Genomic DNA, 57,525 nt, shown 5'->3' on the forward strand with positions numbered 1-57,525 from the left:
GCCGACTCGCCCTATTTCCTCGCCAACGCCGCCGCCGGCCGCCACGCCGCCCGCCTCGCTCTCCGGCGCCCGTGAGACACCACCACCACCACCACCCAATCCGCTGAGGTCTGCGTTTCTCGCTGAGGTCGTACTACCGGTAGTACGACCTCAGCGAGAAACGCAGACCTCGGCGCACTTCCCGGGCCGGAGATTCGGCAATCAGGCGTGCAGCAGCGCGACCGGGCACGTCGCCGACTCCAGGACCTTGCGGGTGACCGAACCGAGCAGGGTGCCGGCCAGGCCGCCGCGGCCGCGGCTGCCGAGGACCAGCAATTCGGCAGCGGCGGCGGCCTCGACCAGCGTGGCGGCGGCCGGGCCGCGCCGGATGTCCACCCGGACCTCCACGTCCTGGTATGCCGCTCGCCGCGGCTCGAGCATCTTGTCCACCAGGCGCTGATAGCGCGCCTCGACCTCCTGGTAGGCCTCCGAGCCAGGGGTTGTGGCCACAACGCCGTCGACGACCTCCAGATACCAGGTCGACATCACCGTCAGTGAGGTGCCGCGCCGCCGGGCGGCATCGAGCGCGTAGTCGAGCGCGGCGGCGCTGTGCTTGCTGCCGTCGACGCCGACGATGATCCCGGAGGCGTAATCGGCATGCGGCATGACGACGACCACCGGGCAGTGGGCATGGGCGACGATCGACAACGCGCTCGTGCCGGCATACGAGCGCTCGCGGCCGGTGCTGCGGGCCGAGCCGACGACGATGCAGGCCGCGTCGGTTGCCGCGGCGAGCAGTTCGCGGGTCGGGGAGCCGCCGACCAGGGCGGCGCTGACGGGGATTCCGGTGCGGCGCGCGAAGTCGACGGCCTTGTCGAGTTGGGTGTCGAGGCGCTCGCCGAGTTCGGCGAGCCACGACATCGGGATCGGCGCCTCGGGGTTGAGCGTCGAGGTCTCCACCTCCGCCACCCGCACGAGGTGGACGCCGGTGCCGAGGCGCTGCGCCTCGGCAGTGGCGTAGCCGATCACCAGCGCATCCCGGTCGGAACCTTGGACACCGACGATCACCGACCCGGGGGGAGCCTGCTCGTCGTGGCGCGGGGTCTGGTTATTCTCGGCTGCGCTGCTCATCGGATCAGGCTAGGGGATGCCCGTATGGGTGCCCAGCCGCCGGTCGAGGCTGCGGCCGCGCCAGCATACGGACGCGGGTGCGTGCCCGAAGGTCACGCACCCGAATCTGCCGCGCTGGATCTGGACGTGGCGGTGCTCAGGTCGCCGGCTCCAGGTTGAAGATGGTGGTGTTCCCGGAGAAGCCGATCGTCACGGCATCAAGGAAGAAGCGACCGTTCTGCTGGTTGGCTCCGGCCGCGCCGACCTGGAAGTCGACAGCTCCGCCCGCTGCGCCGCCGGGGCCGTTGTTGACCAGTTTGGCGTTCGGGTGGGCGGCGAGGTACTGCGTGAGCGTGACGTCGTTCTGCGGGCCGTCGTCACCGTTGATGCCCCAGATGCCCGTGAACGCGTTCCACGTCTGCCAGGTGCGCTGCAGCACCGTCCCGTTGTTGGCCGGGATGTAGTAGAGCTGCTCGTCCATGACGTTGTCGCCGGTGTAGTCGATGTTGAGGCGCAAGTAGACCGGCTGTTGCGGGTTGGCGCCGTCGACACTGCGCTGCCAGGTGCTGTACTTCAGCGCCGTCACGCTGGCGAGACGCTTGCCGTCATAACGGGCGGTGCGGAACTGCTCGACGCGGTTGGAGTTGTCGCCGATCGCGTAGCGGAGGCTGCCGATGCCGAGCGCGGGGCGCCCGGGCCCCTTGACCAGGGATTGGGTGCTCTTCAGGTCGGCGTTGGTGGCGGCATCGAAGGCCACGCTGGTCCAGCCGCGCCGGTTGCCGGGCGAGACCCGGACGGTCGTGGTCGCCGCTGCGGACACACCGGATGCCGGCGTGGCCGCTGGGTAGGCGGCCGGGGCGGCCAGCGGGATCGTCCCGAGGGAGACGGTGATCACCGCGAGCTTGCGAACATACTTCATGAGGGGAGCCCTCCCAAACTGAGACCATGGTTGGGTAACCATGGGACCGGCCAACCGTCGGCCGATCCGTGGTCAACGTATTGACTTTCGTGGCTCAAGTGGGCCCTAACGGGCCAGCGGATTTCCATAACCGGGTTATCCGAGGGGGGCTGCTGGCCGGTTAGCGCACGTCGAAGAGGTCGACGACGAAGATCAGGGTCTCGCCCGGCTTGATCAGCGCGCCAGCGCCACGGTCGCCATAGCCCAGGTGCGGGGGGATGGTCAGCTTGCGGCGGCCGCCGACCTTCATGCCCGCGATCCCCTGGTCCCAGCCGGCGATGACCTGCCCCACGCCGAGCCGGAAGTCCAGCGGCGCCCCCCGGTTCCACGAGGCGTCGAACTCCTCACCGCTCGAGTGCGCCACCCCGACGTAGTGGGCGCGCACCGTGTCGCCCGCCTTGGCTTCGGGTCCGTCGCCCTCGCTGATGTCGTCGATCAGCAGTTCGGTGGGCGGCTCACCGTCGGGGAAGTCGATCTCGGGACGCTCGGTGGTCGGGTCGAATGGCATGGCTGTCCTCTCGTGGGTTGTCCGGGAGCCTGCGGAGGGGCAAGGGTCAGTAGGCGGCGAGGATATCGACGACGAAGACGATCGTGTCGGTGCCCTTGATTTCACCGCTGCCGGCCTCGCCGTAGCCCTCCTTGGGCGGGATGACAAGCAGCAGCCGGGAGCCGACCGGCTGGCCCTTGAGTCCCTTGTCCCAGCCGGCAATGACCTGCCCGGCGCCGACCTGGAACGGGAACGGTGAGTTGCGGTTGAAGCTGGAGTCGAAAACCTTGCCGTCGCGCCACAGGGCGCCGGTGTAGGTGACCAGCGCGGTCTGACCGGACTCGACCTTGGCGCCCTTGCCGGTGATCAGCGGTTCGACGACGAGTTCCTTGGGCGGATCCGACTTCGGCATCGTGATCGTCGCCGGCTTGCCGTCGTTGAAGATGGCCTGCGGCAGCGTGCTGTCGACCTTCTGCGCAGTGCCCTCCGCCGTGGCCAGCGGGGTGATCTTCTTGATCACGTCATAGACCAGAACCAGGGTGTCGGTGCCCTGCACCCCGAGTTGTGTGCTGCCTTCGGAGCCGAACGCATCCGCCGGCGGGATGGCCGAGACCATCCGGGCGCCCTGTTTGGCGCCGATCAGGGACTTGCGCAGCCCGGCGAGCAGCTGTTCATCCGACAGGGGGAACACGGTCTCCTTCTTCTCATACGTCGAGTCCATCGTCTCGCCGGTGCGGCCGTTGACCAGCACGTAGTCGATGACCGCGACATCCTTGTCGGTCGCGGCGTCACCGGTGCCCTCCTTGAGGACCTTGGATGCGAACGTCGCGGTTGTGAACGGCTTCTTGGCCAGTTCCACCTTCGGGGCGGCCTTGTCGCTGCCGCCGGCGACCTTCACCCCGTCCAGGGCCGCCGAGTTCTGGCCGGCCGACGCGGCGGACGGGCTCGAGGACGACCCCGTGCTGGACTCTTCGCCACAACCGGCGATGGTCACAGCCAGCGCGGCGGCCAGCGCAGGGGCAGCAAAACGGAAGCGAGGAGACAACGGGAAACCTTCGGGTCGGGGACGACGATCAGCTTCGTCAACGATAACCCGGGCGCCTGAGTGCCGGCTGAGCGTCCACGCCGCGCTCACGGCTGCGGGACCTCACGGCAGCAGGGCACTCACGGCTGCGGAATGCGGGCGCTGCGGATCCCATCGATCAGCTTGGTGACCCGCGGGTCGGAGGCGGCAAACGGGTCCTTGCACAACACCGTGCGCTGGGCCTGGTCGTTCAGCTTCAGGTGCACCCAGTCGACCGTGTAGTCGCGCCGGTGCTCCTTGGCCGCCGCGATGAAGTCACCGCGCAGTTTGGCCCGCGTCGTCTGCGGCGGCAGCTCCTTGGCGGTCTCGATCTCCGCGTCGGTGACCACCCGCTCGGCCAGGCCCTTGCGCTCGAGGATCGCAAACAGGCCGCGTCGCGGCGAGATGTCGTGGTAGGCGAGGTCGAGCTGGGCGATGCGCGGGTGGTCGAGCGGCGAGGCCGTGCCGATCGGCATACGCAAACAGCAGTTTGTGTTTGATCGCCCAGTCGATCTCGCGGTCGATCAGCGACGGATCGTCGGCCTCGACCGCGACAAGAGTGCGCTCCCACAGGTCGAGGACCTGCTTGGTCAGCGGATCATCAATCCCGCGCGAGTCGGCGAAATCCTTTGCCCGCTGCAGGTATTCGCTCTGCACATCGAGCCCGGACAGTTCCTTGCCGGAGGCGAGCTTGACCCGTTTGCGGCCGGACAGGTCGTGGCTGACGTCGCGGATCGCCCGAATCGCGTTATCGAGGGTGAGGTCGCGCATCGTGACGCCCTCCTCGATCATCCGCAGCACCAGGTCGCAGGAGCCCACCTTGAGCAGGTTGGTCGTCTCGCTCATATTGGAGTCGCCGACGATGACGTGCAGCCGGCGATAACGCTCGGCGTCGGCGTGTGGCTCGTCGCGGGTGTTGATGATCGGCCGGCTGCGAGTCGTCGCCGAGGAGACGCCCTCCCAGATGTGGTCGGCCCGCTGACTGAGGCTGTATGCCGCTCCCTTGGACGTCGCGACCACCTTGCCCGCCCCGCAGATCAGCTGGCGGGTCACCAGGAACGGGATGAGCACCTCGGAGAAGCTCTGGAACTCTCCCCCGCGCCCGATCAGGTAGTTCTCGTGGCAGCCGTAGGAGTTGCCGGCCGAATCGGTGTTGTTCTTGAACACATAGATCTCGCCGGTGACCGCGTCCTCAGCGAGCCGCTCCTGGGCGTCGGTGACCAGGCCGTCGAGGATCCGCTCGCCCGCCTTGTCGTGGGCGATCAGGGTGCGGATGTCATCGCACTCGGCGGTCGCGTATTCCGGGTGCGAGCCGACATCGAGATACAGCCGGGAACCGTTGGCCAGGAAGACATTTGAGCTGCGCCCCCAGGAGACGACCTTGCGGAAGAGATAGCGGGCCACCTCGTCGGGCGTGAGCGTGCGCTGGCCGCCCGAGGTGCAGGTGATCCCGAACTCCGTCTCGATGCCATAGATGCGCCGCTCCATCGCGCTCCTTCCTGGCGTGCTGCGGCCCTAGTCGCCGTCGGCCTCGCCGGACGCACCGTCCGGTTGCCGCTGGGTCTGCGGATTGGTCGACGTATGCCGCGGGCTCGCCCCCGCGACATCGGCATGCTCCTCGCCGGTCAACACGTCGCGCTGGCCGGGGTGGGCCTCGTCGGGCGGCGCGGCCTGGGTCGGGTCGGCGGGGCTGAGCAGGCTGGCGAGCAGGTCGCCGGTGATCCGGCGGAACTTGCGGCGCGGGCGGGTCCGGTCCAGGACGGCGACCTCGAGGAGCCGGCTTCCAGGGTCCGGGCCTCGCCCCCGGCCGGGTCGGCGGCGAGTAGCGCGACGGCCAGGCCGAGTGCCTCGCCGAGCGGCATACCGGAGTGCCAACGCTCCTTCAGCCCGGCCTCGATCGGCTCGGCGGCCCCGCCCATCGCGGCGAACCCGCCGACGTCGGTGACCGAGCCGTCGTAGGTCAGCCGGTAGATCTGGTCCTCGGCCTCGCCCGCGCCGACCTCGGCGACGATGATCTCGACCTCGTAGGGCTTGGATTCCTGGGTGAAGATCGACGCCGAGCGTCTGGGCGTAGGCGTTGGCCAGGCCGCGGGCGGTGACGTCGGAGCGGTCGTAGGAGTAGCCGCGCAGATCGGCATACCGGATCCCGGCGACCCGCAGGTTCTCGAACTCGTTGTATTTGCCGACCGCGGCGAAGCCGATCCGGTCATAGATCTCGGAGATCTTGTGCAGCGCCTTGGACGGGTTCTCGGCGACGAATGCGACCCCGAGGTCATAACCGAGGACGACGACCGAACGGCCGCGGGCGATGCCCTTGCGCGCGAAGTCGGCCCGGTCCTTCATCAACTGCTCGGGCGAAACGTAGAACGGCATCTGGGTCATCGGGCACCTCCCGGGTTGCCGGTCCGGGCGGCGAGCACCTGCTCGACGCTGGCCATCACGGTGGCGTCGTCGACGAACTGCACGCCCTCGGCGTCCACGACGGCCACGGTCGGCCAGATTCGCCGCTGCACATCGGGCCCGCCGGTCGCCGAGTCGTCGTCGGCGGCGTCATAGAGGGCCTCGACGGCCACGTTAAGCGCACCGGCGCGGTCGAGGCCGGGTCGCCATAGCTTCTTCAGCGAGCCGCGGGCAAAGAGCGAGCCGGAGCCGATGCTGTGGTGGTCGTGCTCCTCGTAGCAGCCGCCGGTCACGTCGTAGGAGAACATCCGCCCGGACGCGGTGTCGAGGTCATAGCCGCCGAACAGGGGAACGACCGACAGCCCCTGCATGGCCATTCCAAGGTTGCCGCGGATCATCGTGGCGAGGCGATTTGCCTTGCCCTCCAAGGACATCAGCGCGCCCTCGATCTTTTCATAATGCTCCAGCTCGACCTGGAAGAGCTTGACCAGCTCGATCGCCAGGCCCGCGGTGCCGGCGATCCCGACGACGCTGAACTCGTCGGCGGCGAAGACCTTCTCCATGTCGCGGTTGGCGATGATATTGCCCATCGTGGCCCGACGGTCGCCGGCCATGACCAGCCCGTCGGCAAAGGCGAGGGTGACGATCGTCGTGCCGTGGGGCGCATCGACCGGGCGCGGCGGCAACGCGCGCCGAGCCGGGATCAGCTCGGGCGCGTGCGCGGTGAGGAACTCGGTGAACGAGGCGGTTCCCGGCGCGCGGAAGGGCGCGGGGAGCCGGCCGGTCTCGGCAGCGGTCACTGCCCGCCCTTCTGGACGAAGCTGCGGACGAACTCCTCGGCGTTGGACTCCAGCACCCCGTCGATCTCGTCGAGGACGCTGTCGACGTCGGCGTCGATCGACTCCTTGCGGGCACTCACCTGCCCGGCATCGCCCTCGGGGCCCTCGTCGCCGTCACCACCGCGCCCACGCGGGCGCACCTGCTCCTGACCGGCCATGGCTCGCATCCTTCCGTATGCCGCGTTTGTCCCGAGCCTATGCCACGTGCCGGACAGCGTGGCTCTGTGGCGCCGCCGGTTGAGGGCGCCACAGCCGGCGCTAGGTGGGATGGACACCGTGCCGGGCAGCCTTCTCCGGCCGGCGCTTGCCCCTCAGGGCAACCAGCGCCTCACCCAGTACCCGGCGGGTGGCGGCCGGGTCGATGATCCGATCGACCAGCCCCAGCTCGGCGGCCAGAGGGGGTGCAGCACCCCGTCCTCATATTGGGCGATCAGCTCCGTCCGGCGGGCGACCGGGTCGGCCGCGGCGGTGATCTCTCGCCGATAGATCACATCGACGGCCCCGGCGGCTCCCATGACCGCGATCCGGTGAGTCGGCCAGGCCAGGGACAGATCGGCACCGACCGACGGCGAGTCCATCACGATGTAGGCGCCGCCGTAGGCCTTGCGCAGGATCAACTGAATCCGGGGAACGCTCGCGCGGCAGTAAGCGAAGATCAGCTTCGCCCCGTGCCGGATGATCCCGCCGTGTTCCTGTTCGACCCCGGGCAGGAACCCGGGGACGTCCACGAGGGAGACGATCGGCAGATGGAAGGCATCGCAAAAGCCGACGAACCGGGCCGCCTTGGACGAGGCGTCGATGTCGATGGCGCCGGCGAGCACCAGCGGCTGGTTGGCAACCAGGCCCACGGTGATGCCACGGATGCGCGCAAGGGCACACACGACATTGCGGGCAAAGCCCTCGTGCACCTCCAAATACTCCCCGTCGTCGACGATGTGGGCGATCACCTCGCGCACGTCGTAGGCGCGATGGTCCTCGACCGGAACCAGATCCAAAAGGGCTTCGTTGCCGCGGTCCGGGGGGTCGTCGCAGTCGTAGTCCGGCGGCAGTTCGTGGCTCGACGAAGGCAACAGCTGGAGCAGCCAGCGGACTTCTTCCAAGCACGATTGTTCGTCGTCGTAGACGAAATTCGCCACGCCGCTGCGCGACCCGTGCACGTCGGCGCCGCCGAGCTCCTCCAGTCCAGGGCGCTCCCCGGTCACCGCGGCGACGACGTCAGGCCCGGTGATGACCATTTGGGAGACCCCGCGCACCATGAAGACCAGGTCGGTCAGTGCCGGGGCGTATGCCGATCCACCGGCGCAGGCACCGAGGATGACGCTGATCTGCGGAACGACGCCGGACGCCGCCACATGCCGTTGGAAGATGCCGCCGAAGCCGGCCAGCGCGAGACCACCCTCTTGAACGCGCGCTCCCGCTCCGTCGTGGATCGCGACGATCGGGGCGTCGGCGGCGACCGCCATATCCATGCAGTGATGGATCTTGTCCGCCTGGGCCTCGCCGAGGGACCCACCGAAGACGCGTGCGTCCAGCGCATAGCAAAAGACGGTGCGCCCGTGAATCTGCCCCCAGCCGGTGACGACGCCGTCGCTGTATGGGCGGTCACCGTCCATTCCCAAGCCGCTAGCCCGGCGCCGGCGCAGCCCGCCCGTCTCCTGGAAGGTGTCCGGGTCGAAGAGCAGCTCGATCCGCTGCCGGACGGTGAGCTTGCCCTTGTCCTTGTGACCTTCCCTGGCGTGCGGGTGCACCTGGTCTTCGGCCAGCCGGTCGAGGACCCCGACCATGCGCGCGCGCTGGCGCATGTCGCCGTGGGTGAGGGTGCGCTGGACCAGGCTGGCCGGCGACGACACGGCTGCCGGCGGCGGGTCGGGCAGAGATCGGATTGGCTCGGTCATGACCAGCCCTCTCGCATCGTGGCGGGCTCCAGTGGGCCCTCGCTGACCCCGATCCGCTCGTGCAGCCACTTGGCGGGCTTGGGAGCCCACCACGTCGCCCGCCCGGCGAGGACCAGGAGCGAGGGCACGAGCAGGACCCGTACCACGGTGGCGTCGACCATGACCCCCAGAGCCGTCCCCAGCCCGAGTTGCTTGATGAACGTGATCTCGCTGGTGACCAATGCCCCCAAGGCGACGCAGAACAGCAGGGCCGCCGCGGTGACGATGCGCCCGGTGAAGGCAACCCCGAGGACCACCGCCTCCCGGTCCGCGAGTCCGCTCTCGCGGAACTCGCGGATCCGCGCGAGCAGGAAGACGCCGTAGTCCGTCGACAATCCGAAGACCAGGGCGAATAGCAGGACCGGCATCGTCACGTCCAGGGCATGCTGCGGGGTGAAGCCGAGCAGCCCGCTCAGGTGACCGGTTTGGAAGATGACGACCAGGACGCCGTATGTCGCCGCGAGCGTCAGCGTGTTGAGCACGACCGACAGCACGGGCAACAGCACCGAGCCGGTGAGCAGCCAAAGCACGACCATGGTGGCGAGGACGACGAGGAGGGTGGCCTCGGGCAACCGATCCTCGATGCTCGCGCGCAAGTCGACGAAGTTGGCGCTCTCGCCGCCGACCTCGACCGGGAGCTCGGCGGTGGAGTACGAGCGGATCGTCCGGACCAGGTCCAGGCTGCGCTCGTCGGTACCGCCGTGCCGCGGATCGACCAGCAGCACAGAGGTGTCGGCATTCAGCGGCAGGACCGGCGAGACCTGGGCGGCATCGTCCAGGCCCGCCAGCCGGTCCGCGAGCTTCTCGACGGCCGGTGACTGCGCGGGGCCCTGGGCAACGACCACGACGTCTTCGCGGGGGTTTGCCGGGAAGTCGAGCGCCAAGGCATCATCGACCTGGCGAGCCGAAAGGTGCGACGGCACGTCCTTGGCGCTGACGGTGGTGAAGTCGACGCCGGCGATCGGCGCAGCCATGACGAGCAGCGCGATCGTGCCGACCAGGGCGGGCAGGACGGGTCGGCGCACGACGGCCCGGGCGACGCGTTGCCACGGCCCGGCTGCATCGGGGCCGTCGAGATCTTGACGCCAGCGGCGTGGCGACCAGGCGTTGACCCGTGAGCCGAGCACGGCCAGCAGGGCGGGCAGAATCACCAGGGCCGCAACGGCTCCCGACGCGGCGACGAGGACACCGCCGACGGCCATCGAGTCGAGGAAGCGTTGGTCGAAGACGAACAGGCACGCCATGGCCGCGCCCACGGTCACGGCGCTGAGCAGGACGGTGCGGCCGGCGGTGTTCAGCGTGGTCCGCAACGCGGCGGCCGGGTCGTGCCCCTGGGAGAGCTCGGAGCGGAACCGCGAGACGATCAGCAGGGTGTAGTCGATCGCCAGCCCGAGTCCCAGGGCGCTGACGAGGTTCATCGCGAAGATCGACAGCTCGGTCCACTCGTTGACCAGCCGCAAGCCCGCAGTGGCGACTGCGATGTTCAGGCCGCCGAGCAGCAGCGGGAGCAGGGCCGCGACCACGCCCCGGAAGACGAGCAATGACAGCACCGCGAGGAGGGGGAAGGCGAACAGTTCGGCCCGGGCAAGGTCTCGTTTGACCGTGTTCACCACCTGGTTGCCCACCACCTCGCTGCCGCCGAAACGGACGTCGAAGCGCCCGTCGAAGCGCTCCTGCAGTCGCTCGATCGTGTCCTGAATGGCAGCATCTCCGGCCGCGGCATCCCAGGTGCCGACGACATAGGTGCTCATGCCGTCCGAGGAGATCTGTCGGGCCTGGCCGCCGTCGGGGCCGGTCACCGCCGCGACGGCAGGCTCGGCATCCATGGCCGCAAGCACTTCCCGCACCGTCCGTTGAGTTTCGCGGTCACCGACCGGCTGCCCGCTGCGGATCAGGGCGATCAGGCCGCCGTCCGGAACGGTGCCGGTTGCCTGCTCGATCCGGGCGACCGCCTGCTGGGATCCGGATCCGGGGGTGACGAAGTCGGGGTTCCCGCCGCCGAGTTGACCAAGGACCGGGATCCCGAAGAGCGCTGCGGCCCCGGAAAAGGGCCAGGCCGATCAGCAGGACGAGCCAGCGACGGCGCGTCACCAGGCTGCTGAGCACGGTCATGCCGCCACCTCCCTCGGCAGCGCATACCGGGCGGACAGCCGGCGCAGAGTGTCGCGGAGCGTGACGTGGTCGACCTGGAGCTGGTGGCGATCGGAGTCATAGAAATTGATGCCGCCGGCTAGGGCGCGGCCATAGCGCGGGTGCGCTTTGGCTCGGCGCAACTCGCTCACGCGGGCCGGGTCGCGCGACATCCAATAGATGAACTGGGCGATGACCTGGGCCTGATAGTCCATGATCTGCCAGTTGCCCGTGCTGGTCTGAAACAGCCCGACGACGAAGAGGTTGTCGTAGTCGGGATGGAAGGCGTGCAGATGCAAGCCCGGGATCGACCCGGTCCAATTGAGGTGGCGCCGGTCGATGAACGGCAGATAGGTCTGCTCGTAGCCGGTGGCGCAGACGATGAGGTCGATGCGTTCGCGCGTTCCATCGGTGAAGCGCACGCCGTCCCCGTCCAGCCGTTCGATCGCCGGCTTCGCGCCGATCGCACCGTGGCCGAGGTTGTAGAGCAGCGTGGTGTTGATGACGAAGTGCTCCTCCAGCAGCTTGTGCGGCGGAGTGGGCAGGCCGTATGCCGCCGGGTCGCCGGCCCGGCTGGCCCGCAGGACCAGCGCGGCGCCTGACCGGAGCAGGGGGCGCGGTATACGCAGCCGAAGCACCCTCTCGTAGAACTCGTCGGTGGGCATCCCGAGCACGTGCTTGGGCCAGTAGTAGCAGCCGCGGCGCACGCTCAAGAAGGTCGCGGACGCGCGCGCGGATGCCTCCACGGCGATGTCGGCCCCAGACGTCCCGCCGCCGATGACCAGGACACGGCGGCCGTCGAAGATGCTCGGCTCGTCGTATTGCGCCGCGTGCATGATCGGGCCGTCGAAGTCGCCCACCAGCTCGGGCCACCGGGGCTGGCTGTTGTGTCCGTTGGCGATCACCAGGCCCGCATAGCGGCGCCGCTCGCCGTTGTCGAGGGTGACCAGCCAGGCCGGGTCGCCGTCGGTGCGGTCGACATCGCACGCGGTGCGTCCGAACTCGATGTGGTCCCGGACCCCCGACCAGACCGCGTAGGTGGACAGGTAGGTGTGTGCCTCCCGCAACCCCAGATAGGTCGGGTAGTGCTCCGGGATCGGGAAGTCGGTGTACTCGATCCACCGCTTCGAGGTGATCAGGTGGATCGAGCGGTAGGCGGGGCTGTGTGGATTGTCCGGGTTCCAGATGCCGCCGAGCGCGCTCTCGCGCTCGATGACATCGACGACGACACCGGCGTCTAGCAGGTTCTTGGCAGCGGTCAGCCCGCCGGCGCCGGCACCGATGATGCAGTAGCGATCGGTGCGGTCGTGGACGGGCGGGTCATGCGTGATCATGTCGACTCCTGAGGGTCTCGATGGGAGCGGCGGTTTCGCGTGCTGGGGTGGGCGTGGGCGGGTTGGCTGCGCCGGTGCGGGCCGCGCAGGATGGCGACCGGGTGGTCCGCCGCATCCACGATCGCGGTTCGGCTTCCCGCAGTGAGCAGCCCCCGAGCCGGCCGGTCGAGGTCAACGATGTCCAGGACGGGGATGACGAGATGGGTGCCGTGGCTGGGCCGAGCCGGCCCGACGCCGTGAACGGTGGCGCGCACGCAGGTCTCGATGGCGGCGATCGGCAGCCGTGGAATGGCCACGGGGTCATGCAGGCATTGCGACTCGGGGCGAGGCTCGGTGACTTCGGCCCGCCACAGATCCCGCTCGCTGCTCATCCGCCATGCCGCGATCGGCAGGACCTGCCCGGCCCAGGAGATCTGGGCGGACGCGGCTGGACGCCGCAGATCAGGAACGTGCGCTCCAGCGTCCAGATCGTCTGTGGGGAACGAGGCGGGCGGCCCGTCGAGGATGACGGCGCTCAGCGCCGGACGACCATTGAGCAGGACCTCGGCGCGGATCCGCTGCATTCCAGGGGGTCCGCCTCGCGAAATGGCGCTGACCTGTGCCTCGGTGCACCCGTCGCGACACCGCAGCGCCGCGAGGTCAATCACCACCTCGGCGAGCCGGGCCGGATGAAACCGGCCCGGCTCGGCTGCCCAGGGCCCGACAGCCAACGCCAGTTCCAGCGCCCAGGCCACGGGCAGGATCGGCTCGCCGCCGCTGGTGACGTCCTGCATCACCGGCCACTCGGCTGCCTCGAAGGCGAGCGTGGCGGCGAACTGCCCCGGTTGCCAGCGCAGCCGGGTCCCACCGGCGAGGACGCCCGCGGCGCCCAGGCGGGTGGCGCCGGGCAGCTGGCGCGGTTGCTGATAGCCCCGCAACACCCCCGGTCCGAGACCTGGGCCCACCGGCGCGAGGAAACCGGACTCCCCGTCCGTCGTCCCGAGGAGTTCGGCCTCCCAGTGCCGCAGACCCTCCTCGACGGGCATCGCCTCCATGTAGGCCAAGGTGGCCTCAAAGTTGCTGATCATCCCGCCGAGGCGTTCCCACGTCGGCCAGGCGACCGTCACGGTCGTGCGTCCCGCCGGCGTGGCCGTCGGGTCGTGCGCGGCCCACTGACCTAGCCGGGCGAGTGCCTCGTTGGCGGCCCCATACTCGAGCTGCCCGAGCATTCCGCCCCAACGCCCGGTCATCGACCCGACGTTGCACCACACATCTGGCGGCGGTCCGCTGCCGAGGGCCGACTGCAGAGCGAGGAAGCCATCCGTCTTGACGGCAATGGTTGCCAGCACCGTTTCCGGGCGCTTCCGGGAGAGGCGAGTGGGCTTGTCCACGCCGGCGTTGTGCACGACGACCGTCGGTCGGCACGGCAGTCGGCGCACGAGGGCGGCCATGGATTCCGGGTCCACGGCGTCGGCGACCTCGCACCGGATGGGCCAGCCCGCGCGCGCGGCGGCGTCCAGTCCGAGAGTCAGTCGGCGCCGGTGGAGGGCCCGCTCGACGGCGGCGCGCCCGGCCGCCACCCCCGAGGAGGCGGCTACCCGCCGCAGCGTGGCCTCCCGCAGCGCGGTCAACGCGGCGGGGTCCTCGGTCAGCCACGGATCGCCGGCGGGTAGTGGGCCCCACCGGCTGGTGACCACCACCTGTGTGCCGTGCCGTCGGGCGAGATGGCCGGCCAGGGCGAAGCCGATCCCTCGCCCACCACCGGTGATCAGGACGAGGTCGTTCGGGCCGAGCGTCCGGCGCGGTGGGCCGACCGCCTGCGGGACGGCGCGCAGGTGGTGGCGCTTCCCAGCGGCATACCCGATCTCGATGGGGCCGGGGTGGAGCAGTTCGCGGGCGATCGCCGCACACTCGGTCGCGATCCCATCGGGGGCGAGGTCGAGCACCCGGATGGCCGTGGTGGGTAGTTTGTGCGGCAAGCCCTTGGCCAGGCCGGCCCACAGGCCGCTCATCGGTTTCGGCACCGGGCCGGGGCGGGTTCCGCAGTGGCCTCCTGTCCTGGTGACCACCAGGTAGCGGGTCGAGCCCAGGTCGGGACGTTGCGTCCAGACCGGTTGGACCTTGCGCAAGACCGCCATCGTCCGAGATAGGGGTGGCCACCAGGCACCCGCGTCGTTTCCGTCCACTTCCTCACAGCCCAGGTCGACCACGGCGTCCACCTTCTCGGTGACGTCGCTGGCCAGGTCGGGCCACTCGGGAGCGGCGGGAGCGCCTGTCTGGGTGACGGCGATCACCGTGGCGCCGAGAGCCGCGAGCCGGGAGTGCACGGCGGTCGTCAACGCGCCGTCGGTTCCCAGGACGGCCACGGTCCATCCGGCGAGATCACCCGGGCACGGGTCCGGTGGTGTCGGCACCGCGGTGCTGACCCACCGACACCGCACGGCGCGATCCTTGGCAGTCGGTGCGTTCGGGTCCTCCCGCTGCGGGGCTGGGTCGGTGACGGGAGCCGCGGGTGCGGGAGGCCCGCTCGCCGTCGTGACGGTGCTCATGGCGTCCTCCGATCCACCCGCAACGGCAACCCGGACAGCGGCCGGAGGGAGACGAGCGTGCCGAGATCTAGGCGCAGGTCCGGGGCCGGCCGCAGGACGAAGCGCTGCAGAATCATCGCGGTGGACAGGTAGCTTTGCTGCAGCGCGATCGCGCTGCCGATGCATTTGCGTTGCCCCCCACCGAACGGGAAGTAGGCGAACTTGGGCAGCCGGGCGATTCGCCCGGGCGCGAAGCGATCCGGGTCGAAGGTGTGCGGTGCGGCCCACAGGTCCGGGTGGCGGTGGGTGACGTAGGGACAGAGGAAGACCGACTCGCCCGCTGGCACCCGATGGCCGCCGATGACATCGTCGGCCACGGCGTCGCGCGGAAAGACCCAGATCGGCGGGTGCAGGCGCAGGGTCTCGTCAACGATCTGGCGCACATACCCCAGGGTGGGGAGGTCGGCCAGCGTCGGCTCCCGGCCGGTGAGAACACGCTCGACTTCGGCATGGCCCGCCTCCTGGATGTCCGGGTGGCGGGCGAGTTCGGCAAGGACCCAGGCGAGACCGGTGCCGATGGTCTCGTGCCCGGCCATGAAGATCGTCATCAGTTCGTCGCGGACATCGTCATCGCTGAGCGTGCCGGCGTCCTCGTCCTGGGCGGCCAGCAGCAGGGAGACGAGATCGACGCGTCCGGCCTGACTGCCGCGGCGATGGGCGGTGACGATGTCGGCGACCAGGTCGTGCAGTTCGGCGCGGGCGCCGCGGATGCGCCGCTGATAGCCGAAGGGCGTGCCGGACGGCAGCAACTGGCGCGGCTCCCCGCGGAAAACCATCGCCTCGATCGCCCGGTCCATGGCGGGACCGACGCGGTCGTGGTCGTTCTCGAGGTCCCGGTCGAACATGACCGAGCCGAGCGCGTCGAGGGTGATGTGCATCGCCTGGGGTACGACGTCGAGCGTGCCGCCGCTGTTCTCTCGCTCCCAGCGATCCAGGACCCGTCTTGTGGCCGAGACCATCGTCGCGCACATCGCCTCGACGGCCCGGTGGTGGAACAGCGGGTTGACGATGCGCCGCCGGGTTTTCCACTCCTCCCCGTCGGTGGTGAGTAGCCCGGTCCCCATGAAGATGCGGAAGAAGTCATAACCCTTGCCCCGCACGAAGTTGCGGTTTCCTTCCTGCAGCACATACGAGATGTCGTCGGGCGCGAACGGCAGGTGGACGGTGAAACAGCCCAGCGGCAGCCGGACGGTATCGCCATACGTCTGGCGCAGCTCCTGAAAGAGCATCGGCGCGTTGCGGGCAAACCGACGCAGGTTGCGCCATGCCTGCGCGCCCCCTGCGGGGCCAGGGGCGGCCGGCGCGGTTGTCCTCGGCCAGCTGTGGAGCGGTTGGGGTGGCACCCCCGCGCGGTTCACTGTCGTGGTCATGGGGCGACTCCGATCGGGTGGGGGTGTACGGGAGGGTGGTGGACGTGACCGTCGGTGATCGTGTCGAGGTAGCCGAGCTGGACCCAGTCGAGGTCGAGCACCTGCAGCACCACCTGGCCACTGCGGTCGGCCGCCACGAAACGGCACGACCCGCCGGACCCCTGCGAGGGCGAGAATTCGCGGGCCGCGAACAGCTCAATTTCCCGGTCGGCCAAGGCGGCATCGCTCACCGGCTCGAAAAGTTCGATGCGGCCGATGCGTACGGGCGCGCAGATGGGCACATATCGCCCGTCGAGGAGTTCGAGCACACCGGTGCGAAGCAGGCCATCCAGCAGCAGCACCGGCACCGAGAAGCGGCGATAAACCGGGTGCGTCGCCGGGACTGGGTTGGTGTAGGCGGACCGGCCGCCGTCGGGTAGCACCCGGGTCCGCTCGGTGGAGTGGAACTCGCCGCTGAGCACGACCGGAGAGGCGCCGGAGTGATACGGGTCGGGCACCGGGGTTGCGCCGTCTTCGGGCCAGCTTCGCCAGCGGGCGGGTGGTCGTGGCTCGCGGCGCAGTTCCACGGTGGCGCTGAAGTGCCGTCGGCCGCGGACCAGAACCTGCCCCGTGGGAGCGATCACGTCTTCGAGGACCCGCACACCAACATCGACGCCGTCATCGCCGACCCGAATCACCTCGGCGACGATGCGCTTTGTGCCGGGACGCTCGGCGAGCTTGAGAAAGTGCTCGAAGCTGAGGTCGGTCACCGCGGTAGCGAACAGGTCGGGACGCAACCCCGTGGCGGCCTCAACGGCAATCTCGGTGACGAAGGCGCCGGGGAGCGTCGGGCGCCCGTCCACCACGTGTCCGGCCAGGTAGCCGTCGTCGTCGCGGCTGAACACGCGTTCGGTGACCAGCCGGTCGCGGCTCTGCTGGATGATCCTGCCGAGATAGAACGGCTCGCGCCGCTGCTGCTCCAGGAAGCCGGGAAGCAGGCGCCGCACCGCTGCCTGCTCGGCTTGGCCCATATGGACCGTGTATGGGGCAGGTTGCGCCTGGCCGAGCTCGCGCAGGAAGTGGCGCACGCCCTCTTGGGTGCTCATGCTCGAATACAGGCCCGCCTTGTCGAAGTAGGACTTGGTCAACGCGTTGGCCCCTAAGCCGACTTCGCCCCACAGGGTCCACCCGACGGTGCATTCGCTGGTGCCCGGTCCGGTCCGCGCCAAGGCGCGAACCCGAGGAAATCGTTGGCCGAGGCGTAGTCCGCCTCCCCGGCCTGCCCGGTCATACCGAGCAGGGAGCCAAAGTTGAGCCACAGCCCGGGCGGGCTGCCGGCGAGCGCCGCGGCAAGGTGAACGTGGCCACGAACCTTCAGATCGCGGATCCGGCGGAACTCATCGAGCGGCTTGGTCACCAGCGGCGTCGAGCGGTTCAAACCGGCGGCGTGGATCAGCAGCCGGATCGAACCCCAATCGCGATGGACCTGCGCCAGGGTCTGGGCGACATCGGTTGCCGACGCACATCGCACACGTAGTAGTGGACCCGGTCGGGGCCGCTGTGCTCGCTCATCCGGTCAAGGGCGCTGGCCACCATCCGCGCCTGGGCGATCCGCTCGAAGGCCCGGCTGATGTCGCCGACACTCTCTCCCGGCCGCTTCGCGAGCTGGTCGCGGATGTATGCCGGTCGTGCCCCGGCGAATTGCTCGTCGTCCAAGACGAGCAGCTCACGGGGGTGGTCGTCGAGTCGGTTGCTCCCGAGGACGACGATCCGGGGCGCGCTGGTGCGCGCCAGGGCCACCAGCAGCTCCGCCGTGATACCTCGACCACCGCCGACGGCAACGACGACATCGTCGCCGGCGGGCACCGGCCCGGGCTCATTCGCGAGCGGCGCCGGCGTCGCCGTGGGAGACAGGCGTCCCGCCGAGCCGGACACAATCAGCGCAGCCGGATGGCTGGCGCCCGCTTCGCTGGCCGCGACCGCCCAGCCGGCGCTGGGGTCACCGCTCTCCACCGCGACCACAAGGGCCTCCGGAGCCAGGCCCTCAAGTCGGGCGACCTTGAACAGCCCGGTAAACAGCCCGACGGCGGCGTGTGGCCGATCGTGATCCGCACCGCCGAGCAGCAGCGCGAGCATCGTTGTGTCACCGCCGGATTCACCTAAGAGTTTGGCGGCCAAGAAGGTGGCGTCGTGCAGCCGAAGGACATCATCACTGGCCTGCTGATCGGGTGAGAGCCGGGTGACGATCCGCACATGGCGCACAACCCGACCGCTGGTGAGCCGGGCCAGCGAATCCTCGCTCGGCTCGTCCGGGAGTTGGGCGCCCACGGCGCCGCCGGCCGGTCCACCAACCCGGACAACCAAGACCCCGTGTGCCTCGGCCGGCACCAGGGTGGGGTCGTCGGTCAGGACGATCGTCGCCTCCGGCTCGACCCACACCGAAGAGGGGACGGGAGTGACGGCGCTCGGTGTGAGCGCGACCGTCCAGCGGTCCACCACGTCGGCGGGCTCATCGGCACTCACGACGTCCGCGGTCACCTCGGCGGCTGCCATCTCGCCTTCCAGGGGGGCGTCCGCCACGCCGGCCCCGGTTGCCTGCGGGCGGACCGTCAGCATCGCGCTCTGTGCTCCGGGCTCGGCGCGGCAGTGGATGCGCACGGCGCGCTCTGCCGGAGGCCGTTGGAGCACCTCGACGAGCACGCGCATGGCCTCTGCCCCGAGGTAGGAGCCCGCCGGGTCGTCGACGGCGCCGCATGTGACGCTAGGCGTGTCCGCGTCGTCGCCGCTCTGCTGGTCCAGATCCACGATGGCCAGCGGGTCCAAGCCGAGGTCGGCTGCCGTGGCCTCGGTTGTGACCGCAACCATGAAGGCGCCCTCGGCGAGCGGCCGGTTATGGGTGACCTCCGGCTGAAGCAGCTGAGCCAACTCGGCGGTGGTGTTGCCGTTGATGCCGGCGACGAGGGCGAGCGTCATCCGACCGGCCCGGAGGTAGCTGGCGGCGACTCGTAACGCGGCCACCGAGGAGGTCAGTCCCGTGTCGATGGTCATATTCGGCCCGTGCAGATCGTGATAATTGGCCACCCGAGCGGCAATGACATTGGGCATCATCCCCGGGAAGGTGTCCTCGCTCGACGGCGGGCAGGACGCCCGCACGCCTTCGATTAGGGCTTCCACTCCGGACCGAGCGTCGCTTCCGGCACCGCCGACCGCGGCGCGCAGGTCATCGGCATAGCAGCGGGTGGCGTACAGCATGGCGTTGCGGGTTGCCCCTGCATGCCCGACCACCACGCCGGTCGTGTCGCGATGATCAGACCACGCCTTGCCCAGCTCAGCAATGATCCGGCGGGCGCACTGCAGGATCATCAGTTGGGAGCGGTCGATGGCCCGTAGTGTGCCGGGCGGCATACGCAGGGTGCTGAACGGAGGTAGCGGATAGCTCTCACCGAAGGTGCTCGCGGAGGCGGCGGACCCGACCGGCTCGTCCTCATCCTGCCCAGGTAGGTGAGTGGCGAACGCGACCACGACGATCCGCTCGGGTGTGGCCGCCGGGTCCGGGCCGGTCTGCACGGTGGAGCTGGAGCTGGCGTCGTGATCACCGACGATCAGGTGGGCGTTGGTCCCGCCGAAACCGAACCCGGACACGGCCACGGTGCGCGGGACCTCACCGACCGGCCAAGAGATCGGGCTGGTCGGCACCGACAGGGAACTTGCCGCTTCGGTCAGCTGCGGGCGGTTCGCGCTCACGCGTGGCTGCGCCGCAATCCGGCTGCGGTGCAATGAGGTGATCGCGTGGATGACCGACGCCACCCCGGCGGCCCAACCCGTGTGGCCGATGACAGATTTGTTCGAGGTGACGTGGACAAGGTGGCCTTCGGCGAAGAACTCGCTCAGCGCTGTCAGCTCGGCGAGATCTCCGGCTGGAGTCCCGGTCGCGTGCGCGACCACCCAGCCCGGCCGGGGAATATCGAGGCTCTGGTAGGCGCGGTCGACTGCGATCCGCTGTCCGATCGGGTTGGGTGCATAGATCGCCTTGCCCTTGCCGTCCGAGGAGGCGCCGAAACCACAGATGGTGGCGAGAATTCGATCGCCGTCCGCAACCGCACGAGCGCGACGCTTAAGGACAATTACGCCAGCGCCGTCGGAGAAGAGCACGCCGTCGGCGCTGCCGTCCAGGCTACGCACCTGGCCGCTGCGAGACAGTCCGTTGAGTTTGGAGAAGAGCACCGACCCGCGCGGGCCGACGGCGAAGGCGCCGCCACAGACGGCGATATCTGCGCGTCCCTGGACCAGGCCGAGCAGGCCAATGTCCAGCGAATAGAGCGAGGACGAGCAGGCGGTGTCGACGATCACCGTCTCGGTGTCCGGGGGGAGCACTCCGTCCATGGCGCGGACGAGCACGCGATGGGGCTGGACGTCGAGCATGTCGGACGCGGTGCGCGGATACCGCTCGGCAAGGGCCTCCTGCACCCGGTGGCAGGTCTCGGCGGGCAGCCCGGCCGCCCGGATCAGGGCGGGGAGCCGAGCGCTGGCGGCGGCCCGAACCGTTGCCTCCTCCAGGTGCTGGCTCCCGTCGGCGGTGTAGCCGACGGTCAGCGTGCAGCGGTCGGTCGGTGAGAGCGTGACACCGTCCAACGCCTGCATCAGGCTGTGGCGCAACCACACCGTCGTGTGCTCCAGGTCGACCGGCCCCGCCCCGACCGTTTCGCCTACGGCGACACCCAACTCCGCGGCCAGACGTGGGTGGGGGGTGAGGTCGGTGATGAAACCCGAGTGGCCGCTATAGGTCTTGTCTTCGGCGCGACCGTCATGGGTCCAGAAGTTGCCGTTGTCCCATCGCTGCGCGGGAATGGGCAGCATCATGTCCGGGCCGCGCTCGATGAGTTCGGCGAACTCCTCCGGGGAACTCGCGCCGGGGACCGCCAGCCCCATGCCCACGACGACGATGTCGTCGGGGGAACCGGCATCCCGTGCGCCCTCGCGTCCCGGGCTGTCCGCGTGGGCAACCGGGAAGGTCGCCGGAGCGGGCGCCGTCGGCCGCCCGGTGACCAGGGGGGCGGACAACAGCGCCGCGCCGGTGGACAGGCCACCATCGGCGACAATCGTTTGGCCGGTGATCCAACTGGCCTTGTCGCTGGCGAGGAAGGCGACGACCTCAGCCAGCTCCTCGGGCCTGCCGAGACGACCCCACGGGGTGGCGCGGCGGACGGCATGCTGCATCTCTTCGGCGTCCGGGAACTGGTCGACCACAGTGCTTTCGACGAGGCCGGCGATCGCGGTGTTGACCCGGATTCCCTGGGCGGCCAGCTCCACCGCGAGATAGCGGGTGAGTGTCTCCAGGCCGGCCTTGGCGGGGGCGCAGGCGAGGTAGCCCCCCATGACGAGTTCGCCACCGCCCAGTGTCGAGACGTTGACGATGCTCGCTCCGGCGGACATCAGTGCGGTTGCTTCCATTGAGCAACCGAGTGCGCCCTTGACGTTGGTCGCGAACGCCCGGTCGAGGTGGGCCTCGGTGACTTCGCTCGCGGGCACGAGAGCACCGTCGGCCGCGCTGTTGACGAGCACGTCGAGACGGCCGAATCGCTCCCTGATCTCGGCGAACATCTGGTCTCGCTGTTCGGCGCGGGCAACCGAGGCACGATAGGAGAGAGCGTCGACGCCCTTGCGCCGCAACAGCGAGACGGTCTCCCGGGCCGCTTCGGGGCTGCGGAAGAAGTTGACGATCACGACGTCCAGGTCATCCGCGAGGCGCAGCGCGATGGATCGTCCCATGCCGCGGCCCCCTCCCGTGACCAGGCCGACCCGGGCACTCATGCCGCCACGCCTAAGACGAGGTCGGTGACCCGGCCGAGGGTGCCGAAATCGGTGGCGCGAAACCCATCTGGACGAGGCGGCAGGTCGAAGACCTCACCGACGCGAGCGAGGAGCTCGGCCTGTTTGACGGAGTCGACGCCCAGTTCACTCTCCAGGTCGGTGTGTTCGACGAGGACCTCGGGCGGGTATTCCAAGGCGTCGGCGTAGATCCGCACGACCCTCGCCAGCACTTCCTCGCGGTTCAATCCCACGACTGCCCGGGAGTCCGCAGGAGCCATCGATTCCGCGGCGGGTGTTGGCGATGGCGCGTCTGGCAGATTCGCCAGGACGAGGTCGGTGACCCGGCCGAGGGTGCCGAAATCGGTGGCGCGGAACCCATCTGGACGAGGCGGCAGGTCGAAGACCTCACCGACGCGAGCGAGGAGCTCGGCCTGTTTGACGGAGTCGACGCCCAGTTCACTCTCCAGGTCGGTGTGTTCGACGAGGACCTCGGGCGGGTACTCCAAGGCCTCGGCATAGATCCGCACGACCCTCGCCAGTACCTCCGCCCGAGCTGGCATCCCCGGGGTAGTTGGTTCTCCGCCAGGACTGCCCGGGGAAGTCGCAACAACAGCAAGTCCGGGCCGACCGTTGTCCTCCGGTTGGGGCGCCACCGCGGCCGGCTTCGAGCGGGCCCATTCGGCATACGCGGAACCGACCAGGGACGAGACGCGTGGGCCTTGGTCCTTCCAGAACGCCGCGAACAGATCACTCGCGCAGTCGGGGGCGAATGCCTCTCGCAGCGCAGCCACCGAAACCGCCCGAGCCTGGGGCGCACGCACCAAGCCGGCCACCGCGTCCGCGATCCCCGCGCCACTTGCGGCGTCCCGCCGCAACAAGATGACCGTCTCGTGGGCCCGGTCCGCCAGGATCTTGGCCACCATCCCCGAGAGGTTTCCCAGCGCGCCACATTCGACAAAGACGCTGGCTCCGTTGTCGCTGAGCCACCGCACGGCACTGTCGAACCGGACCGGGCGGGTCAGGTGCGTGGTCAGGACCCGCGCCAGGTCCTCATCCTCGTTGTAGTAGCGCTGTTCGATGGGTGAATACACCGGTGTGCGCAGGGGTGAGCTCGGATGGGAACCAGCTACGCGTTCGGCGAAGGCGGCCTCGGCCGCGGCGACGAACGGCGAGTGGAAGGCATAGGGCGAGTTCAGCCGCACGTGCGACACCCGCAGCGCGGCCGTCAAAGCGGACACCGCTGGTAGCGCATCGTCCGGCACGGTGACGACCGTTTGCCGGGCATGATTCTCGACCGAGACGACACTCCGCCCGTCAACGAGAGCGAGCAGGTGTTCTGCGGCCGACCGATCCAGGCCGAGGGCGAACATAGCCGCACCCGGGTCGGCATGCTCGGCCAGGACCCTAGTGCGGTGGCACACGATCTCCGCGCCCTGGGCGATTGTCCATGCACCCGCCGAAACCAGGGCAGGGATCTCACCGAAGCTATGGCCGAGGAGAATGTCCGCCGTGAGCCCCTGGGATCGCGCCGCCGCGTACGCGGCGACGTCGATGGCGTAGATCGCCAACTGCAGGAGTTCGGGATCCGTCTCCAGCAGGGTGTCGATCCCGGGCCCGCCGGGGTCGAGCAGGCTCTGAGAGACGCTGCGGCCCAGGACCTTTTGCGCGGCCGCGTCGACGTCGGCGATAATCCTCTCGATGTCGGGATTGCTCGCAGCCAGGCTCGCGAGAGCGCTTGGCAGATAGGAGCCCTGACCGGGGAACAGGGCGATGAGTTGGCGTGATGGCATGGCGAATGGCCCTCCAGGCGAATGGGAATCGCGGATAGGAATCACTACCCCGCGGACAGGCAGGGGTCGACATTGGCGGACTTTGGCTAACCAGGAGAGTCGCGGTCCCGACGGAACCGCGTCGAAATCGTCGGGCACATCCCCGTGCCTCGATCATCCGGCACCCCCACGTGCCGACAACGTCAGCCTAGACAGCCGCCGATGCGTCGAGCAAGCGCGTGATCAAGGTTTCACTTGGATGTAACGTAACCGGACTTCACGGTGACCGGAGAGCGTCATAGTCTGGGCCGGCGGCGGACGCTAGCCCGCGTCCGCACGCCGCGGCGCAATCGGCGCCCGGGTCATCGCGGACCTCGTCAACCATCACACTGGCTGGAGTCCCAGGGGGAATTCCATGTATCACACCATCGTCAAACAGAAGCTGCGGTCGTCGTTCGCTCAGGTGAACGCCGGCAACCTTGATGCGATCGTCGCTCAGTTCACTCCTGACGCCGAGCACTGGTTCTCGGGCGATCACGCCCTGAGCGGGCGTCGGCAGGGCAGCGCGCAAATTCAGCAGTGGTATGACCGGCTCGGGCGGGTGCTGCCTGATCTGCGGTTCGAGATCACCGGCATCTCGGTCAGCGGCCTGCCCAACGACACCGTGGCGATGGTCGAGTGGATCGACCATTTCACCGATCCGGCAGGAGCGGCTTACACCAACCAGGGCGTGCACGTCGTCCGGCTGGCTTGGGGCAAGATCCGGTCGTTGCACATCTTTTGCGACACCCAGGTGATCACCGCCGCCTTGGGACACCTCGCCGAGCAGGGACGCGAAGAGGCGGCGGCCGAACCGATCGGGACGCCAACGGCGTTCGCGACGGTTTAGCGCCTCCGGCGCCGAGCTTTGTCGGTGACTAATCGGCGACGGCAAGTGATCGGATCAGGTCGGCCACGTCGTCGGCCTGGTCCAACAGCTCCCTGACAGCCTCGCGGGTGCCGCGCAACGGCTCGAGCATCGGCACCCGGTGCAGGGCGCGCTGGCCGGGGACCTCGAAGATCACCGAGTCCCAAGAGGCCGCGACGACATTGTCGCCGAAGCGATCGAGGCAGCGGCCACGGAAGTAGGCGCGGGTGTCGTGCGGCGGGTCGGTGACGGCGGCGCGCACGGCGTCCTCGGCGACCAACTCGGTGAACCGGCCCGCGGCGCGCAGCTTGTTGAACAGACCCTTGTCCGGGCGGACATCCGACCACTGGATGTCGATCGCCTTGAGCTTCGGGTCGTTCCACTCCAGGCCCTCGCGCTGCCGGAAGCCTTCCAGCACCTGGAGTTTGGCGACCCAGTCGACCTCGCGGGCGGCGCCCATCGGGTCAGCTTCGAGCTTGGTCAGCACGTCTTCCCACCAGCGCATGACTTCGGCCGTATGCCGCTCGCTCCCCTCCCCCGTCGCCTCCAGCCGCGCCCGGCTCATCTCGAAGTAGCGCCAGAGCAACTCGATCGCGGTCAGCCGGCGGCCGTCGGCGAGCTCGAGCTTGTGGGTGCAGGACGGGTCGCGGGAGATCGCCTGCAGCGTCGAGACCGGGTTGCGGACGGTCAGGTCGTCGGTGACCGCGCCGGCCTCGATCAGGTCGAGGACGAGCGCGGTGGTGCCCAGCTTGAGCAGGTTGGCGACATCGCAGTGGTTGGCGTCGCCGATAATGACGTGCAGCCGGCGATACTTGTCCGCGGTCGCGTGCGGCTCGTCGCGCGTGTTGATGATCGGCCGCTTGAGCGTGGTCTCCAGTCCGACCTCGACCTCGAAGAAGTCGCTGCGCTGGGCGATCTGATAGCCCGGCCACTGGCTGTCGGTGCCGACGCCGACCCGCCCGGACCCGCACATGACCTGCCGGGCGACAAAGAACGGAGTCAGGTGCCGGACGATGTCGGCAAAGGCCGTGCTGCGCCGCATGAGGTAGTTCTCGTGCGTGCCGTAGGAGGCGCCCTTGCCGTCGGTGTTGTTCTTGTAGAGGTTGACCCCCGGCGGGGAGGCGGCCAAGGTGGCGACCGATTCGCGCATCACCAGCTCGCCGGCGCGGTCCCAGGTGACCGCATCCCGGGGGTTGGTCACCTCCGGTGAGCTGTATTCCGGGTGGGCGTGATCGACATACAGCCGCGCGCCGTTGGTGAGCACGACGTTCGCGAGCGTCGGGTCGTCGGCGGCGTCGGTGATCCCCCACTCGTCGGTCAGCTGCGACGGGTGGGCCACCCCGCGGCTCATCTCGAACCCGCGGGCATCCCGCAGCGGCGCCTCGTCGGCGTAGTCCCAGCTTCCCCGGGCGGCGCGCACGCCGTGCGCCACGGCATACGCGCTGACGACCTGACCGGACAAGACCATCGGGTTGGCGTGCGGCGCCCCGGGCATCGAGATCCCGTATTCCGTCTCGATCCCCATCACGCGCCGCACCGACATGTCCCCCAGCGTATGCCGCCGCTAGTCGGCCGAGTTCGCCCGCTCCTCGGCGGTGTAGCCGCGCAGCTTGGCCGCCGGGCTGGCCGCCCGGGCGCGGCGCAGGTCGCCGACCATGCTGGCGGCGGCGGCCATGGCGGGAGCGACCGAGCCGCGGCCATAGGTCAGCGAGTTCTGCGCGGCGATACCGATCGACTTACCGACCTCGATGGCGTCCTGGTCGGCGCCCATATAGAGGAACTGCCAGTTGTAGTCGCGCTCCTGTTGCTCGATCAGGGCCTTGATCGCGGGGTGGGTCCATTCGCGGCTGGAGTTCTCCAGCCCATCGGTCATGATCGCGACGACCACGGTGCCCGGCCGCTCGTGCTCCGGCTTGGCGGCCAGCGCGGTGCCGGCATCGGTGACCAGGCGGCCGACGGCGTCGAGCAAGGCAGTCATCCCGCGCGGCTGCAGGTCCAGCGGCTCCACCGCGGCGATAGCCACGCCCTGGTAGACGACATCATACAGCGTGTCGAACTGGGCGAGCGTGACCTTGCAGGCGCCGCCGGCCTTCTTCTGCGCCTCGACAAAGGCGGCGAACCCGCCCTCGGTGTCGGACTTGATCGACTGCATCGAGCCGGAGCGGTCGAGCAGGAAGTAGATGTGGGTCAGGTTGGCGTCGGTCATGCGGGCCCTCGTCCTCGGTGCTGGTGGGGTCAGGTGGCGCGCCGGCGCGGCTTGAACCGCAGCGACGCCTGGGGTGTGGACGCGGGCGGGGGCATGCCCCGTTCCGCGTCGTATTGCGCCCGCCGCACGCCGTCGGCGGTCACCCGGCCGGACTCGTTGGCATAGGGCGCGAGGGAGCGGGTGCGGGCCAGCCGCGGGCCGACCGCATTCTCGGTCAGCCCGGCCGCCGCGCCGGCGGCCCGCAGCGACGCGCCGCCGTCGAGCACGGCAGCGGCGAGCGATTCGTCGATGAGTTCGGTGATCTGCTCGGCGGCGGCACGCAGCTGCGGCAGGGCTTCCTCGGGTGGCTTGCCCTCGGCGGCGTCGATGGCCGCACGGATCTGCTCGTATGCCAAATCCTGCCGCAGCGTCATCCGGCCAGCCTAGCCCATAAACTGCGGACGCGCAGAAACAGCAGGTGCGCACTTTCTCTTGCCGTGCGTGCCGGCGCTGGGTCCGCCCGAGCGAGTAACGGGATTGCACCTCGGACCAGTGCGTGAACTGGCCGACTTCCGGTGGACGGCCCTCGCCGAGAGCCCCCGCACGGACGTAGGGTTTGAACAGCGTGAGAACGGCCGCCGAACGCGAGGGAGCCCTTCGGATGCGGGAGATCGTCGTCTTCTCCGGGGCAAACCACCCCGTGCTTGCCGAACGTATCTGCGACGCCCTCGGGGTCCCGCTCGCCGCCAGCCACACCAGCCGGTTCAGCAACGACTGCCTGCAGGCGCAGCTGCTCGCCAACTGCCGTCAGCGGGATGTCTACATCATCCAGTCGATCGCGCCCCCAACGCAGGAGGCGCTGATGGAGTTGCTGTTGATGATCGACGCGGCCAAGGGGGCCAGCGCCGCCCAGATCACCGCGGTCGTTCCGCACTTTGCGTATGCCCGCTCCGACAAGAAGGACGCCTCGCGGATCTCGCTCGGCGGCCGGTTGGTCGCCGACATGCTCGGCGCGGCCGGCGTGGACCGGGTGCTGACCATGACCCTGCACGCCCCGCAGGTGCACGGCTTCTTCCGGGTGCCGGTCGACCACCTGACGGCGATCGGCATCCTTGCCGACCACTTCCGCGGGGACGACCTGAGCGACTCGGTGGTCGTCTCCCCGGATCTCGGCAACGCCAAGACGGCGACTCAGTTTTCCCGGCTGCTCGGTCTGCCGGTGGCGGCCGGCTCCAAGCAGCGCAAGGCCGACGACAAGGTCGTCATCGACGCCATCGTGGGTGACGTCTCGGGCAAGCGGGCGATCATCCTCGATGACGAGATCGCGACCGGCGGCTCAATCATCGAACTGCTGGATCGGCTCAAGGACTTCGGCTGCACCGAGGCGGCCGTCGCCTGCACACACGGGCTCTTCCGCGGCCAGGCCGTCGAGCGGCTGTCCACGCACCCGATGATCAGCCAAGTCATCACCACCGACACCGTGCCCGAGCCACCGGGCTGGCCACAGCTGCGGATCCGGTCGGTCGCCGGCTTGTTCGCCGAGGCGATCTATCGCATCCATGCCGGCACCTCGATCTCCACCCTCTTCGACGGCGTCGACCCCATGCATGCCCCACCGCAGTTGCCCCTATTCCCCTGAGCAAGAAAGAAGACGCCATGCGCGCGCTCGTGCTGTCGGCCTGGAAGACCCGCCCGGAACTCGTCGAACTCCCCGACCCGGAGCCTGGCCCCGGCGAGGTCGTGCTCAAGATCGGCGGCGCCGGCTGCTGCCACTCCGACGTCCACCTATACAACGAATTCGAGGCCGGCGTCGTCCCGTGGAATCCGCCGTTCGTCCTCGGCCACGAGAACGCCGGCTGGGTGCACGCGCTCGGCGCCGGAGTGAAGAGCGTCGACGAGGGCGCGGCATACCTCGTCTATGGCCCGACCGGGTGTGGTTTGTGCCCGCCCTGCCTGGAGGGCTTCGAAACCTATTGCGAGCGGGCCGCGGAGCTGCCGGCCGCGGTCGGTCTCGGCCGCGACGGCGGGATGGCCGAGTTCATGACGGTCCCGGCACGCCACCTGGTGCCGATCGGCGACCTTGATCCGGCGCTCGCCGCCCCGCTCGCCGACGCCGGGTTGACCCCCTATCACGCGATCAAACGGGCGCTTCCCTATCTTGGTGTCGGCGGCTCCTACGCCCTGGCAATCGGGCTCGGCGGCCTGGGCCAGGTGGGCGTGCAGATCCTCAAGGCGCTGACCGGTGCCGTGGTCATCGCCGTCGACGCCAAACCCGAAGCGCTCACCCTGGCCACCGAGAACGCCGCCGACCACGTCGTCGCGGCGGGCGCTGATGCCGCTGCCCAGGTCCGGGAGTTGACCGGCGGGCGCGGCTGCGATGCCGTCTTCGACTTTGTCGGGGCCACGCCCACGATGGAGCTGGCCGTCGCCAGCGCCAAGCACCGCTCGGCAGTCACGATCGTCGGGATCGGCGGCGGCAGCGTCGCGGTGAGCTTCTTCACTGTCCCGTATGAATGCAACCTCGCCACGACCTATTGGGGCAGCCTGCCCGAGCTGACCGAGGTCGTCGCGATGGCCCGCTGCGGCCAGATCCGCCCGAGCATCCAACGCTTCGGCCTCGATCAGGCCGGCGAGGCCTACCGCCAGCTCGAGGAGGGCGCGCTCACCGCGCGGGCCGTCGTCGTGCCCTAACGGGCCACATTCTTACGGGGATTGGGGCCCCCTGCCTTGGGGGGCGCGCCGGGGACCGGTGGGTCGATCCACCCATGGTCACAACTCGGTTGCAGTGCCCAAGATGTATCAACCCGGCGTGTCCGCCGGTCATCTGAGCATCACATAGTGATGATGTAGGGACGAGGTAGGAAGGGACGAGATGCTTGCCCGGCAGACGGTCCACCAACTGAACGAGCGCCGTGCGGCCATGACGGCGGCGCTGAGTCGAGCGATCGGGGAAGTCGCTCTCGAGCTTCCCGGATTGAGTGACGACTCCGTCGCCGGCACCCGCGCCACGTGCCAGGCGAGCGCCGTGCTCACCGTCGTGCGGCGCGCCGCGCGGGTGGGCGCGATCGATCCCGCCGTTACCACCGCCGCCGCCGAACTGCGCGCCGCGCTGGCCGGGGACGGGGACCCGGTCGAGGCGGCGCTGCTGTCCTCGACCACCTGGATCCCTCCGGTCGACGTCCTGCACAGCCAACGCGCCGACCTGATCGCCTTCACCGAGGCACTCGTGCGGGCGACCAAGGCCGGGTGCTGCCTGCCCCGACTGCCCCGGCCCGTCCCGCAACTGCTCGACGACGCCGAGGCGGCGCTCGGGGCCGCGCTCGCCGCTGGCGACCACGAGCTGACCGCCCGATTGCTCGCCACCTGGCCGCTTCTCGGGGCCCCGTGGACCGCGCCGGCGCGCTGCGCCCTCGACGAGCTGCTCGTCGCCGCCTCGCTCGGCGAACTCGCACCTGGCCTGGAGACCACGCTTTCGGTCGCCCTGGTCATGGCGCTCGCCCTGGAGCATGGCGGCGTGCCCGAACCGTGGGCAGCGACCGACACCGACCGGCGCGTGGGTGAACACCTCGCGTCCCTCCACACGTCGGACACCCACACGTCGGACATCGAAGTCGGCCCTGCTCCCAGCTCGGCCGCTGACACCCCGCCGAGCGTCGGCCCGCCGGTGCGCGATTCGGCGCTCGTCGTCGCCGCCGCATTGCGGGCGGCGGCGCTTGACGGAGACCGTCCCCGGCTGCGCGCGGTGCTGGCGCTCGCGGTCGCCTGCGGGGTCTCGGCGGATGCGGCGATTGCCGCAACGCTCGCCGAGTTGTGTGGCCTCGGCGCCTTCACCGCTCTGGCCGGCTGACCGGCCGGGCCCGCGCAGCCACTCGGATCCGCCCGGCTGGCAGCTCAGCCGCGCTCGACCAGGCTGACGACCTCGGCGGCGCACCCCCAGGCCAAGGTCAGTCCGGCGCCCCCGTGGCCGTAGTTGGTGATCACCGTCCGGCCCGCGATCGTCAGTCGCTCCAGCCGGACCGCGGGTGCGTTCGGTCGCAGCCCGACGGCCCGGCCGACGACCGGGGCGTCGGCGAGTTCCGGAACGGCCGCCCGGCACCGGGCGAGGATGTCCGCCTCGACCTCGGGGTCAGGTTCGGTGTCCCACGACCCGGCCACGTCGGTGCCGCCGCAGACCACGTCATTGCCGTGCGGAAGGATATAGGTCAGCGCGTTGGGATCATCGCCGTCGACATACCATCGCCGCAGCCCGGGGTCGAGGAGACGGACGACCTGCCCACGCCCCGGCACCAGCTCGGGGTCATCGACCAACTCGCTCGAGCCCAGTCCCGCGGCGACGACGACGACATCGGCACCGGCGAGCGCCGCATGGGACAGCGACTCCACCCTGCCGGAGGCGACCTCGGCGCCGGCCAGCCAGCACTGCCGCTCCAGCCAGGCCAGGTGTGCGCCGGTCTCGATCAGCGGCACGCTGGCCACGGTCCCGGCGACGGCGCCGTCAGGGAGTTCCTCGGGGTGAGCTGGTCGGACCATCGGGATACCGGCGGTCCACCACAGGTCCGGTTCTCCCCGGTGAACCATCAGCCCCTCAACGAAACGCACCCCGGCGAACGGGTCTTCGGCGAGTTCGGCGAACCGGCGAAAGGTGGCTATTCCCCACTCCAGGACGCGTTCGCGCGGCTCGACGTGATACGGGAACCACAACCCGCCCGCCACCCGGGAGACCGTCAACGAGGCCGGGATTTCCCGCACGCACCGGACGATGTGCCCGGCCCGGGCCAGCTCCAGGGTGCAGGTCAGACCGGCCACACCCCCGCCGATCACCGTTATCTGGGCCATGCCCCGAACGCTACTCGCAACCGGCGCCCGCGGTGCCGATCGACCCCGCCGCGGCGCCGCTCCCCCAAGAACCGCCGAGGTCGGCATCTCTGGGTGAGGTCGTACGTTTGCTCAGCAGACCTCAGCCAGAAATGCCGACCTCAGCGACATGAGCCGGGCATGAGCTGGGGACAATCCCCGCCGACGGCTTCCAACCATTCCCACCCCAGGTGCGTAATACCCGGTGAGAGCGGTCGGCGGTGAAAGATGGAGGTGGCCGTCGGTCGGCGCGGGGGTGCTCGGCGTGCTGCTCGCCGGCCTCGCCTGGCGCTTCCGGCGAGCCAACGCCCGGGGTGGCCGGGCCTGGTGAGCGGGACGGATTAGAGGTACTGGCCGGTGTTGGTGACCGTGTCGATCGTGCGGCCCGGCTCGGTGCCGGACTTGGTTGCAACCAGCGTGCGGACATAGATAATCCGCTCGCCCTTCTTGCCCGAGATCCGCGCCCAGTCGTCGGGGTTGGTCGTGTTGGGCAGGTCCTCGTTCTCCTTGAACTCATCGATGCACGAGTTCAACACGTGCTCGACTCGGATGCCGCGCTGCCCGGTGGTCAGGAAGTCCTTGATCGCGGTCTTCTTGGCCCGGTCGACGACGTTCTGGATCATCGCCCCGGAGTTGAAGTCCTTGAAGTAAAGGATCTCCTTATCTCCCCCGGCGTAGGTGACCTCGAGGAAACGGTTCTCGTCCTGCTCCGAATACATCCGGGTCACCGCCGCCTCGATCATCGCCTCGACCGTCGCCTCGGGCGAGCCGCCGTTCTCGGCGAGGTCGTCGGCGTGCAGCGGGAGGTCGGGGGTGAGGTACTTGCGGAACACGTCGCGCGCCGATTCGGCATCCGGGCGCTCGATCTTGATCTTCACATCGAGTCGGCCCGGGCGCAGGATCGCCGGGTCGATCATGTCCTCCCGGTTGGTCGCGCCGATGACGATGACGTTCTCCAGGCCCTCGACGCCGTCGATCTCGGCGAGCAACTGCGGGACGATCGTCGTCTCGACATCGCTCGACACCCCCGAGCCGCGGGTGCGGAACAGCGAATCCATTTCGTCGAAGAAGACGACCACGGGCGTTCCGTCATTGGACTTCTCGCGCGCCCGGTGGAAGATCAGCCGGATGTGCCGTTCGGTCTCCCCGACATACTTGTTGAGCAGTTCGGGGCCCTTGATGTTCAGGAAGTAGGACTTCGCCAGCGGCTTGCCCTCCTTCTCGGCGACCTTGCGGGCCAGCGAGGCGGCCACCGCCTTGGCGATCATCGTCTTGCCGCACCCGGGCGGTCCATACAGCAGCACGCCCTTGGGGGCCTTGAGCTGGTGCTCGGTGAACAGGTCGGGATGCAGGTAGGGCAGCTCCACGCTGTCGCGGATCATCTCGATCTGCCCGCGTAGGCCGCCGATGTCCTCATACCCGATGTCGGGGACCTCCTCCAGCACGAGGTCGGCGACCTCGGCCTTGGGGATGCGCTCGAAGACGAAACCGGAGCGCGGCTCCAGCAGCAGCGCGTCACCGACGCGGATCGGTTCGTCGAGCAGCGAGTCGGCCAGGCGGCATACGCGCTCCTCGTCGGCGTGAGCGACGACCAGGACCCGGTCGGGCTCGAGCAACTCCTTGATCAGCACGACCTCGCCGACCCGCTCGAAGCCGCAGGTGGCCACGATGTTGAGCGCCTCGTTCAGGCGCACCTCCCGGCCCGGCTTGAGTTCGCCGAGGTTGACCGTGGGGCTGACCGCGACGTGCATCTTGCGGCCACCGGTGAGGATGTCGGCGGTCGAGTCCTCGCGGACCTCGACGACGATTCCGTATGCCGCAGGCGGACTCGCCAGCCGGTCCACCTCTGCCTTGAGGTTGACCAACTGCTCGCGCGCGTCGCGCAGCGTGCGCACCAGCCGGTCGTTCTGGGCGGACATCGTCGCCAGCTGCGACTGCAGACGGCGCAATTCGATGCGCTGCTCCTCGGCCATGACGACCCCCTTTGAGTCAAAGGGCCGCGCCACGTGGCGCGGCCATGCCCTTTGACCTTAACCCGCGGGCGCGGCAAACGGGCAGAGGGATCACCTGGCGAGCCGTGCGATTTTGGGCACGGGGGCGTTCGCCGGTCACCCGTCCCCCGCCGGGGGCGCGAGGGCGCGCGCGGTGCGGCGCACCCGTTTGGGGCTGGGCACCCGTTCGCCGAAGTCGTCCTCGCTCCACCCGTCCTGCCGGTCGGCGTCGACGGTGTAGCCGCCGGGGCGGCGCTTGCGCAGCGGCGGGGTGACGCCGGGGGCCAGGCGGCGGGTGGTGATCAGGAAGCCGGTGTGGCCGTGCATCCGGTGCTGGGGGCGGACGGCCAGGCCCTCCAGGTGCCAGCCGCGGACCAGCGACTCCCAGGCCTGCGGCTCGGTGTAGCCGCCGTGGTCGCGGATCGCCTCGGCGACGCGGGAAAGCTGGGTGGCGGTCGCGACATAGCAGATGAGCACCCCGCCGGGCAGCAGCGCGTCGGCGACGACGTCGAGGCACTCCCACGGGGCGAGCATGTCGAGGACGACGCGGTCGACGCTCGCTGGTTCGACGGCCGCGGGCAGCGCCTCGATGAGGTCGCCAACGGTGACCGTCCACGCCGGGTGGTCGGCGCCGAAGAAGGCGCGGGCGTTGCCGCGGGCGATCTGGGCGAAGTCGGCGCGCCGCTCGAAGGACAGCAGCCGCCCCTCCTCGCCGATCGCCCGTAGCAGCGACATCGACAGGGCGCCCGAGCCGACACCGGCCTCGACGACGACCGCCCCGGGGAAGATGTCGGCCATCGTGACGATCTGGCCGGCGTCCTTGGGATAGACGACGGCGGCCCCGCGCGGCATCGACATGACGTAGTCGGCGAGCAGAGGCCGGATCGCCAGGTATTGCGTGCCGGCGGTGTTGGTGATCGTCGAGCCGTCCGGCGCCCCGATCAGGTCATCGTGGCGCAGGAAGCCGCGGTGGGTGTGGAACTGCTTGCCGGCCTCCAGGGTGATCGTATGCAGGCGTCCCTTGGGGTCGGTCAGCTGCACCCGGTCACCCGGCCGGAAGGGCCCGCGTCGCAGGTTTGCGTCGATCACCGCCACGGCGGGCCAGCCTAGCCGCCAGGCAAAGTCTCACCGCGCGCCTCGCCAAGACAGCGGCGAGGCATTCGGCACGATCAGCCGCTTGCCCGACCCATCCAGCCGCCTGATCACGACGCCGCTCACGTCGTCCTCCTCCTCCCAGGAGGCGATCAGGTCTCCCGCGGGTGACCAGACGCCGTGCGCGCTTTCGACCAGGTTCGGTGTGATCTTGGTCGCCGCGCCGGTGTCCATTCGGATGATCGTCATGCCCTTAAGCGGGTGCATCGGGTTCCAGGTAGCCACCCGCGTGCCGGCCCGATTGACGGAAACGGACACGTCTGCAGGAACCGATCTGCCCAGGCTTCCGTCTGGGGCGACCATCTGAAGGGTCGTGTATTGGTCACCCCGACGCTCACACCGACGAACTGTGGCGATGCGGTTCCTGACCGGCGACCAACGTGGATGGGCCCAACTCAACGGGCTGCAGTGCGGCCGTCCCACAGCGGAACGGATCGTTCGCTGAGCTGCCCCGGGGCCGGTGCCATGGCCATCAGGTCGGGGCTCCAGTTGCTGCTTGCGGACAATTTGACGAAGGCGATCTCGGAGCCGTCCGGCGACCAGGTCGGATAGTCCTCAATGGCGTTGGCCGTCGAGGTCACCCGGACCACGCCGGTGCCGTCGGCGTTCATGACGAACAGGTCGACATTGTCGCTCCCGGTCTCGTCGTAGTCCGGGAAGGCCGCGAAAACGATGCGACTCCCGTCTGGCGAGAACTCCGCGGTGGTAAAGGGATCGGCGTCGTGGGTGATCTGACGCGAATTCCCGCCGGCGGCGTCCACGAGGAAGAGTTCGCCCCCGTGGGTTATGAGCAAGTCGCCGTTGATGACCTCTCGGTGATCCGTTGGATCGGCTGCTGCCCCGGTGCCGGCCAGGGCGAGCAGCAGCGTCGCGGTGAGCATTGTGACGATGCGGTTCTTCTTCACGATGGCCCTCCATCAACCTCAAGGACACCCTCACCCGATCATCCAGACCTTGGGACGATACGGACCTCGTTGTTGGGTCAGCGGGACTGAAGGCGCTCGTTGACGCGGGCGGCGGTGAGCACGCCGAGGAGGCGACCGTCGAGGTAGAGCGCGAGGATGCCGGACGGGATATCGGCAAACGAGCCGACCGCGCTCGTCAGCGGCGCATCGGGGTCGACGTCGACGACCCACGCGGGCGGCTGCGGCACGGTCACCGCCGCGACCGGCGTCTGCCGTGCCTGCTCGGGCGGCACCGCCGCGAGCGCCTGGGCGTCGATCAGCCCGACGGGACGCCCGGTGGCGTCGACGATGACGGGAGGCAGCCCGGTGGGCAGGTCGGCGATGCTCGTCTGCTGGGGGACGGCGACGACCGGGGTGAGGACGTCGACCACCCGCACTCCCTCGATCCGCTGGGTGACCTTGCCCCAGCCGATCGCCGAGCGGGCGCCTTGGAAGAGGAAGAACGCGATCAGCAGGCCCCATCCGGAATAGCCGAGATCGAGCCGCTCCCCGGCGGCCAGCGGGCGAGCGATGAACCACCACAGCACGATTGCGGCGATGCCCAGCCCGGCATACCCGGCGACCATGCGTCCCCGCGCCCGGCTGCCGGTGACCCGCCAGACGAGCGCCTCGACGATCTGGCCGCCGTCCAGCGGCAGGCCGGGCAGGATGTTGAACAGGGCGAGCATGCCGTTGAGGTATCCGAAGGCGTGGACCAGCCCGCGGGGGACGCCACTGTCCATACCGGCGGCGACGGCGAAGCCGATGGCGCAGAGCACGGCATTGGACGCGGGCCCGACCGCGGCGACGATCGCGCTCGCGCCGGGGCGCGCCTTGCTGACGTCGAGGGCGGTGTGCCCGCCCCACACGTCGGCGACGACGCGGTGGACGGGGAAGCCGAAGGCGCGGGCGGCGACCGCGTGCGCCGCCTCATGGACCAGGACCGCGACCAGCAGGATCACGGCATACAGCGCCCCGATGCCGTATGCCGCCGCCGTCCCCAGGTCGGGGCGGCTGGCGTTGACCTGCGGGCCGATCAGCACGATGATCACCGCCGCCAGGATCAGCCAGGTGGTGCCGAGATAGACCGGCACGCCGGCGATCGTCGCCAGGCGGATGCCCGCGCGGCGATGCGGATCCGGCGCGCTGCTCATGGCGAGGAACCTATCCCACCGCCCGGACAGCTCCGTGGTTGGCGCCCCCAGGGCCGGCCGGGTCCCGAGGACGATCATGCGATGAGCGTGGGTAGTCTCGTGTTTCAAAGTGTCACCCTTCCGCTCGAGGCTCATTGGCGTGGGGACGGATACGGCAAGGTTACTCGTGCGGGCCCCGACTGTCCTGCCGAGCGATCGGAAGCTCCTGCGCTGGTGGATCACGGCTACTCGTCGCCGTCCCGGATAATGTCCCGCATGCCTGTTCGCCCGGACGCCACCGAGACCCTGACCACGCTGTTGCGGCAGCGGCTGCTCGTCCTCGACGGCGCGATGGGTACCATGATTCAGCGCCACCGGCTCGGCGAGGCCGACTACCGCGGCGAGCGGTTCGCCGACTGGTCCAGCGACCTGGTCGGAAACAACGACCTGCTCTCGCTCACCCAGCCGCAGCTCATCCGGGCCATCCACGACGACTACCTCGCCGCCGGGGCCAACCTGATCTCGACCAACACCTTCAACGGCCAGCGGATCTCGCTCGCCGACTACGGGATGCAGGAGCTGGCCCACGAACTCAATGTCGCGGCCGCGACCCTAGCCCGCGAGGCCGTCGACGCAGCGCTCGCCGCCGACCCGGGCATTGCGCGGTTCGTCGTCGGTTCGCTCGGGCCGACCAACAAGACCGCCTCGGTCTCTCCCGACGTCACCGACCCCGGGGCGCGCAATATCACGTATGCCGAACTGGTCGCCGCCTATCGCGAGCAGGCCGAGGGCCTGATCGCGGGCGGCGCCGACGTCCTTGCCGTCGAGACGATCTTCGACACGCTCAACGCCAAAGCGGCGATCTTCGCCCTCGAGTCCCTCTTCGAGGACCACGGCCGGCGCTGGCCGGTGATCATCTCCGGGACGATCACCGACGCCTCCGGGCGCACCCTCGCGGGCCAGACCGCGCAGGCGTTCTGGCACTCGGTGCGGCACGCACGCCCGATCGCGGTCGGCTTCAACTGCGCGCTCGGTGCCGCGCAAATGCGCCCGTTTATCGCCGAAGTCGCCGCCGTCGCAGACACGTTCGTCTCCTGCTATCCGAATGCCGGACTACCCAACGCTTTTGGCGAGTATGACGAGACCGCCGCTGAAACCGCCGCGGCCGTGGGCGAATTCGCGCGGTCCGGGCTGGTGAACCTGGTCGGCGGCTGTTGTGGCACGACCCCCGAGCACATCGCCGCGATCGCCGCGGCGGTCGAGAGGCTGGCACCCCGGCAGGTTCCGACGGCTCCCCCCGCGATGCGCCTGTCCGGCCTGGAGCCGCTGAGCATCACCGCGGACAGCCTGTTCGTCAACGTCGGCGAGCGGACCAATTTCACCGGTTCCGCGCGCTTCCGCAAGCTGATCCAGGCCGAGGACTATCCCGCGGCGCTGTCGGTCGCCCGCCAGCAGGTCGAGGCCGGCGCGCAGGTCATCGACGTCAACATGGACGAGGGCATGATCGACGGCGTCGCCGCGATGGATCGCTTCCTCAAACTCATTGCCTCCGAGCCGGATATCTCCACGGTCCCGCTGATGATCGACTCCTCCAAGTGGGAGGTCATCGAGGCCGGCCTGCAGGTGGTGCAGGGCAAGCCGATCGTCAACTCGATCTCGATGAAGGAGGGGGTCGGGCCGTTCGTCGAGCAGGCCCGGCTGTGCCGCAAATACGGCGCGGCGGTTGTTGTCATGGCGTTCGACGAGCACGGCCAGGCCGACACGCTGCAGCGGCGCACCGAGATCAGCCGGCGGGCATACGACATCCTGACCGGCGAGGTCGGCTTCCCGGCCGAGGACATCATCATCGATCCCAACATCTTCGCGGTGGCGACCGGGATCGAGGAGCACGCGGCATACGGGAGCGATTTCATCGAGGCGACCCGGTGGATCAAGGGGCACCTGCCCGGCGTGCTCGTCTCCGGCGGCGTGTCAAATGTGTCGTTCAGCTTCCGCGGCAACAACCCGGTCCGCGAGGCGATCCATGCGGTGTTCTTGTTCCACTCGATCAAGGCCGGCATGGACATGGGCATCGTCAACGCCGGCCAGCTCGTCGTCTATGACCAGATCGACCCGGAGCTGCGCGAGCGGATCGAGGACGTCATCCTCAACCGGCGCCCCGATGCGGCCGACCGGCTGTTGGAGATCGCCGAACGCTTCAACATCGCCGCCGGCGAGGACGAGGCGGGCGCACCGGAGTGGCGCAATCTCCCTGTCGGGGAACGGATCACGCATGCGCTCGTCAAGGGGATCGACGATTTTGTCGTCGATGACACCGAGGAGCTGCGCCGGGAGATTGCCGGCCGCGGCGGGCGCCCGCTGGAGGTCATCGAGGGTCCGTTGATGGACGGCATGAACGTCGTCGGCGACCTTTTTGGCGCCGGGAAGATGTTCCTGCCGCAGGTGGTGAAATCGGCGCGCGTGATGAAGAAGGCGGTCGCCCACCTGGTGCCCTTCATCGAGGCGGAGAAACAGCCCGGCGACGCCGAGCGCACCAAGGGCACGCTGGTCACCGCGACCGTGAAGGGCGATGTCCACGACATCGGCAAGAACATCGTCGGCGTTGTGCTGCAATGCAACAACTACGAGGTGCACGACCTCGGCGTGATGGTGCCCGCGCAAAAGATCCTCGACACCGCCCGCGAGATCGGCGCCGATGCGATCGGCCTGTCCGGCCTGATCACGCCGTCGCTCGATGAGATGGTCAATGTCGCAGCCGAGATGGAGCGGCAGGGGTTCGAGATCCCGCTGCTGATCGGTGGGGCGACGACGTCCAAGGCACACACGGCGGTCAAGGTCGACGAGCGCTACCACGGTCCGGTGATTTGGGTCAAGGACGCCTCTCGCTCGGTTCCCGTTGTCGCGCAGCTGCTTTCCGACGAACATCGGCCGGCGCTGATGGCCGGGGTCGCGCAGGACTACGACGCGATCCGCGCCCGGCACGCCGCCAAGTCCACTGAGCGCCCGCTGCTCTCGTATGCCGCGGCCCGGGCCGCCGCCCCCGCCCTCGCCTTCACCGAGGAGACGGTGACCCAGCCGAAGCAGCCCGGGATCCATCACTTCCTCGACTACGACCTGGCCGAGCTGCGTGAGTGCATCGACTGGACTCCGTTCTTTGCCGCTTGGGAGATGCGCGGCCGCTTCCCCGACATCCTCAATCATCCGGCCTCGGCCGACGCGGCGCGCAAGCTCTATGACGACGCCCAGACCATGCTCGACCGGATCATCGCTGAAAAGTGGTTGACGGCCAATGGTATTGCCGGGATCTTTCCGGCCGTCCGGGACGGCGACGACACGATCGTTTTTGCCGACGAGTCCCGCACCCGCGAGCGGCTGCGGCTGCATCACCTGCGCCAGCAGGGCCAGCACCGCGAGGGCGTGCCCAACCGGTCCAACGCCGACTTCGTCGCCCGCCCCGAGGACGCCATCCCCGACTGGGTCGGCGCCTTCGCCGTGACCGCCGGCCTCGGGGCCGCCGAGCGGGTGCAGGCGTTCAAGGCCGAGCACGACGACTATTCGGCGATCCTGCTGGAGTCGCTGGCCGACCGGCTGGCCGAAGCGTTCGCCGAGCGGCTGCACCAGCGGATGCGCACCGAATTCTGGGGCTACGCCCCGGAGGAGGACCTCGATAACGAGGCGTTGATCGCAGAGGCCTACCGCGGTGTCCGGCCTGCCCCGGGCTATCCGGCCTGCCCCGACCACACCGAGAAGCAGGCCATCTGGGAGCTGCTCGATGCCCACGCGGTCGCCGGCATCGAACTGACCGAGTCGATGGCGATGTGGCCCGGTGCGGCCGTCAGCGGCCTCTATTTCGCCCATCCGCAGGCGCAGTACTTCGTCGTCGGTCGCCTCGGCCGTGACCAGGTCGAGTTGTACGCCGCCCGCAAGGGCTGGGCGCTCGCCGAGGCCGAGCGTTGGCTCGGCCCCAACCTCGCCTATCACCCCGAGTGAGTCGTCACCCCGAGTGACCCGTCACCCCGAGTGACCCGTCACCCCGAGCGCGCGGCCAGGCCAGCCGTCAGCTGCCGGAGCTGGGCCGTGGTCAGACCGGCCAGGGTGTCGATCTGCACCGCGCCGGCGAGCGGCGGGATCGGCACGACGTGGGGGACGGCGATGGTCGGGATGCCGGCGGCGACGGCCGATGCGACCCCCTTGGCCGAGTCCTCGATCGCCACGCAGTCGCCGGGATCGACGCCGAGCGCCGCGGCGGCCGCAAGGTAGGGCTCGGGGTGGGGTTTGCCGTTCTCGACATGCTCGCCGGTGATGACGACCTCAAAGGGCGGGCCGGGCATCGCCGAAGTGACGGCGTCGGCCAGTCGGCGCCACGACATCGTCACCAGAGCGCACGGGATCCCGCCGGCGCGCAGGTCCGCGAGCAGGTCCAACGCGCCCGGGCGCCACGGGACGTGCTCGGTCACCTGGGCGACGACCCGGTCTAAGAGGGCGGCGACGACCTCCTCGGGCGAGAGCGAAACCGGCGAGTTGTCGATGATGAACTGCGCCGAGACCAGCAGCGGGTTGCCGACGAGCTGGTGGGCGAATTCCTCGCTCCAGTGGCCGCCGTGGTTGGCCACCAGCTCGTGCTCGGCGGCAATCCAGTAGGGCTCGGTGTCCACCAGCGTGCCGTCCATGTCCCACATGACCGCCGCCATCGGGTGGGACTTCGCCACCGGGTGAGTCTACGAGGAAGCCGGCCCCGGACACCGATAGCGGTCGTAGGGTGGTCGCATGATCGAACTCGAAGACCTGCCGGAGCTGCGCGACCCGGTGATGATCGTGGCCTTCGAGGGCTGGAACGACGCCGGTGAGGCCGCCAGCGACGCCGTGCACCACCTGGCCGTGGCCTGGAACGCGGTGCCGGTGGCGGCCTTGGACCCGGAGGACTACTACGACTTCCAGGTCAATCGCCCGCGCGCGGTGCTGGAAGACGGTCGTCGCCGCATCCAATGGCGCACGACCCGCATCCTGCTGGCCCGGCCGCGCGAACTCGGCCGGGACGTGCTGCTCGTCAGCGGCATCGAGCCGAGCTTCCGCTGGCGCGGCTTCATCGTCGAACTCATGGCGTATGCGCAGGACGCCGGCATCTCGACGGTGCTCAGCCTCGGCGCGCTGATGGCCGATATCGCGCACACCCGCCCGATCCCGGTGACGGCGACCTCCGAGGACGAGCAGACCCAGCACCGCTTCGATCTGGAGCACAGCAGCTACGAGGGGCCGACCGGAATCGTCGGCGTCCTAGCCGACGCGGCGACCCAGGCCGGCCTGACGACCATCTCGTGCTGGGCCGCCGTCCCGCACTATGCCGGCCACTCCCCCTCCCCCAAAGCGACGCTGGCGCTGCTGACCCGACTGGCGCAGATCCTCGGCCACCCGCTGCCCCTCGGCGATCTCGCCGACTCCGCCCGTGCCTGGGAGAGCGGCATCAACGAGCTGGCCGAGACCGACGAAGAAGTCGCCGAATACGTCGAAGCCCTCGAGCAGGCCCAGGACACGGCCGAGTTGCCCGAGGCCAGCGGCGATGCGATCGCCCGCGAATTCGAGCGCTACCTGCGACAGCAGCCCGACACCGAACCCGAGAGCTGACCTCGGCGACGCTACGTCACTGCTTCCACTGTGGAAGCAGTGACTCGTCTGTGCTTCCGCTGCGGAAGCAGTGACCAGTCTTGTGCTTCCGCCAGGGAAGCAGTGACGTAGCACCTCGACTAGAAGTTCCGCCAGCTCCGGGGGGCGATCTTGCGGGTGGCCGAGCCGGCCTTGATCATCCGGGTCCCGGTTCCGTCCGGACGCATCAGGCACAGATCGTCGTCGTAGTCGCCGTTCGCGTCATAGCGCGCGACCAGCATCGCGCCGTTCGGTGACCACACCATGTATGTGGGCGGGTCGGCCTCGCCGGGAGGTGGAATTCAACGACCTGGCCGGTCTTGATGTTCGTCTTGAATGACGTCGTGCCGGGCGTCGTAATCCCAGTCGTAGCCGGCCACCCAGGTGCCCGTGGGGATCGAACTCGGTCTCCCAGCCCGCGACCGAGATGTCCAGGTCGGCTCCGGTGGTTCCGAAATGACGTGGGCGTCGACGAAGGTGTGGTCGTAGTTCGATTCGTGGCCGATCGCGATCTTGTCGCCCCTGGGCGACCAGTCCGGCTGAATCCACAACTCGGAGTACGCGTCCGAGTTATGCGGGTTCTTGCGCAGGATCTTCACCGCGGCCCCGGGGGTGGCCCGCATGACGGCGATACCCCCGTTCTTGTAGTTGTTCACATCCACCCGCTGGAAGGCGATCCGTTCGCTGTCGGGTGCCCGTCCCCCCGTGGTGAGTTGGCGCAACGCGCTTCCGTCGGGCTTGATCGTGTAGAGGTTGCCGCTGATGGTAATCAAGATCCTCTCGGTCAGGGCGGCCTCGGAGCGCGCGGGCCCGAGGGCAGCGGCCGCGGACGCGGCCGGAGCGGCGGCCGCGGGCGGGGCAGCGACTGCAGAGACAGCCCCGACGTTGCCAGGACGCCGAGCGTGATGGCGGCAAGTGGTGCAGCTAGTTTGGACATTTCTCCTCCGATTGATCATGCGAGGTCCTCGTCGGCGAGGACAGCTCGACGCTACGAATCGGGCAGGAGATCCGCTGGTGAATGGAGAACTCGTCCCGTTTTTGTCCAGTGGCACCGGCCGGCGAAGGCCCCCATCGCTAGACGCGCACGCCGAGCAGGGCGTCGATGGTGCGCGCCAGCAGCCCGGGGGCGGCCGGGTCGCCCGGCTCGCCCCGCACGGCCTGCTCGACCCAGGCGTCGACGAGCCGCAGCGCATGCGGGGTGTCCAGCCCGTTGGCGAGCGTCTCGCGGATGGCCGCGATCACCGGCTCGGCGCTCGGCCCCTCGTTGACCGACAGCCCCTCGCGCCACCGCTCCAGCCGGGTCGTCGCCGCGGCCATCGCGTCCTCGGTGTAGTCCCACGGGGCGTCGTAGCGGTGGGCGAGCAGGAGCAGCCGGATCGCCATCGGGCTGACCCCGTCCGCGCGCAGCCGGGAGACGAGGACGAGGTTGCCCTTGGACTTGCTCATCTTGTGCCCGTGCAGCCCGACCATCTCCTGGTGGACGTATGCCGCGGCGAACTCCGCCCCCGCCGCCGTCGCCTGCGCGGCGCTCATCTCATGGTGTGGGAAGACCAGGTCGCTGCCGCCCCCCTGGATGTCGATCGGCAGGCCGAGCCGGTCGGCGGCAATCGCCGTGCATTCGATATGCCAGCCGGGGCGGCCGGGCGCCAGTCCGGCGGCGCTCCACGACGGTTCGCCCGGCCGCTCGGCCCGCCACAACAACGGGTCGAGCGGGTCACGCTTGCCCGGCCGGTTCGGGTCGCCGCCGCGCTCGACGATGACGGCGTCCATCTGCTCGCGCGACCACGAGCTGACCTCACCGAAGCCCGGCACCGAGGCGAGGTCGAGGTAGATATCCTCCCCGGCGCTGTCCTCGACGGGCAGGGCATAGGTCACCCCGTCGGTGACCAACCGCTGCACGGCAGCGGCGATCAGGTCGATCGACTCAACGACCCCGACGAGTTCGTCGGGCGGCAGCACCGCGAGCGCGGTCATGTCCTCGCGGAAGAGCGCGGTCTCGGCCTCGGCAAGATCGCGCCAGTCGACGCCGTCGCGGACGGCCCGCTGCAGCAGCGGCTCGTCGACGTCGGTGACATTCTGGACATAACGCACCCGCAGGCCGGCATCCCGCAGCACTCGACCGATGACGTCGAACGTGACATAGGTGGCGGCATGACCGAGGTGGGTGGCGTCATACGGCGTGATCCCGCAGACATAGATCGAGACCTGCCCGTCGTGCCCGGTGACCGGCACCGGCTCTGCGCCGGCGACGGTGTCGTGAATGGACAGGCTCTGCCCGCGACCGGGGATCGCGGGAATGACGACGGTGGGCCAGGTCTGCACCCGGCAAACTCTACGCAGCCGCAGAACGCGTCTGCAGCCCAGCTCAAATCGGCAGCCCCGCTCAGATCGGCAGCTCAGCTCAGATCGGTGGCCACGGGATCGCCGGCCATCCGCCCGACGGCTGCGGATGGCAGCGATCGTGCAGCAGGTCGGCCACTCGCCGTCGCAGCCCGGCGATCTCGGCGAGCGCGATCAGCTCGCCCAACTCGGCAACCAGCGGCCCATCGGGCGCCAAGGCACGCGCCACGCCGTGCAACCGGTCGACCTCAGCGTCGGGAAGCGGATCCCCGGCCCACCCCCACAGCACGGTGCGCAGCTTGTCCTCGACGTGGAAGGTCACGCCGTGGTCGACGGCATACAGCCGGCCCTCGTGCCGGAAGGCGTGCGCGCCCTTGCGGTCGGTGTTGTTCAGCACGACATCGAGCACAGCCAGCGCCCGCACGTCATCGGCATCCTCGTGGGCGAGCAGCACCGGCCGGTCCCGCTCGTCGCTCGCCCGCATCACCGGGATCAGCCCCCGGGCGGAGGAGCCGGCCCGGATGAGCCGCACGACCGAGGCGACCTGTCCGGGCTCGCCGATCCACTCCTGGACCATGCCCGGGCCGCGCGGACCGTCCCGCAGCACGGTGCGGGGGATGCATCCCCAGCCGCCGGCTTCGCTCAGCAGGTATGCCGCGCGCTCGCGGCCGGCGAGCGTGCCCTCGGGGAAGTCCCACAGCCAGCGTTCGCCGGAGATCGGCTTGTAGATAACGAGCGGGCCCGCGTCGGGGTCGTCCAGCCGGGCCAGGACCGTGGTGTTGGAGGCGCCGCGGATCTGCCCGATGACGTGCACCGGGGCGTGCGCGAGGTCCGTGGCGCCGATCAGCGTCGGTACCCGTTGGCTCGTGGGCAGATGTGACCCTCCGGGTCGAGGGGGCCGCCACAGAAGGGGCACGGCGGCCGGCCGGCCGAGATCAGCGCCTTGCACCGGCGGGCGAACTCCTGGGCCGCATCCGGGGCCAGCGTCACGCGCATGCCCTGCAGCTGCGCCGGCAAGCCGGCGGCGCGGATCTTGGCCTGCTCCTCCTCGTCCGCACCGGGGTCGCGGTCGTGGCATTCCAAGACGACGACGTGGCGGGCGTCGTCCCAGGCCAGCGACATGCTGGCGATCCGGAAGTCGTCCTCGAACGGGGTGTCCAGGGGGCCGTTGTCGGCGGCGGCCGGGGTGGCCGGGACCTGGGCGGTGGCCTCGAGCAGATCCTTGATCCGGTCGGCGACCACGTCGACATGGACCTTCTCCAAGGAAGCCGTCGTCCGTTGGGCACCGCGGGTGGCCTGCAAGAAGAACGTGCGCTGCCCGGGCGGCCCAACCGTGCCGGCGACGAACCGGTCCGGCGGGTCGTAGTCGACAAGGGTCATGGAGCGACCCTAACCCGCCGCCCGGTCACCGGCCGCCGCCGACCTGGCCATCCCCTGCCGGTGTCGGGTCCGGCGGCGGCGCGAGCAACTCGGTCAGGTCGTGGCCGGTGCCATTGACGCGCAGCAGCATCGGGCGGCCCGGGCCGATCCGCAGCACCGACACCGACGCGGTCGCGACGTGGATCCGCTGGAACTGGTCGAGGTGGCTGCCGAGGGCGTCCGCGATGATCGCCTTGACGACGTCACCGTGACTGACTGCGGCCCAGATCGCGTGCGGGCCGTGCTCGTCGGCGACCAGGTGGTCATGCCGGCACACGGCAGCAACGGCGCGGGCGGACATCTCGGCGAGGGACTCGCCGGGATGGTCCGGGCCGTCGGGGAAGCGGGCCCGCGATGGCGTGGCCTGAATCGTCGGCCACAGCGGTTCCTTGACGAGTTCGGCAATCGGGCGGCCCGTCCAGGCACCATAGCGGCACTCCCCCAGGTCCTCCTCGATCACCGGCTCCAGGCCCCAGGCGGCGGCGAGCGGCGCCGCGGTTTCGCGGGCCCGTTGCAGCGGGCTGGCGACCAGCCGTCGCACGGGGAGCCCGCCGAGCAACTCGGCCAGGGCACTGACCTGGCCCTGCCCGGTCTCGTCCAGGCCCACGCCGGGGGTCCAGCCGGCGAGCACGGCGCCGGTGTTGGCGGCGGTGCGGCCGTGGCGGATCAGCAGGAGGAGCGGCATACGGCCAAAGCCTAGGCGCCGAAGTGATGCGCCGAGTCGGGCCGCATGGTTGGGTGTCCCTTGTGATCGTCGATCAGGCTAAATACATCCACGGCGAGCGGATGCCGTGCGGGGACCTGAGCGACGAACTCGCATCCCTGCGACTGGAGCCGGACGAGCCGTCCTTCCTGTGGATCGGGTTGAAGGACCCAGCCTGGGAGGAGTTCAAACTGGTGCAGGACGAGCTCGGGCTGCACCAACTGGCGGTGGAGGATGTGTTCAGCGACTCCCAGCGCGCCAAGATCGAGCGTTATCACGGCAATGTTTTCGCCGTGCTCAAGACGCTGCGGTATGTCGATGCCACCTCCGACATCGAGACCGGCCAGGTCATGGTCTTCCTCGGCGACCGCTTCCTGGTCACGGTCCGCCAGGGCGAACTCAACGAGCTGACCGGGGTCCGGCAGCGGCTAGAAAGGCACCCCGAGACGCTGCGCCTAGGCTCGGTGGCCGCCTTCCACGCCGTGATCGACTCGGTCGTCGACAACTACATGCGCATCGACGAGGAGTTGCAGGTCGACCTCGAGGCCATCGAGTCCGGGGTTTTCGCCGGGGCCAGGGATGTGCACTCCGAGCGGATCTATCTGCTCAAACGCGAGGTGCTGGAATTCAAGCGTGCGGCCGAGCCGCTGCGGGTTTCGCTGGCGATGATGACCGGCCCGAGCAGCCCGGTCACCAGCACTGAGGCCAAGCTGCTGCTGCGCGATGTCGCCGACCACCTCGCCCGCGTCATCGACCACATCGAGTCGTATGAACGCCTGCTCACCGATGTCCTCAACGCCCATCTCGCCCGGGTCGGGGTGCGGCAGAACGAGGACATGCGCAAGATCTCGGCGTGGGTGGCGATCGCCGCGGTCCCCACCATGATGGCTGGCGTCTATGGCATGAACTTCGACAACATGCCCGAGTTACGGTGGAAGTACGGCTACTTCGCGCTGCTCGCGGTCATGATCACCGTCTGCGTGGTGCTCTATCGCGCCTTCCGCAAGTCCGGCTGGCTCTGATCACATTTGCGCTCATTCCTCCCCCGCTCGGCGGGTCCGCTGGCGCGGCCCCATCTCACGGCATCGTCATGAGCGCGGTCAGGTGGCGGCGAGCCAGCCGAGGCCCAGTGCGGCGGCCAGCGCCAGGCCGGCGACGACCCGGTAGCTGACGAAGCTCATCAGGGAGTTGGTCGCGACGAACTTCAACAGCCACGCGATCGAGGCGTAGGCGACGACGAAGGCGACCACGATGCCGACGATCATCTGGCCGATGCCCAGGCTGGCCAAGCCGTGGCGTTCCTCGACGGCCTGGAAGACTCCGGCCGCGGTGAGCGCGGGGATGGCCATGAAGAAGCTCAGCTCGGTCGCGGTGACCCGGTCGATGCCGCGCAGCAGCCCGGCCGAGATCGTCGCGCCGGAGCGAGAGACGCCCGGGATCAGCGAGAAGCATTGCGCCAGACCGATAAGCACGCCGTCACGCAGGCTGACCTGACCCTCGCCACGCTGGTCGCCGACGGCCGCGAGGGCGTCGTGCCGGCGCTCGGCCCACACCATGACGGCACTCCACAACACCAGCGCTCCGGCGACCACCCACAGATTGCGCAGCGGGCCGGCGATCAGGTCCCGGCCGAGGAAGCCGGCCACGCCCACAGGCAGCGACCCGACGATGACCGCCCACGCCAGGGTGTAATCGTGCCCGCGCCGCTCGGCATCGAACAGCCCCCGCACCCAGGCGAGAAAAAGCCGGCCGATCTTGCGGGCGAAGAAGATGAAGGTGGCCACGATCGCGCCGAACTGGATGATGATCGTGTAGGCCGTCACGACCGGGTCGTCGACCTGCGACCCAAGGATCTTCTCGGCGACCGTCAGGTGGCCGGTGGAGGAGACGGGGAGGAACTCGGTGAGTCCCTCGACGACACCGAGCACGACGGCGTCGAAGTAGCTGAGCACGGGAATCCTCGGGGGGTCGGGTCAGGGCCGGAAATGGCCCCGCGCAGGCTGCCACGCCAGGCTGAACGTTGCCTGAGCGAGCGCCGATGGACGCGCTAGTTTAACCCGCGACGACCTCACCGGCCGTCACCGGCTCAGCTCGGGTGCGCCGCGGGCTCGTCGTCGGTCGCCGGGTCGTCATCGTCCTCGGACTCGTCATCGTCATCGTCCGACTCGTCGTCGGAGTTATCCTCGTCGGCGCCCTCATCGTCATCCGAGTCGTCATCGTCGTCCGAGTCGTCCTCGTCATCGGGGTCGTCATCGAGGTCATCCTCGTCAAACTCCTCCTCGTCGAGCCCGAGGTAGCGACCGTCCTCCGCATCGTCGTCATCGTCGCCGACCTCGTCATCGGTCTCGGAGTACACGTCGAGCGGGGTCATCTCGCCATACGCCTCGAGCAGGGCCTCGTCATAGACCTCGAACGCGTCGGCCAGATCGTCGTATGCCGCAACGACACTCGGGTCGTCTTCACCGCGCCGCTGGGCGCACGCCTCCAGGTGGCGCTCGAAGGCGGTCACGAGGGCGGCGAGGGCAACGCGCGGTTCGGCCATGCTCCCACCGTAGCGCCAATGCCGAGGTCGGCCACCATCGATTCGGGCCTGCGGATGTTACGAACCCGACCTGGGGTCACCACGACGCATCGAGGGTGGGTCCTAGCAGGTGGCGATCAGCCGGCCGAGGACACGGGATCCGAAACGCAGCGATTCGACCGGCACCCGCTCGTCGATCCCGTGGAACATCGGGGCGAACTCCAGGCCCTTGGGCAGTTGCAGCGGCGCGAACCCATAGCCGGTGATGCCGAGCCGGTTGAGGGCCTTGTTGTCCGTCCCCCCGGACAGGCAGTAGGGCAGCACCTCGGCGCCGGGGTCTTCGGCCCGGATGGCGGCGATCATCGCCTGGACCAGGCCGCCGTGGAAGGGGGAGTCCAAGGAGATGTCCTCATGGAGGATCTCGACGTCGACGTGGTCGCCGGCCAACTCCCGCAGCGTCTTGAGCATGGTCTCGTCGTGGCCGGGCAGGAAACGGGCATCCACGGCGGCAACCGCGTCCTGCGGGATCACGTTGTGCTTGTAGCCCGCCTCCAGCATCGTCGGGTTCGCGGTGTCGCGCAGCGTGGCGGTGACGAAGGCGGCGGCCGGGCCGAGCTGGGCGAGCAGCTCGTCCAGGCGGCGCGCGGCATACGAGATGCCGGTAAGGCGGGAGAGGCCGTCCAAGAGTTCCTGCACCGACGGGATGAACTCCTGCGGCCACTCGTGGGCGTCGATCCGGGCGATCGCCTGGGCGAGCCGGACGATCGGGTTCTCGTCGTTGGGAACCGAGCCATGCCCGGCGCGGCCGTGGGCGATCAGGCGCAGCCAGAGGATGCCCTTCTCGGCGGTCTGCAGCAGATAGGCGCGGCGGTCCTGCCCGTCGGCGCCGGTGAGCGTGACGCTGTAGCCCCCGACCTCGCTGATCGCCTCACTGACCCCCGCGAAGATCTCCGGGTGGTTGGCCACGACCCAACCCGAGCCATAGACCCCGCCGGCCTCCTCGTCGGCGAAGAAGCCGATGACCAGATCGCGGGGCGGCACCAGGCCTGCGCGCGCGAGCTGGCGCACGCTGGCGAGGATCATCGCGTCCATGCCCTTCATGTCGACAGCCCCGCGGCCCCAGATCAGTCCGTCGCGCTCCTCCCCGGCAAAGGGGTCGACCTGCCAGTCAGCGGCCCGGGCCGGCACGACGTCGAGATGGCCGTGGATGCACAGGCCAGGCCGGGTGCGGTCGGCCCCGGGGATGCGGACAAAGACGCTCGTCCGCCCGGGTTGCGATTCGAGCACGATCGGGGTGAGCCCGACCTCCTCCAGCAGGCCGACGACATAGTCGGCGGCGGCCCGCTCCCCCGGTCCGGATCCGTCCCCATAGTTGCTGGTGTCGATCCGGATCAGCTCCTGGCAGATCCGGGCGACCTCGTCCTCGGCAGCGATCGGCATACGGATCACTGTAGGCACCCGCGCGGACTCGCGCGGTCTGGCACGATCACGGCATGGCTCGGTATGGCGCTCAATTCGGTCCAGACATCACCTTCCTCGGGGTGGAGCGCTGCGATTGGGCCGAGCCCGCCTCGTATGCCGACGCCGACGTCGTCATCCTCGGCGCGCCCTTCGACGGGGGCACCTCCCACCGGTCCGGGACCCGCTTTGGGCCGCAGTACATTCGCCAGACGTGCTACCTCCCGCACGACGGCTCCCGGCCCTCGCTGGCGCTGCGGGTCGACGGGCTGCAGGATCTCCGCGTGTATGACGCCGGCGACGTCGAGATGTTCTCCGGGGACGCCGAGCGCTCGGTGCGCGACCTGCAGGCTGCGGTGTATGCCGTAGCCCGCGGCGGCGCGATCCCGCTCGTCCTCGGCGGCGACCACACAATCGCCTGGCCCGACGCCGCCGGCGTGGCCCAGCATCTCGGGCAGGGCCGGGTCTCGATGATCCACTTCGACGCCCACGCCGACACCGGCGATATCGAGTTCGGCTCGTTGATCGGGCACGGGCAGCCGATGCGCCGGCTCATCGAGTCCGGCGCCTTGCGCGGTGACCGGTTCCTGCAGGTCGGGTTGCGCGGCTACTGGCCGGGCCCGGAGACGCTGGACTGGATGGCGGCGCAGGGGATGCGGTCCTTCGAGATGACCGAGATCGTCGCCCGCGGCCTGGACGAGTGCCTGACCGAGGCCTTCGCGATCGCCACCGACGAGTGCGACGGCGTCTTCCTCTCGGTCGACATCGATGTCTGCGACCCGGGGCACGCACCCGGAACGGGAACTCCCGAGCCGGGTGGGCTGTCGGCGCGCCAACTGCTCGACGCGGTGCGGCGGATCGCCTACGAGCTTCCGGTCGCGGGGGTGGACATCGTGGAGGTCTCACCCCCATACGATCACGCCGAGATCACCTCGTTCCTGGCTAACCGGGTTGCGCTGGAGGCGCTTTCCGGGATCGCACGGCGACGCAAGGACGCCCTCGACGGCACCCGGTGGGACCCGCGCCAGCCGTTGCTCGACGGGCGCTGACAGCGCGCGCGGGCGGCCCGCTCGCGAGGAGATGGATCGTCGAGCGGGACCGATCGGCGCGCTTAGCCGGTGCAGACCTTGGTCATCGCGTTGGTGTACTTCTCCAGCGTCGCGGTGTAGTCGTTGGACAGGTCGACCGCCTCGGTCGTGTCCTTGCCGATCAGCTTCTTGGCCGCCTCCTCGACCGCGGCGTATTCGTCGCGCAACTCCTCGGGCAGCTTGTCCGCCGTCCCGGACGCAAACGTCTTGTCGAAGTCGGCCTGGTCGAAGTTCCCGGAGAGGGCATCGAGTCCGACCCCGGCGATCGCCAGGCCGGTGGTCGCGGCCTCGCTGCACGCCTCCAGATTGCCGATCAGGCCGCCGCCCGAGGACGAGGACGAGGAGGTCTCCGACGCCGCGCTCGGGGTCGACGATGACGGCGCGGCCGCACTGGTGCTCGGTGACGTCGTGGTCGGGTCCGAGTCGCCGCCACCACATCCGGCGACGAGCAGGCCAGCCGACGCCGCGGCAGTCAAGGCGGCAGTGCGGTAACGCATGTGGGATCTCTCCTTGAGGTCAGTCCGGAACCCGGAATCGGCTCCGGGGACGAGGTCCTAGCCTACGGCGTGTGGGTCTTCAGCCCGCGCGGAGGATCTCGGCCAGGTCGTAGCCCGCGACCTCCTCGAGCTGGTCATAACCGCACGAGCGCGGATCCCGGTCCGGACGCCAGCGCTTGAACTGCGCGGTATGCCGGAACCGGCGCCCCTCCATGTGGTCGTAGCCGACCTCGAGCACCCGCTCGGGCCGCAGCGGGACGAAGGAGAGGTCCTTGCCTTGGCTCCACCGGCTCTGCGTGCCGGGCATCCGGTCCGGGTTGGCGATCGCCCACGCGGCCCAGTCGCCCCAGGGATGGTTCTCGCACCCGTCTTCGAGCGGCTTGAGTTCGTGCAGCAGGCTGACCCGGCGCGCCTGGGTGAAGGACGCGCTGACGCCGATGTGCTGCAGCTGGCCGTCGGCGTCATACAGGCCGAGCAGGAGCGAGCCGAGCAACGGGGTGGCCGGTGTGGAGTTCTTGTGCAGCCGGTAGCCGGCGAGGACGACGTCCGCGGTGCGCTCGTGCTTGATCTTGAACATCGTCCGCTGGTTTGGCGTGTATGCGGCGCCCAGCGGCTTGGCGATGACCCCGTCAAGTCCGGCGCCCTCGAAGGTCTCGAACCACGACTGCGCGACAACGGGATCGGTGGTCGTCCGGGTCACGTGGACGATCTCACTGGGGGTCATCGGCATGGTGGTGAGCCGCTCGCGCCGCACCGAGAACGGCTCGCCCATCAGGTTGGCGTCGCCGATCGCGAGCAGGTCGAAGGCGACATACTGCGCCGGGGTCTGCTCGCTCAACATCGTGATCCGCGAGGCGGCCGGATGGATGCGCTCCTGCAACACTTCGAACTCCAGCCGGTCCCCGACCGCGACGAAGATCTCGCCATCGAGAACGCACTTGTCCGGCAACGCCGTTCGCAGCGCAGCCACGACCTCGGGGAAGTAGCGGGTCAGCGGCTTGGTGTTGCGCGAGGTCAGCTCGACCTCGTCGCCGTCCTTGAAGACCAGGCACCGGAAGCCGTCCCACTTCGGCTCGAAAGACAGCCCGGGCGCGTGCTTGGCCGGGTCGGGAATGCCCTTGACCGACTTGGCCAGCATCGGCTGCACGGGCGGCATGACGGGCAGGTCCATCCGCTCACCCTAAGTCCCGCAGCGTCGTTGCTTCGCCGGACCGGTGGCGGGTCTCGGCCGTCGGGTCGGTTGCCGGACGTCGCCAGTGCCGTGCCGCCACTTTGCTGGCACTGCTGCTATAATAGCAGCATGAGTGTTGCCGTCACCGTTCGTGATGTTCCCGACGAGGTCAGAGACGAGTTGGCGGCACGAGCCGCGCGCGCTGGCATGTCCCTGCAGGAGTATCTGCGAGCACTGCTGGTGGACAACGCATCTCGCCCAACCGTTGGTGACGTTATTGCCCGTGCTCGATCGCGTGTCGACGCCACCGGGGTGCGCGTGGATGCCGAGTCCATCCTGGCTGCCCGCGACGCGGATCGACGGTGAGGTCGCGTGCGGTTTGTGACGCCTCGGCCGTGGCGGCCCTGCTGTTGGATGCAGGCCGCGACGGACGCTGGGTGACCGACGTCCTTCACGATGTGGAACTCGCTGCGCCGGCCTTGTTCCCGTTCGAGACGGCCAACATCGTCCGTCGCCTCGAACTTGCCGGATCCATCACCTCGGACCAAGCCGCTCAAGCCCATGCCGATCTGCTCGATCTGACCGTCGAACTGTGGCCGTATGGCCTCCTCGCTAGGAGGGCGTGGCAGTTGCGCCGAAACCTGACCGCGTATGACGCCAGCTACGTGGCTCTGGCTGAGGACCTGGAGATCCCTCTGGTGACGCTTGATCGCAAGATCGGGGGTGCACCAGGGCTGCGCTGCGAGGTGCTCTCGCCATAAGCGGTGTCGCGGGAGCCGTCAGTGCGTCGGCCGGGCAGGACCGAACGATTCGGTGAGCAGGACGGGCTCGCCGGCATCGTCGGTGGCCACCAGATCGAGCCGGGCGGTCAGCCGCCAGTCGCGGTCGCCTTCCGGGTCGTCGAGAATCTGGGTGACCACCCACTCCCCCGGTTCTTCACGGACCGAGAACAGGCTCGGGCCGCGCGCTTCCGGGCCGGTGCCGATATCGGCATACTCCGCGAAGTAGTCCTCTCCCGCCGCGCGCCAGTCCGCCTCGGACAGCCCGGCGTCGAGGGCGGCCAGCGCGGCATACGCCTCGCGGGCAAGCAGCTCAACCCGGCGGAAGATGCTCTGGCGCACCATCACCCGCAGGGCTCGGGGGTTGGCGCTGAGCGCGCGGGTCTCACCGGGCCGCACCTCGGCCACCTCGGCGCCGGGGTGGGCGAGCGACTCCCACTCGTCGAGCAGACTGGAGTCGGTCTGACGGACCAACTCGCCGAGCCACTCGATCACCTCCTCCAGTTCCTCGGTGCGCAGTGAGAGCGGAACCGTCTGGCGCAGCGCGCGATAGGCGTCCGAGAGGTAGCGCAGCACGACACCTTCGGCGCGGGCGAGCTGATAGCGGGTGATGAATTCGGCGAAGGTCGAGCCCAGCTCATACATCTCGCGGACGACCGCTTTGGGTGATAGGTCAACGGCATAGACCCATGGGTGGCTTTGCCGATAGATGGCAAAGGCGTCGGTCAGCAACTCCTCCAGCGGTTTTGGCCAGCTGACGTCCTCGAGCAGTTCCATCCGCTCGTCGTATTCCAGGCCGTCGGCCTTCATTTCGGCGACCGCGGCGCCGCGCGCGGCGAACTGTTGGGCGAGCAGCACCGGCCGCGGGTCCTCCAACGTGGCCTCGATGACGCTGACGACGTCGAGGGCGTATGCCGCGTCATGCTGGTCGAGCAACTCCAGGGCCGCGAGGGCGAAGGCGGACAGCGGCTGGTTGAGGGCGAAGCCCTCCTGCAAGTCCTCGACGACCTGGTATGCCGCGGCCAGCGTTCCGGCGACGTCCAACGGATGGGTGTCGGTCACCTCGGTTAGTTCCGGAGTTGCCGCACCCTCGGCTTCGGCACGCTCGGTCACCTCGTGCTCGGCTCGGCGCTGCTCGACCGGCTCGTCGGGAACGGCCTCGGGCTCGGGGAGCGGGACGCTCACGGTGTAGCCGGTCGCCCCCGGCACGGGCTCGATGATGTCGGCGTGCTCGAGCGAGGCGATGATCTGCGCGGCGCGGACCACGAGACGAGGTCGTGCGGACTCCTCTTCGTGGTTGTCCTCCAACAGGATCCGCATCGCTTCGCCTTGACCGTCGAGGTTGTCGAGGACGTTGAGGATCATCGCGTGGGTGACCCGCATCCGGGAGCGCAGCGGCTCCGGGGGCGCGGCCACGAGCCGGTCATAGGTCGCCTCGGTGAAGCTGAGGGCACCCTCGGGCGGCCCCTTGCGCACCACCTTGCGACGCTTCTTGGGATCGTCGCCCGCCTTGAGCAGCGCGCGGTGGTTCTCGATGACGTGCTCGGGTGCCTGGACGACGACGAAACCTTCGGTGTCGTAGCCGGCCCGCCCGGCGCGGCCGGCGATCTGGTGGAACTCCCGGGCGCGCAGCACCCGCTGACGCCGGCCGTCGTACTTGGTCAGCGACGTGAGCAGGACCGAGCGGATCGGCACATTGATGCCCACGCCGAGAGTGTCTGTGCCACAGACGACTTTGAGCAGTCCGGCCTGCGCGAGCGTCTCGACCAGGCGCCGGTATTTCGGCAGCATGCCGGCGTGGTGGACGCCGATGCCGTGCAGCACCAGGCGTTTGAGCGCCGCTCCGAATCCCTTGCCGAAGCGGAAGCCGCCGACCAGCCGTTTGATCGCGTCCTTGTCGGCCGCGCTGGAGACGTTGACGCTCATCAACGCCAGCGCCCGCTCGACCGCGGCCTGCTGGGTGAAGTGGACGACATAGACGGGCGCCTTGCCCTCGCGCAACAGGTCCTCGATCGTCTCGTGGATCGGCGTCATCACCCAGGAGAAGTCGAGCGGCACCGGCCGTTCGGCGTTGGTGACCGCGACCGTCTCCCGTCCGGCGCGCCGGGACAGGTCCTCCTCGAAGAAGCGCGTGTCGCCCAAGGTCGCCGACATCAGCAGGACCTGCGTGCTCGGCATGAGTAGCAGCGGAACCTGCCAGGCCCAGCCGCGGTCGGGCTCGGCATAGAAGTGGAACTCGTCCATGACGACCAGGCCGATTCCGGTCTGATCCCGTTCCCGCAGCGCTTGATTGGCGAGCACCTCGGCCGTTGCGCAGATGATCGGGGCATCCGGGTTGACGGCGGCGTCACCGGTGAGCATGCCGACATTGGCCGGGCCAAAGATCTCGATCAGCGCAAAGAACTTCTCCGACACCAGGGCCTTGATCGGCGCGGTATACCAACTGCGTTCGCCAGCGGCATACGACATGGCGTGCGCGGCGACCGCGACCAAGGACTTGCCCGAACCGGTGGGCGTCGCCAGGACGACATTGGCGCCGGTCAGCAGCGCCAGGACGGCTTCCTCCTGCGCGGGGTAGAGCGTCAGGCCGAGCCCGGTGGTCCACTGCTCGACCGCGCCGAGCACGTCCTCGGGATCGGGTCGCTCGCCGAGATCGTCGAGGGCGGCGGCGAGGGTCACACGAGCCATTCTCCCGTATGCCGCACATCACCTCCTCGATGGAACCATCGCCCGCCCCATCGCGTCCTAAATGTGATATCAATTAGATATCGCCCCGGATCAGACGGAACGGGGCGAGAGAGAGGGGCCCACGATGACCACACCGACCACCCAGCCAGCTGACCGCCTCCCCGAGGAGGTCAGCGTCCAACCCGTCGGCCACGGCGGTGCCCGGGTCGACATCGACGAGCGGCCCGCCTTTGCGGTCAACGGTTTCCTCGCGCTGCTCCTCGCCCTGGTGCTCATCGCCGGCGCCATCGCGGCCGTCGTGTTGAGCATCACCGGTTCCATCGAC

The 57,525-nt window shown here is 69.4% G+C and carries 50 protein-coding genes and 2 pseudogenes (2 of these 52 running past the window's edge); 12 read left to right on the forward strand and 40 right to left on the reverse strand.

Annotated elements, in window-relative coordinates; genetic code table 11:
- Positions 1-75: the final stretch of a DUF3866 family protein gene (locus V9G19_RS06875; protein ID WP_462284732.1), read on the forward strand. Its footprint begins 1,041 nt before the window's first position; only the last 75 of its 1,116 coding nucleotides appear in the window; its start codon lies beyond the left edge, outside the window; it ends in the stop codon at positions 73-75.
- Positions 76-201: 126 nt separating this feature from the next.
- Here V9G19_RS06875 and V9G19_RS06880 read toward each other — a convergent pair whose 3' ends face one another.
- The 18 genes and pseudogenes from V9G19_RS06880 to V9G19_RS06965 form a co-directional block, all read right to left on the reverse strand.
- Positions 202-1,110, reverse strand: a complete 909-nt coding sequence (locus V9G19_RS06880; RefSeq protein ID WP_462284733.1) for a universal stress protein — start codon at positions 1,108-1,110, stop codon at positions 202-204.
- A gap of 136 nt (positions 1,111-1,246) precedes the next feature.
- Positions 1,247-2,008, reverse strand: coding sequence for a hypothetical protein (locus V9G19_RS06885; protein ID WP_462284734.1), 762 nt, complete (start codon positions 2,006-2,008; stop codon positions 1,247-1,249).
- 160 nt (positions 2,009-2,168) lie between these two features.
- Positions 2,169-2,555: an FKBP-type peptidyl-prolyl cis-trans isomerase gene (locus V9G19_RS06890; RefSeq protein WP_462284735.1), complete on the reverse strand. Its 387-nt coding sequence runs from the start codon at positions 2,553-2,555 to the stop codon at positions 2,169-2,171.
- A gap of 46 nt (positions 2,556-2,601) precedes the next feature.
- Positions 2,602-3,579, reverse strand: a complete 978-nt coding sequence (locus V9G19_RS06895; RefSeq protein WP_462284736.1) for an FKBP-type peptidyl-prolyl cis-trans isomerase — start codon at positions 3,577-3,579, stop codon at positions 2,602-2,604.
- A gap of 119 nt (positions 3,580-3,698) precedes the next feature.
- Positions 3,699-5,085: pseudogene (gene pafA, locus V9G19_RS06900) on the reverse strand (Pup--protein ligase).
- A 137-nt stretch (positions 5,086-5,222) separates the two neighbouring features.
- Positions 5,223-5,735 (reverse strand): hypothetical protein, encoded by a 513-nt coding sequence (locus tag V9G19_RS06905; RefSeq protein WP_462285040.1) that lies wholly within the window; start codon positions 5,733-5,735, stop codon positions 5,223-5,225.
- A pseudogene (gene prcA, locus V9G19_RS06910) lies at positions 5,662-5,979 on the reverse strand (proteasome subunit alpha); the annotation flags it as partial. The gene V9G19_RS06905 and the pseudogene prcA, both read right to left, overlap by 74 nt.
- A complete protein-coding gene (gene prcB, locus V9G19_RS06915; protein ID WP_462284737.1) occupies positions 5,976-6,797 on the reverse strand; it encodes a proteasome subunit beta in 822 nt (273 codons plus the stop codon). The pseudogene prcA and the gene prcB, both read right to left, overlap by 4 nt.
- A complete protein-coding gene (locus V9G19_RS06920; RefSeq protein ID WP_462284738.1) occupies positions 6,794-6,994 on the reverse strand; it encodes a ubiquitin-like protein Pup in 201 nt (66 codons plus the stop codon). Before V9G19_RS06920 ends, prcB begins: the two co-directional genes overlap by 4 nt.
- A gap of 153 nt (positions 6,995-7,147) precedes the next feature.
- Positions 7,148-8,731, reverse strand: coding sequence for an acyl-CoA carboxylase subunit beta (locus V9G19_RS06925; RefSeq protein ID WP_462284739.1), 1,584 nt, complete (start codon positions 8,729-8,731; stop codon positions 7,148-7,150).
- Positions 8,728-10,791, reverse strand: coding sequence for an MMPL family transporter (locus V9G19_RS06930; protein WP_462285041.1), 2,064 nt, complete (start codon positions 10,789-10,791; stop codon positions 8,728-8,730). Before V9G19_RS06930 ends, V9G19_RS06925 begins: the two co-directional genes overlap by 4 nt.
- 87 nt (positions 10,792-10,878) lie before the next feature.
- The gene (locus V9G19_RS06935) at positions 10,879-12,234 is read right to left on the reverse strand and encodes a flavin-containing monooxygenase (protein WP_462284740.1); all 1,356 of its coding nucleotides are present in this window, start codon (positions 12,232-12,234) and stop codon (positions 10,879-10,881) included.
- Positions 12,231-14,762: a KR domain-containing protein gene (locus V9G19_RS06940; RefSeq protein ID WP_462284741.1), complete on the reverse strand. Its 2,532-nt coding sequence runs from the start codon at positions 14,760-14,762 to the stop codon at positions 12,231-12,233. The genes V9G19_RS06935 and V9G19_RS06940 overlap by 4 nt, the downstream gene beginning before the upstream one ends.
- The gene (locus V9G19_RS06945; protein WP_462284742.1) at positions 14,759-16,171 is read right to left on the reverse strand and encodes a cytochrome P450; all 1,413 of its coding nucleotides are present in this window, start codon (positions 16,169-16,171) and stop codon (positions 14,759-14,761) included. The genes V9G19_RS06940 and V9G19_RS06945 overlap by 4 nt, the downstream gene beginning before the upstream one ends.
- Positions 16,168-17,379, reverse strand: a complete 1,212-nt coding sequence (locus tag V9G19_RS06950) for a hotdog family protein (protein ID WP_462284743.1) — start codon at positions 17,377-17,379, stop codon at positions 16,168-16,170. The genes V9G19_RS06945 and V9G19_RS06950 overlap by 4 nt, the downstream gene beginning before the upstream one ends.
- Positions 17,310-17,681: an SDR family NAD(P)-dependent oxidoreductase gene (locus V9G19_RS06955; RefSeq protein ID WP_462284744.1), complete on the reverse strand. Its 372-nt coding sequence runs from the start codon at positions 17,679-17,681 to the stop codon at positions 17,310-17,312. The genes V9G19_RS06950 and V9G19_RS06955 overlap by 70 nt, the downstream gene beginning before the upstream one ends.
- Entirely contained in the window at positions 17,603-21,961 is a 4,359-nt protein-coding gene (locus tag V9G19_RS06960; RefSeq protein ID WP_462284745.1) for an SDR family oxidoreductase, read from the reverse strand. Before V9G19_RS06960 ends, V9G19_RS06955 begins: the two co-directional genes overlap by 79 nt.
- On the reverse strand, positions 21,958-23,751 hold the full coding sequence (locus V9G19_RS06965; RefSeq protein ID WP_462284746.1) for an acyltransferase domain-containing protein: 1,794 nt from the start codon (positions 23,749-23,751) through the stop codon (positions 21,958-21,960). The genes V9G19_RS06960 and V9G19_RS06965 overlap by 4 nt, the downstream gene beginning before the upstream one ends.
- Positions 23,752-24,145: 394 nt before the next feature.
- On the opposite strand from V9G19_RS06965, the gene V9G19_RS06970 reads away from it, so the two are divergent.
- Positions 24,146-24,619, forward strand: a complete 474-nt coding sequence (locus V9G19_RS06970; protein WP_462284747.1) for a nuclear transport factor 2 family protein — start codon at positions 24,146-24,148, stop codon at positions 24,617-24,619.
- Positions 24,620-24,647: 28 nt separating this feature from the next.
- Here the strand turns inward: V9G19_RS06970 and dop are convergent, their stop codons facing one another.
- The 3 genes from dop to V9G19_RS06985 are packed head-to-tail and all read right to left on the reverse strand — an operon-like array spanning position 24,648 to position 27,256.
- On the reverse strand, positions 24,648-26,180 hold the full coding sequence (gene dop / locus V9G19_RS06975) for a depupylase/deamidase Dop (protein ID WP_462284748.1): 1,533 nt from the start codon (positions 26,178-26,180) through the stop codon (positions 24,648-24,650).
- Positions 26,181-26,201: 21 nt separating this feature from the next.
- Positions 26,202-26,843, reverse strand: coding sequence for a vWA domain-containing protein (locus V9G19_RS06980; RefSeq protein WP_462284749.1), 642 nt, complete (start codon positions 26,841-26,843; stop codon positions 26,202-26,204).
- A gap of 29 nt (positions 26,844-26,872) precedes the next feature.
- Positions 26,873-27,256: a hypothetical protein gene (locus tag V9G19_RS06985; RefSeq protein WP_462284750.1), complete on the reverse strand. Its 384-nt coding sequence runs from the start codon at positions 27,254-27,256 to the stop codon at positions 26,873-26,875.
- A 227-nt stretch (positions 27,257-27,483) separates the two neighbouring features.
- Here V9G19_RS06985 and V9G19_RS06990 point away from each other — a divergent pair, with 227 nt between their 5' ends.
- From V9G19_RS06990 to V9G19_RS07000, 3 genes are all read left to right on the forward strand, one after another.
- The gene (locus V9G19_RS06990) at positions 27,484-28,461 is read left to right on the forward strand and encodes a ribose-phosphate diphosphokinase (protein WP_462285042.1); all 978 of its coding nucleotides are present in this window, start codon (positions 27,484-27,486) and stop codon (positions 28,459-28,461) included.
- 17 nt (positions 28,462-28,478) lie between these two features.
- Positions 28,479-29,513 carry an NAD(P)-dependent alcohol dehydrogenase gene (locus V9G19_RS06995; RefSeq protein WP_462284751.1) on the forward strand — a complete coding sequence of 345 codons (1,035 nt, stop codon included), beginning with the start codon at positions 28,479-28,481 and terminating at the stop codon, positions 29,511-29,513.
- Between the two features lie 181 nt (positions 29,514-29,694).
- Positions 29,695-30,669: a hypothetical protein gene (locus V9G19_RS07000; protein ID WP_462284752.1), complete on the forward strand. Its 975-nt coding sequence runs from the start codon at positions 29,695-29,697 to the stop codon at positions 30,667-30,669.
- 44 nt (positions 30,670-30,713) lie between these two features.
- On the opposite strand, the gene V9G19_RS07005 is transcribed toward V9G19_RS07000, so the two are convergent.
- From V9G19_RS07005 to V9G19_RS07030, 6 genes are all read right to left on the reverse strand, one after another.
- Positions 30,714-31,658, reverse strand: a complete 945-nt coding sequence (locus V9G19_RS07005; protein WP_462284753.1) for an FAD-dependent oxidoreductase — start codon at positions 31,656-31,658, stop codon at positions 30,714-30,716.
- Between the two features lie 359 nt (positions 31,659-32,017).
- On the reverse strand, positions 32,018-33,649 hold the full coding sequence (gene arc / locus V9G19_RS07010; RefSeq protein WP_462284754.1) for a proteasome ATPase: 1,632 nt from the start codon (positions 33,647-33,649) through the stop codon (positions 32,018-32,020).
- Between the two features lie 135 nt (positions 33,650-33,784).
- Positions 33,785-34,762, reverse strand: a complete 978-nt coding sequence (locus V9G19_RS07015) for a tRNA (adenine-N1)-methyltransferase (protein WP_462284755.1) — start codon at positions 34,760-34,762, stop codon at positions 33,785-33,787.
- Between the two features lie 30 nt (positions 34,763-34,792).
- Entirely contained in the window at positions 34,793-34,993 is a 201-nt protein-coding gene (locus V9G19_RS07020) for a TolB-like translocation protein (protein ID WP_462284756.1), read from the reverse strand.
- Between the two features lie 221 nt (positions 34,994-35,214).
- Positions 35,215-35,724 (reverse strand): TolB family protein, encoded by a 510-nt coding sequence (locus V9G19_RS07025; protein WP_462284757.1) that lies wholly within the window; start codon positions 35,722-35,724, stop codon positions 35,215-35,217.
- A 77-nt stretch (positions 35,725-35,801) separates the two neighbouring features.
- The gene (locus V9G19_RS07030) at positions 35,802-36,917 is read right to left on the reverse strand and encodes a site-2 protease family protein (RefSeq protein WP_462284758.1); all 1,116 of its coding nucleotides are present in this window, start codon (positions 36,915-36,917) and stop codon (positions 35,802-35,804) included.
- A gap of 246 nt (positions 36,918-37,163) precedes the next feature.
- Between V9G19_RS07030 and metH the strand changes: the two genes are divergently transcribed.
- Complete coding sequence (gene metH, locus V9G19_RS07035; protein WP_462284759.1) at positions 37,164-40,886, forward strand: methionine synthase; 3,723 nt, start codon at positions 37,164-37,166, stop codon at positions 40,884-40,886.
- 38 nt (positions 40,887-40,924) lie between these two features.
- On the opposite strand, the gene V9G19_RS07040 is transcribed toward metH, so the two are convergent.
- Entirely contained in the window at positions 40,925-41,605 is a 681-nt protein-coding gene (locus V9G19_RS07040) for an HAD family hydrolase (protein ID WP_462284760.1), read from the reverse strand.
- Positions 41,606-41,663: 58 nt separating this feature from the next.
- On the opposite strand from V9G19_RS07040, the gene V9G19_RS07045 reads away from it, so the two are divergent.
- Entirely contained in the window at positions 41,664-42,518 is an 855-nt protein-coding gene (locus tag V9G19_RS07045) for a PAC2 family protein (RefSeq protein ID WP_462284761.1), read from the forward strand.
- Between the two features lie 119 nt (positions 42,519-42,637).
- Here V9G19_RS07045 and V9G19_RS07050 read toward each other — a convergent pair whose 3' ends face one another.
- From V9G19_RS07050 to V9G19_RS07075, 6 genes are all read right to left on the reverse strand, one after another.
- The gene (locus tag V9G19_RS07050; RefSeq protein WP_462284762.1) at positions 42,638-42,802 is read right to left on the reverse strand and encodes a hypothetical protein; all 165 of its coding nucleotides are present in this window, start codon (positions 42,800-42,802) and stop codon (positions 42,638-42,640) included.
- Positions 42,803-42,838: 36 nt separating this feature from the next.
- Positions 42,839-43,309, reverse strand: a complete 471-nt coding sequence (locus V9G19_RS07055; RefSeq protein WP_462284763.1) for a TolB family protein — start codon at positions 43,307-43,309, stop codon at positions 42,839-42,841.
- A gap of 301 nt (positions 43,310-43,610) precedes the next feature.
- Entirely contained in the window at positions 43,611-44,858 is a 1,248-nt protein-coding gene (gene mshC, locus V9G19_RS07060; RefSeq protein WP_462284764.1) for a cysteine--1-D-myo-inosityl 2-amino-2-deoxy-alpha-D-glucopyranoside ligase, read from the reverse strand.
- A 79-nt stretch (positions 44,859-44,937) separates the two neighbouring features.
- Positions 44,938-45,690: an SCO1664 family protein gene (locus tag V9G19_RS07065; protein ID WP_462284765.1), complete on the reverse strand. Its 753-nt coding sequence runs from the start codon at positions 45,688-45,690 to the stop codon at positions 44,938-44,940.
- A gap of 29 nt (positions 45,691-45,719) precedes the next feature.
- Positions 45,720-46,256 (reverse strand): DUF3090 domain-containing protein, encoded by a 537-nt coding sequence (locus V9G19_RS07070; RefSeq protein WP_462284766.1) that lies wholly within the window; start codon positions 46,254-46,256, stop codon positions 45,720-45,722.
- 25 nt (positions 46,257-46,281) lie between these two features.
- Positions 46,282-46,980 (reverse strand): MSMEG_4193 family putative phosphomutase, encoded by a 699-nt coding sequence (locus V9G19_RS07075; RefSeq protein ID WP_462284767.1) that lies wholly within the window; start codon positions 46,978-46,980, stop codon positions 46,282-46,284.
- 53 nt (positions 46,981-47,033) lie between these two features.
- On the opposite strand from V9G19_RS07075, the gene corA reads away from it, so the two are divergent.
- Positions 47,034-48,020 (forward strand): magnesium/cobalt transporter CorA, encoded by a 987-nt coding sequence (gene corA, locus V9G19_RS07080; RefSeq protein ID WP_462284768.1) that lies wholly within the window; start codon positions 47,034-47,036, stop codon positions 48,018-48,020.
- 78 nt (positions 48,021-48,098) lie between these two features.
- Here the strand turns inward: corA and V9G19_RS07085 are convergent, their stop codons facing one another.
- The 3 genes from V9G19_RS07085 to V9G19_RS07095 form a co-directional block, all read right to left on the reverse strand.
- Positions 48,099-48,950 (reverse strand): undecaprenyl-diphosphate phosphatase, encoded by an 852-nt coding sequence (locus V9G19_RS07085; protein ID WP_462284769.1) that lies wholly within the window; start codon positions 48,948-48,950, stop codon positions 48,099-48,101.
- A 134-nt stretch (positions 48,951-49,084) separates the two neighbouring features.
- Positions 49,085-49,540: a hypothetical protein gene (locus V9G19_RS07090; protein WP_462284770.1), complete on the reverse strand. Its 456-nt coding sequence runs from the start codon at positions 49,538-49,540 to the stop codon at positions 49,085-49,087.
- A 102-nt stretch (positions 49,541-49,642) separates the two neighbouring features.
- Complete coding sequence (locus V9G19_RS07095; RefSeq protein WP_462284771.1) at positions 49,643-50,959, reverse strand: M20/M25/M40 family metallo-hydrolase; 1,317 nt, start codon at positions 50,957-50,959, stop codon at positions 49,643-49,645.
- Positions 50,960-51,012: 53 nt separating this feature from the next.
- Between V9G19_RS07095 and speB the strand changes: the two genes are divergently transcribed.
- A complete protein-coding gene (gene speB / locus V9G19_RS07100; protein WP_462284772.1) occupies positions 51,013-52,026 on the forward strand; it encodes an agmatinase in 1,014 nt (337 codons plus the stop codon).
- Between the two features lie 62 nt (positions 52,027-52,088).
- On the opposite strand, the gene V9G19_RS07105 is transcribed toward speB, so the two are convergent.
- Complete coding sequence (locus V9G19_RS07105) at positions 52,089-52,562, reverse strand: hypothetical protein (protein ID WP_462284773.1); 474 nt, start codon at positions 52,560-52,562, stop codon at positions 52,089-52,091.
- 79 nt (positions 52,563-52,641) lie between these two features.
- Entirely contained in the window at positions 52,642-53,733 is a 1,092-nt protein-coding gene (locus V9G19_RS07110; protein WP_462284774.1) for an ATP-dependent DNA ligase, read from the reverse strand.
- Between the two features lie 129 nt (positions 53,734-53,862).
- On the opposite strand from V9G19_RS07110, the gene V9G19_RS07115 reads away from it, so the two are divergent.
- Positions 53,863-54,099 (forward strand): FitA-like ribbon-helix-helix domain-containing protein, encoded by a 237-nt coding sequence (locus V9G19_RS07115; RefSeq protein WP_462284775.1) that lies wholly within the window; start codon positions 53,863-53,865, stop codon positions 54,097-54,099.
- On the forward strand, positions 54,096-54,494 hold the full coding sequence (locus tag V9G19_RS07120) for a type II toxin-antitoxin system VapC family toxin (protein ID WP_462284776.1): 399 nt from the start codon (positions 54,096-54,098) through the stop codon (positions 54,492-54,494). Before V9G19_RS07115 ends, V9G19_RS07120 begins: the two co-directional genes overlap by 4 nt.
- Before the next feature lie 18 nt (positions 54,495-54,512).
- Here the strand turns inward: V9G19_RS07120 and V9G19_RS07125 are convergent, their stop codons facing one another.
- On the reverse strand, positions 54,513-57,200 hold the full coding sequence (locus tag V9G19_RS07125; protein WP_462284777.1) for a DEAD/DEAH box helicase: 2,688 nt from the start codon (positions 57,198-57,200) through the stop codon (positions 54,513-54,515).
- A 124-nt stretch (positions 57,201-57,324) separates the two neighbouring features.
- Between V9G19_RS07125 and V9G19_RS07130 the strand changes: the two genes are divergently transcribed.
- A protein-coding gene (locus V9G19_RS07130) for an SPFH domain-containing protein (RefSeq protein ID WP_462284778.1) crosses the window boundary here: on the forward strand, positions 57,325-57,525 show its beginning. The gene runs 768 nt beyond the window's last position; the window shows 201 of its 969 coding nt (coding positions 1-201); its start codon is at positions 57,325-57,327; its stop codon lies beyond the right edge, outside the window.

This window comes from Nostocoides sp. (assembly GCF_037045025.1).
Classification (GTDB): domain Bacteria; phylum Actinomycetota; class Actinomycetes; order Actinomycetales; family Dermatophilaceae; genus Nostocoides_A.

Coding starts and splice junctions, on each gene's coding strand:
- V9G19_RS06920 (WP_462284738.1), bottom strand. CDS start 6,994: ATGGCCGGTCAGGAGCAGGTGCGCCCGCGTGGGCGCGGTGGTGACGGC.
- V9G19_RS07125 (WP_462284777.1), bottom strand. CDS start 57,200: ATGGCTCGTGTGACCCTCGCCGCCGCCCTCGACGATCTCGGCGAGCGA.
- V9G19_RS07105 (WP_462284773.1), bottom strand. CDS start 52,562: ATGCGTTACCGCACTGCCGCCTTGACTGCCGCGGCGTCGGCTGGCCTG.
- V9G19_RS06945 (WP_462284742.1), bottom strand. CDS start 16,171: ATGACCACGACAGTGAACCGCGCGGGGGTGCCACCCCAACCGCTCCAC.
- V9G19_RS06905 (WP_462285040.1), bottom strand. CDS start 5,735: ATGCCGATCTGCGCGGCTACTCCTACGACCGCTCCGACGTCACCGCCC.
- V9G19_RS06965 (WP_462284746.1), bottom strand. CDS start 23,751: ATGCCATCACGCCAACTCATCGCCCTGTTCCCCGGTCAGGGCTCCTAT.
- V9G19_RS06970 (WP_462284747.1), top strand. CDS start 24,146: ATGTATCACACCATCGTCAAACAGAAGCTGCGGTCGTCGTTCGCTCAG.
- V9G19_RS06925 (WP_462284739.1), bottom strand. CDS start 8,731: ATGACCGAGCCAATCCGATCTCTGCCCGACCCGCCGCCGGCAGCCGTG.
- V9G19_RS06885 (WP_462284734.1), bottom strand. CDS start 2,008: ATGAAGTATGTTCGCAAGCTCGCGGTGATCACCGTCTCCCTCGGGACG.
- V9G19_RS07050 (WP_462284762.1), bottom strand. CDS start 42,802: ATGGTGTGGTCACCGAACGGCGCGATGCTGGTCGCGCGCTATGACGCG.
- V9G19_RS06980 (WP_462284749.1), bottom strand. CDS start 26,843: ATGACCGACGCCAACCTGACCCACATCTACTTCCTGCTCGACCGCTCC.
- V9G19_RS07020 (WP_462284756.1), bottom strand. CDS start 34,993: ATGGACACCGGCGCGGCGACCAAGATCACACCGAACCTGGTCGAAAGC.
- V9G19_RS06935 (WP_462284740.1), bottom strand. CDS start 12,234: ATGATCACGCATGACCCGCCCGTCCACGACCGCACCGATCGCTACTGC.
- V9G19_RS07075 (WP_462284767.1), bottom strand. CDS start 46,980: ATGCCGCTCCTCCTGCTGATCCGCCACGGCCGCACCGCCGCCAACACC.
- speB (WP_462284772.1), top strand. CDS start 51,013: ATGGCTCGGTATGGCGCTCAATTCGGTCCAGACATCACCTTCCTCGGG.
- metH (WP_462284759.1), top strand. CDS start 37,164: ATGTCCCGCATGCCTGTTCGCCCGGACGCCACCGAGACCCTGACCACG.
- V9G19_RS07115 (WP_462284775.1), top strand. CDS start 53,863: ATGAGTGTTGCCGTCACCGTTCGTGATGTTCCCGACGAGGTCAGAGAC.
- V9G19_RS07030 (WP_462284758.1), bottom strand. CDS start 36,917: ATGAGCAGCGCGCCGGATCCGCATCGCCGCGCGGGCATCCGCCTGGCG.
- arc (WP_462284754.1), bottom strand. CDS start 33,649: ATGGCCGAGGAGCAGCGCATCGAATTGCGCCGTCTGCAGTCGCAGCTG.
- V9G19_RS06880 (WP_462284733.1), bottom strand. CDS start 1,110: ATGAGCAGCGCAGCCGAGAATAACCAGACCCCGCGCCACGACGAGCAG.
- V9G19_RS07070 (WP_462284766.1), bottom strand. CDS start 46,256: ATGACCCTTGTCGACTACGACCCGCCGGACCGGTTCGTCGCCGGCACG.
- V9G19_RS07090 (WP_462284770.1), bottom strand. CDS start 49,540: ATGGCCGAACCGCGCGTTGCCCTCGCCGCCCTCGTGACCGCCTTCGAG.
- V9G19_RS07110 (WP_462284774.1), bottom strand. CDS start 53,733: ATGGACCTGCCCGTCATGCCGCCCGTGCAGCCGATGCTGGCCAAGTCG.
- V9G19_RS06995 (WP_462284751.1), top strand. CDS start 28,479: ATGCGCGCGCTCGTGCTGTCGGCCTGGAAGACCCGCCCGGAACTCGTC.
- V9G19_RS06940 (WP_462284741.1), bottom strand. CDS start 14,762: ATGAGCACCGTCACGACGGCGAGCGGGCCTCCCGCACCCGCGGCTCCC.
- V9G19_RS06985 (WP_462284750.1), bottom strand. CDS start 27,256: ATGACGCTGCGGCAGGATTTGGCATACGAGCAGATCCGTGCGGCCATC.
- dop (WP_462284748.1), bottom strand. CDS start 26,180: ATGTCGGTGCGGCGCGTGATGGGGATCGAGACGGAATACGGGATCTCG.
- V9G19_RS06890 (WP_462284735.1), bottom strand. CDS start 2,555: ATGCCATTCGACCCGACCACCGAGCGTCCCGAGATCGACTTCCCCGAC.
- V9G19_RS07005 (WP_462284753.1), bottom strand. CDS start 31,658: ATGGCCCAGATAACGGTGATCGGCGGGGGTGTGGCCGGTCTGACCTGC.
- V9G19_RS07000 (WP_462284752.1), top strand. CDS start 29,695: ATGCTTGCCCGGCAGACGGTCCACCAACTGAACGAGCGCCGTGCGGCC.
- V9G19_RS06960 (WP_462284745.1), bottom strand. CDS start 21,961: ATGAGTGCCCGGGTCGGCCTGGTCACGGGAGGGGGCCGCGGCATGGGA.
- V9G19_RS07045 (WP_462284761.1), top strand. CDS start 41,664: ATGATCGAACTCGAAGACCTGCCGGAGCTGCGCGACCCGGTGATGATC.
- V9G19_RS06990 (WP_462285042.1), top strand. CDS start 27,484: ATGCGGGAGATCGTCGTCTTCTCCGGGGCAAACCACCCCGTGCTTGCC.
- V9G19_RS07095 (WP_462284771.1), bottom strand. CDS start 50,959: ATGCCGATCGCTGCCGAGGACGAGGTCGCCCGGATCTGCCAGGAGCTG.